Raw genomic sequence first — 56,979 nt, forward strand, 5'->3', positions numbered from 1 at the left:
TGACCCGCCAGCCCGCCAGGGCCCGCGCGGCATGCTTCGGCGTGCCGCGCGCTGGTCACGGGTGGGACCGCAGCGTGAGCCGCACCCAGCTCGGCCGCCCGCAGGCGGGGCAGCGCAGCAGCGACGGGTGCCCTAGCGGCAGCGGGAGATGCACACTCGGCATCAGCACCCACAGCGCCCGCCGCAGGCCGATCGTGCTCGTCCGGCCGCAGCGGGAGCAGGTGACCGCGAGGCTCGTGCCGCGCGGGCCGGGCGGGCGCACCCCGCTGTAAAGGGCCCGCTTGCCGTGCGCGTCCCGGCCGATCGCCGTCGTCGGCCGGCCGGAGGAGCCGGGGCCGCCGACCGGCGCCGGCCCGGACTGCCGGCCACCCGCCGGCTCCGGCCCGGCCAGTCCGGAGGCGCTGCGCAGGCCGCTTTTCGCCGTCCCACGCTGGCGGAGCCGGTCGAAGCCCGCAGACGCGCCCGCGCTCACACCGCCGCGCCCGAGACGGCGGCGTCCGGCCCGACGGCAGCAGAAGCGGCGGGAGCGGCGGGAGGTACCGGCACGCCCGCGATCGCCCGGGCGTGCGTGCGGTACGCCTCCGCTCCCTTGGAACGGCCGGCGGTGGTGAGAATCGACCGCCCCAGGCCCGGCGCCTCGGCGAACCGCACCGACCGCACCACCGGCGGCTCGAGGATCTTCACCTCGTAGCGGGAGGCGACGTCCACGACCACGGCCCGACTGTGCGCCGTGCGCCCGTCGAACAGCGTGGGCAGGACCCCGCGAACCCGCAGCCGCGGGTTCGTCAGCCGCTGAACGTCCGCGACGGTGTCGAGGAGCTGGCCGACCCCGCGGTGCGAGAGCGTCTCGCACTGCATCGGGATGACGACCTCGTCCGCCGCGGTCAGGCCGTTGATGGTCAGCACGCCGAGCGAGGGCGGGCAGTCGACGAGCACGAAGTCGTACCCGGCGGCGATCTCGACGAGGGCCAGCCGCAGCGCGTGCTCGCGCCCGGTGCGCGAGAGCAGGATGGCCTCGCAGCCGGCGAGTTCGATGGTGGCGGGCAGCAGGTCGCTGCCGTCAGGGGTGGACCGGATCACGATGCCCGCGGGCAGCCGTCCGAGCAGCACGTCGTGGACGGACAGCTCGAGGGAGTCCGGGTCGAGCCCGAGGGAGAACGTCAGGCAGGCCTGCGGGTCCAGGTCGACGAGCAGGACGCGGCGGCCGAGCTCGCACAGCGCGGCGCCGAGGCTGGCCACCGAGGTCGTCTTGGCGACGCCACCCTTCTGGTTGGCGACAGCGAGAACCCGGGCCACACCGAGCAGTGTGCCTACTTTGCCCGGCTGATCACAACACCCTGCGTGACCGAGTCGCGCGCCGGCGGTGACCTCCGGGGCGAACCCCCGCAAGCGGGCGGCATTTTCGCCCACCGAAGCCGACATGTCCGCCAGCCGGCGGTGCCCGGGCCGTGTTCTGGGCGTGTCGCGCGGGCAGGGCGTACCCGGGGCGAGGCGGACCCGCGTTGTACCGCGCGCGGCCGCCCGACCAGCCGGACCATGGACCGGATACGCCGGGCACCAGTGCGGCCGCGCCGACCAGAAGGAGTCACCTGAATGCTCGAGGCCGCCGGTTACCTGCTCGTGGCCGTCCTGCTGATCGCCGGTAACGCGCTCTTCGTCGCCGCCGAATTCGCGCTCGTCGCCGTCGAGCCGCACCAGGTCGAGGAGGCGGCGAACACGGGCGACCGCCGCGCCGGAATCGTCCTGCGGGCGGTGCGCTCGCTGTCGTTCCAGCTCTCGGGCGCGCAGCTCGGCATCACGGTGACCTCGCTGGTCGTGGGCTACATCGCCGAGCCCGCCGTCGCCACGCTGCTCGAACCGCTACTGGACGTCGCCCACATCCCTCCGTCGCCGCGCGAGGTCACCGCGATCGTGCTGGGGCTGGTAGTGGCCACCGTGACGCAGATGGTCTTCGGTGAGCTCGTCCCGAAGAACTGGGCGATCTCCGAGCCGGTGCGGGTCGCCCGGGCGGTCGCGCCGGCACAGGTCATGTTCTCGCGGGTGTTCCGGCCGCTGATCACCGTCCTGAACGGTTCGGCGAACGCCCTGCTGCGGGCGATGGGTGTGGAGCCCCAGGACGAGCTGCGCAGCGGCCGGTCGTCGGACGAACTGAGCTCGATCGTGGCGTCCTCGGCCGAGCACGGCACCCTGCCCGTCACCACCGCGGCCCTGCTGAGCAGGTCGCTGCGCTTCGGCGACCGGCGGGCGTCCGACGTGATGACCCCGCGGGTGCGGACGGTCTTCGCCGGGGCGGGCACCTCGCTGGCGGAACTGCTGCGCCTCGCCGAGCACACCGGGCACTCGCGCTTCCCCGTCCTGCGCGAGGACGACGAGATCGGCGAGGACGGGTACGGCGTGGTCGGCGTCGTCCACGTCAAGGACGCGTTCGGAGTCCCGGCGCCGGAGCGGGCGCGGCGGACGGTGCCGGAGATCATGGTCGAGCCGCTGCTGGTGCCCGCGTCGCTGCACTGCGAGGTCCTGCTGCGCCGGCTGCGGCGCGGCGGCCTCCAGCTCGCCGTCGTCATCGACGAGTACGGCGGCACGGACGGCATCGTGACGATGGAGGACCTCGTCGAGGAGCTCGTCGGCGATGTCGACGACGAGCACGACCGCCCGGCACCACCCGACGTGGTGGCCCTCGGCGCCGGCCAGTGGATGTTGTCCGGGCTGCTCCGCCTCGACGAGGTAAGCGAGGCGACCGGAGCCCGCCTGCCCGCCGGCCCCTACGAGACCATCGGCGGGCTCGTCCTGGCCCGCCTCGGCCGGTTGGGAAGGCCGTGTGACGTCGTCCAGGTCGAGGGCCATGAGCTCGTTGTGGCCTCGGTCGACGGCCACCGGATCGACCGGGTGCGCCTCAGCCCCACGGAAGCCACGGACGGGACACCCGCCCGGGCGGACGCACCCGGGCATGCTGGTACGTCCGGGCATGCTGGGACGTCCGAGCACGCGGGCAGGTCCGGGCACGCTGGCACGTCCGAGCGGGCGGGCGACCGATGAACCTGCTGGCTGTTCTCGCCGGCGTGCTGCTGCTCGCCGGGAACGCTTTCTTCGTCGGCGCCGAGTTCGCGCTGATCTCGGCCCGCCGCGACCGGGTCGAGCCGATGGTGGAGGACGGCGACAAGCGGGCGGCGGCCGTCCTGTCGCACATGGAGCACCTCTCCCCCATGCTCGCCGCCACCCAGCTCGGCATCACCGTGTGCTCGCTGGCCCTGGGCGCGGTCGCCGAGCCGGCGGTCGCCCACCTCCTCGAGGCCGGGCTCGAGGCGGCGAACGTCCCCGTCGGCGCCCAGCACGCCATCGCCTTCGTGATCGCGCTGTGCATCGTGGTGTCGCTGCACATGGTGCTGGGCGAGATGGTCCCGAAGAACCTCTCGATCGCCGGCCCGGAGCGCGCGGCGCTCTGGCTGGGCCCGCCGCTGTTCGCGTTCGCCCGGTTCACCCGGCCGTTCATCGCCTTCCTGAACCACTTCGCGAACGCGGTGCTGCGGCTGCTGCGGGTCACCCCGTCGGACGAGCTGGCCTCCGCCTACACCCCGGAGGAACTGGGGGCGCTGATCGGGCAGTCCCGACAGGAGGGCCTGCTGCCCGCCGGTGAGCACGAGCTGCTCACGCACGCGCTCGAACTGTCCGGACGGACCGTCCGCTCAGTGATGATCCCGCTGCCGGAGATCGTCACCGTGCCGTGGACGGTCACCGCCGCCCAGCTGGAGGAGGCCGTGGCCGAAACGGGCTACTCCCGGTTCCCCGTCCGCGCCCCGGGCCAGGACGCCGGTGGCGAGCCAGGCCGTGGCGTGGGGCCCGTGGCGGAGCTGGCCGGCTTCCTGCACGCCAAGGACGTCCTCGGTGTTCCCGAGCAGGAGCGCGACGAGCCGCTGCCGCACCGCCGGCTGCGCCGGATGGCCGAGATCGGGGTCGACCTGCACCTGGACGAGGCGCTCCGCCTCATGCAGCGCACCAACAGCCACCTGGGCCGGGCGGTGGACGCAACCGGCACCACCCTGGGCGTCGTCGCCATGGAGGACGTCGTCGAGGAGTTCGTCGGCGAGGTGGAGGACGCGAGCCATCGCGAGACGGCCGACCCCCGACCATGAACGGCCGGTCCCGCGGGAACACGGAGCGCCGGGGGCGCGGCCGCGCCCCCACGGGACCGAGCGGCGGGACGAGCGGTCAGCCGGCAGCCGGCGCGGCGGTCTGGATGACCTCGAACGACCAGAGCGTGGCGCCGGACGCGGCCGGCCCACCCGGAGCACCGTGCCCACCCGGGGCGCCGTGGCCGGTGGGAGCACCATGGCCGGCGGGAGCGGCACCCGAACCGCCGGGCTGGCCGCCGGGGTGGCCCTGGCCGGACGACGCCTCCACCCCGGCCGCCCGGTGGCCCTCACTGAACGCCATCGAGGACTGCCACTTCTGGAAGTCCTCCTCGCTGCGCCACCGGGTGTAGACGAGGTAGGTGTCGGTTCCCTCGAGCGGGCGCAGGAGCTCGAACCACTCGAACCCGTCCGCCTTCTCGACCATCCCGGCCCGCCCGGCGAACCGCGACTCCAGGGTCTCCCGCATCGCCGGGGGGACCGTGAGGACATTGATCTTCACGACGCTCATGACCGTCACGGTAGTGCGCCGTGCCGCGCCGTGACACGGTCGATCCCCACGTGTGGCGCATGGCCGCGGCCGGGGCCGGGGCCTCGGCACCATCCCCCACCCGGACGGGTACTACAGTCGGCGAGCGTGTCCCGACTTCCCCGGCTGGCTGTGGTCATCGACGCCGGTTCCGGTCCCGGCGCACCGCCCCCCGGTGCCGGCACAGCCGCACTCATCGCCCTGGTGGACGGCGGACTGGACGGCATCGGCGTGATCGCGGGTGACCCGTCCTCCCCGCCGGCCCGGGAGGCCGCCCGCACGCTCGGCGAGTTCGGCATGGCCGACCGCCTCACCATCGTCCCCGGCCCACTGGTGCTACGCACCGGCCCGGACGGCGGTCGCCCGTTCGCACTGGACATTCCCGACCCAGCCGGTGTTGGCCTGGCTGGTGTCGGCCTGGGGCTCGCCCGCCAGGACGCGGTCGTGTTCGTCGGCGCTCCGCCGCCGGCCGTCCCGCCGGCAGGCGATGAAGGCGAGCCGGGCCAGGTGAGCGCCCCGCGGTCCTGGAGTGAGGAGTACTTCTTCGCCGGGGTGTTCCACCAGGAGGTGGAGGGGCTGTACCGGGTCTCGGCCGAATCTGAGCTGGCCGCCGCGCAGGGCCGCTGGATCGGTGAGTACCTGCGCGGGCGCTACCTGCTGCCCTCCCGCCCGGCGATGGTGAGCGCGTCGGGACGGTCCGCCGGCGGACCGCCGGCGGACCACGCCGGACAGTTGCGCCGCCGTCTGTACCTGCGCGCGCTCACCCGGGAGGTGCGCCGGGGACATGCCCGCGCCGCGTCCGCCGGCTACCCGCTGCCGGTGCCAGCCCACCGGGACTAACGCGGACCAGTGCCGCACCTGCGAGGGGTCGGAGTGGCACGGGCTTGATCCGTGTTACGGGTGGGCCGCCCGGGTGCGCTCGAGCAGTCGCAGGCGGTCCGTCGCCGCCCGCAGCGTCTCCAGCCGCTTCGGGAAACCGAACCGGACGATGTGCCGACCGTCGGCCGGATCGGCGTAGAAGGACGATCCCGGGACGGCTGCGACCCCGAGCTCGCTCACCAGCCGCCACGCGAAGGCGACGTCGTCGCCGGCCGGATCCAGGTCGGTGGTGTCGCACATCACGTAGTAGGCGCCGTCCGGTGGACGGAGGGCGAACCCGGTGTTCTCCAGCGCGCCGCACAGGAGGTCACGGCGCACCCGGTACTCCTGCGCGAGCCCGGCGTAGTACTCGGGCGGCAGTCCCATCGCGGCGACGCCGGCGGCCTGCAGCGGCGCGGCGGCGCCGACGGTGAGGAAGTCGTGCACCTTGCGGATCGCCTCGGTGTAGGAAGCGGGGGCGACGGTCCACCCGACCCTCCAGCCGGTGACCGCGTACGTCTTCGACAGCGCGTTCACGGTGACCGTGCGGTCCTCCAGGCCCGGGACGGTCGCCGGCGGGATGTGCCCGCCCGGCCCCAGGTAGTGGATGTGTTCGTAGATCTCGTCGGTGAACACCAGGATGTCGTGCCGCTGGCAGAGCTCCGCGATGAGGGCGAGCTCGTCGGCGCTGAACACCTTGCCGGTCGGGTTGTGCGGGGTGTTGACGACGATCGCGCGGGTCCGGTCCGAGCAGGCCGCGCGCAGCTCCGCCGGGTCGATGGACCAGTCCGGGCCGTGCAGGCGCACCAGGCGGGGGACCGCGCCGGACAGGATCGAGTCGGGGCCGTAGTTCTCGTAGAACGGCTCGAAGAACACGACCTCCTCGCCGGGGTCGACCAGCGCCAGCATCGCGGCGATCATCGCCTCGGTGGAGCCGCAGGTCACGCAGATCTCGGTGTCCGGGTCGACGGTCCAGCCGGGATAGGTGCGGCCGATCTTCGCGGCGATCGCGGCCCGGAAGTCGGCCGCTCCCCAGGTGATCGCGTACTGGTTGACGTCGGCGTCGATGGCCGCCTTCGCGGCTTCCTTCAGCTCGGTCGGGCAGGCGAAGTCCGGGAAGCCCTGCGCCAGGTTCACCGCCCCGTGCCGCAGCGCGAGCCTGGTCATGTCCCGGATCACGGACTCGGTGAAGGTCTGCGCCCTCCCCGAGATCCGCATCGCCGGGCCGGACGCCCCGGCGGTCACGTCCCGCTCGCGGCCCACCCGCGGCGGCTGGTCTGTCGTCTCCTCGGCCACGGACACATGATGGCGCGCGGCCTCAGCGCGCGGCGCCCTCGGCCACGCCGCGCAGCGCTGAGGCCGCGGCCGCCTGCGCCGGCCAGCTGGCCTGGCCGACGGGCGGCGGCACGGACGGCGGCACAAGCGACGTCGCCCCGGTCCCCACCCCCCTGCCCGCCCCCGCGGCGGCCGCGGCCATGGCCGCGGCCGCCGCGGGGAAGAAGGCCGCGCCGAGCGGGAACGCCGGGTCGGACAGGATTGCCGGGTCGAGCGCGATAGCTGTGCCGGGCATGACAGCCGAGCCGAGCGACGCGGCCGGACCGGGCGGGGAACCGTCGGGGCCGGAGTGCGGGCCGGCCCCGGCCGCCCCCGGGCGCGCCGGGTCGGGCGCGGGGGCGCCGGGCGGCGGGCACACGCGGAACTCGGAGTGCCGCCGCCACACGGTGAGTTGACACAGACCCGGCTCCACCGTCCAGGTGCGCCGGTCGAGATGGTCCTCGATGCGGACGGGCAGCCTGGTCACCGGCTCGGCGGCGCGCCAGTGACTCCAGGCGTGCGCGGCCTCCCAGCTCGCGAAGACGCCGACAAACCGGCCGTCGCCGTCGAAGACCTGGAAGCGACTGGCCTCCGCGGCGGTGCCACCGACGCCGGCGTGAGCGCCTCCCGCGGTCCCACCAGCGTGGATCTCCTCCCGGGCAGGGCCGCCGTGGCCGCCCGCGAACGCGGCTCCGGCCGGAGCCGGACCGTTCGGGCTCGCGGCGCGCGAGCTCGGATCACCCACCATCACGATCACCCCGTCCGATGGTTCGCCACCCGCCACGATCATCGGCGAGCCCGACACCCAAAGCAAGATATCGGACACTTAGTGTCAGACAGGGACGCGAGCGCCGCACATGCATTCACGATGATTGTGCATCCATTGTTCCCGCCCTCCGTCCACTTATGCTGAGATCATGACGCTCAGGCTACATTGCCACGCGAAAAGTTATATTTAGCGAACTATTTTAGTGAATACAAGCGCCACGTAGTGGTCCGGCCGCGAAAGCAGGCGTCCTGCCCGCGCGCACGCCGCCGGCCGAACGGTTCGGTGAACAGGCGGCCACAACGCGGACAGTGACCGCGAACGGTAACCGCGCGCGGCGACGACGCGCACCGCACCCACGCAAACAGTGACAGAGAGGCACCATGTCCGAGCACACCAGCGGGGGAAGCCCCACAGTGCGCCGTCGGCGGCTCGGCGCCGAGCTCCGCCGACTTCGGGAACAGGCCGGCCTGTCGGCGGACGACGCCGCGCGCCATCTCGAATGCTCGCCCTCGAAGATCAGCCGGGTCGAGACCGGGCGGACACCCGCTCGCCTTCGCGATGTGCGCGACCTGCTTGACCTGTACAAGCTGCAGGACACGCCCCGGCGGCAGGCGCTGCTCGACCTGGTGCGCCAGTCGAAGGAACAGGGGTGGTGGCAGTCCTTCGGCGACGCGGTGCCGGAGTGGCTGGAGACCCTGATCGGCCTCGAGGGGGACGCGCAGGCCATCCTCACCTACGAGTCGGCACTCGTCCCCGGCCTGCTGCAGACCGAGGAGTACACCCGGGCACTGGCCATGGACTTCGACCGTGACGGCTCGCCGTCCGAGGCCGAGCGGACGGTCGCACTCAAGCGGGAGCGCCAGAAGCGGCTGAGCCAGAGCGGCTGGCCGCAGGTCCGGGTGATCCTCGACGAGGCGGTGCTGCGCCGGCCGGTCGGCGGGCCTGACGTGCTGCGCGGCCAGTTGGAGCACCTGCTGGCCGAGGCGGACCGCGGCCGGGTCACCATCCAGGTGATCCCTTTCGAAGCCGGCGGCTACCAGGCTCAGGGCTTTCCGTTCACCCTCTTCGAGTTCCCGGACGCCCGAGACCAACCCGTGGTCTATCTCGAAGAACTTGCCGGCGCGATGTACTTGGAAAAGGCGCACGAGGTTCAGCGCTATAAGGTCGCCTTCGAGAAACTGCGGGCCTGCGCTCTCGGTCCTGACGAGGCAGGCGCCATGATCATGCGCATAGTCGAGAAGGTGAAACAGGAGTGAAGGCTTACACGGGCGGCATCGCTGCAGGCGACGTCGAGACCCTCCATTGGCGGACCAGCAGCTACAGCCAGCCGCGTGGCAACTGTGTCGAATGGGCGCCCGGAACCGGCTCGGCATACGTACGCGACTCCAAGGACCGCGCCGGCGGAACACTGGAGTTCTCCGAGCAGTCCTGGTCGTCGTTCGTCAGCGCTGTCCGCACCGGAACGCTGAACTGACCGCACGGACATCCCACGGGGTCGCCGCGCGGTGATCCCGGATTCGGCCGGAGGGACCGGCACCAATCTGTCCGGTTGGCGCCGGTCCCTCCTGCTGTTCAAAGGACAGGCCCTGAGTCAGGCAGGCCCTGAGTTCAGACAGGCCCAGTGTCAGGACGTCAGATCGAACTCGCCGTCGGTGAGCCCCGCGGTGAAGGCGCCCCACTCGTCGTCGGTGAACAGCAGGACGGGCCCGACCGGCTGGTCGGAGTCCCGCATGGCCATGCCGCCGGGGATCCTCGCCACCTCCACCCGGTTGGCCTCGCCGCCGTCGGCCTGGGCGGAGCGCCACGAGGCGGTGGCGAGATCGTGCTCGGAGAGGGCTAGTTTGCGCGGCACCATTACGGCTCCCGAACTGGTCAGAGCGGATGGGACGCACGGCCGTCAGGGCAGGCGACAGCCCTGCCCCAGCCGCGCCACCCCCATCGGAAGCTTAGAAGCCACAGCCCCGGGCCAGCACGCAGAGACTACGGCGAGTCACCAAGATTGCAGCAAACTGCCAGCCTCCGGCCTGCCCTACTCGGCCAACGCCGCCCAGGGCTCCCGGTCAGGTGAGACCGCCCGCCCCTGCGGGCAGTGCCGCCGGAAGTCACACCAGGAGCACAGCGGCCCGGGGCTGGGTGGGAAGGCGGTGTCCCCGTCCGCGCCGGCGCGCAGCCGTTCGGTCGCCTCGGCCGCGTCCCGCGCGACGGACTCGGCGCGCCGCACGTGCCGGGCCGTCGACTCCTCGGTGTGCTCGGCGACGGCGACCGTTCCGGTCGGGAGATGGTGCAGCTCGACCCGCCGGCACGGCCGGCGCAGCATCCGCCCCGCGGCCAGGGCGTAGAGGGCCAGGGCCGAGGACCCGCGCGCGTCATCGTCCGTCGGCGCCCGCCGCCCGGTCTTGTAGTCGACCACAACGAGCTCACCGCCGCGCTCGTCCAGGCGGTCGACCCGGCCATGGAAGGCCAGCATGTCTGTCCGGGTGGCTACCTGGCGTTCCACCGCCCGGGGCTCCGCAGCCGGGTCGATACCGGCGGTGTAGGCCTCGACCATCCCCGCGGCCCGCTCCCGCCAGGCCGCGGACTGCGCACCGTCGCGAAAGCCGTCCTCGACCCAGCTGGTGCGCAGCAGCGTCCCGGCCCGTTCGGGGGTGCGCGCCGGCAGGGGGACGTCCCACCAGCGGTGCAGCGCGTTGTGCACGCTGACGCCGACCGAGGTGTGCGCCCACGGCGGCCCCTTCGGCGGCGCCGGCCGGTCAAGGTAGGTCATCCGGTACCGGCGCGGGCAGTCCTCGAAACTCGCCAGACGTGACGGGGTGCAGGAGAACAAGCGGCGGGGCATCTCGGCCAGCTCCATCTGGTCCATTCGGCGATCATCTCACCGCGCCGGCTCACGCCTGGCCTCACATCCGCCCGTTCTGGACTCCGCGGCCCCCGCGGTGGCATGCTCGACACATGGAGTGCGGTGGGCCACACGTGCGCACGGCTCAGCTGGCGAGGGTCGCCCGGCTGGCCGGGGTCGCGCGGCCGTGTCTCGGCCTGGTCGGCCTTCTTCCACCGCGACCCTTTTACGGGGGCCGGGTTCGGTCCCCGCTCGGCCGCTGATCCCACGCGGCTCCGCGCCAGACCACAGCCCGGCAACACCCGGGCCCCTAGTGGCGCGGGCTGCCGGGCCCGACCGAAGGGCCCACCTGTGACGAACGCCGTCGACGCCGCTTCCGGCTCCGCCGCTTCCAGCTCGGCCGCCGCACCCGCCGACGCCCAGGCCGCCATCCCCCAACCCGGCACCGACCCGGCCGCGCCGCTGACGATCGCCTCCATCGACGAGGGACGTCAGCTGATCGACGACATCGACGCCAAGCTGCGGGCGCTCGTGGCGGCCCGCAAGGAGCTGTCCCGGCAGGTCCAGGCGCTGCGCGCCGAGGAGGGCGGGCCGCGCATCCAGCACGGACGGGAGAACGAGATCATCGCCAGCTGGGCGGACGGCCTCGGCCCCCGCGGCGTCGAGATCGCCGTCGCCGTGCTGACCCTCTGCCGCGGCAACCTCCCCTAGCCTCCGGGCGGCGGGTCACCGCCGGGCGGTCGGGCTGGCGGGCTCAAGTGGTTGGCGCCGGCAGGCCCGACCGCTCCGTTCGGCACGGTGCCCAGGTCCTCGCGCCGGCGCCGGCGGTCCCGCCTGTCCCGCCGGCCGCTGTCGGCGCGGGTGCCGTCGAGGTCCGCGAGCAGGATCTTCAGCTCGGCCCGGAGGAAGTCCCGGGTGGCGAGGTCACCGATGGAGATCCGCATCGCGGCCAGCTCGCGGGCCAGGTACTCCGTGTCGTCCTGGATGCGCACCGAGGCCTCCCGGTCCTGCGCGAGGTTCGCGCGGTCCCGGTCGTCCTGCCGGTTCTGCGCCAGCAGGATCAGCGGCGCGGCGTACGCGGCCTGCATCGACAGCGCCAGCGTCAGGAAGATGAACGGGTAGTTGTCGAACCGCAGCGACGGCGGTGCCGCGAAGTTGTAGACCAGCCACAGCACGACCACGATGGTCTGCACGGCGATGAACCGCGCGGTGCCCAGGAACCGCGCGATCCGCTCGGCGGCGCGGCCGAACGCGTCCGGCTCGTAGCTCGGCCGGATGTGCGCCCGGCGCGACGCCCGCGGCTGGTCGAGCCGCTCCCCCCGACGCCGCAGCAGCCCGCTCATGTGGCCGCGGGAGCGGTACCCACCTCACCGCGCCCGCCCGGCTCCGGGTCGCCGGCCGGCGGAGCGCTCATCGCCCCCGGCGGCATCTCCTCCTCGCCGTCCGGGTTGGGCTGGCTCTCCCGCCAGTCGGACGGCAGCAGGTGGTCCAGCACGTCGTCCACGGTCACCACCCCCACCAGCCGTCCCGCGTCGTCGAGGACGGGCGCCGCCACCAGGTTGTACGAGGCCAGGTGGCGCGTCACCTCGGGCAGAGGGGTATCCGGCCGCAGCGGGGTGATGTCGACGTCGATCACCCCGCCGACCAGGGTGCTCGGGGGCTCGCGCAGCAGCCGCTGGAAGTGCGCGAGGCCCAGGTACCGCCCCGTCGGCGTCTCGTAGGGGGGGCGCACGACGTACACCTGGGCGGCCAGCGCCGGCGAGAGCTCCGGCTCGCGGACGCGGGCCAACGCCTCGGCGACGGTCGCGTTCGGGGCGAGCACCACCGGTTCGCTGGTCATCATGCCGCCCGCGGTGTCGTCCGCGTAGACGAGCAGGCGGCGCACGGGTGCCGCCTCCTCGGGTTCCATCAGGCGCAGCAGCCGCTCGGCCTCGTCGGCGGGCAGCTCCCCCAGCAGGTCGGCGGCGTCGTCGGGGCCCATCGCCTCGAGCACGTCCGCGGCGCGCTCGGCGGCGAGGCCACCGAGCAGCTCGACCTGCTCGTCCTCGGGGAGCTCCTCGAGGACGTCCGCGAGCCGCTCGTCGTCGAGCGCGGCGGCGACCTCGGCGCGGCGCTTGCGGGACAGGTCGTGCAGCAGCGAGGCGAGGTCGGCGGGCCGCAGCTTCTCGAACGCGGCGAGCAGGTTCGCCGCGCCCTGGCCCTCCTCCGGCAGCGAGAAGCCGGTCACCTCGTCCCAGCCGACGGTGCGGACCTCGCCACGCCGGCCCCGGCCGACCCGTACCGCCACCTGGTCGAGGACCCAGTCGCCGGTGCGGGTGGGCTCGATCGCCGCGTCGACGACGGTCACCTCACGGCCGGGCGGGCTCGCGGCGCCGGAATCGGCCGGGGCTCCCCCGCCGCCCGCGGCACCCTGGCCGCGGGCGGTCGAGTCGGCGTGGGGCTGCAGGAGCGTGACCCGGCGGTCGAGCAGCTCGGCGAGCACGCGCGTCTCGTTCGGCCGCTGCGCGAAGCGGCGCCAGCTCAGCCGGGCGGACGACAGCACCACCGCCCCGGACTCGACGCCCGTCACCCGGGAGATCGGCACGAAGATCGGCCGGCGCTGCACCTCGACGGCCAGCCCGAGCACGCGCGGCGGCTCGTGCCCCAGGCGCAGCGTGACGATCACATCGTGGACCCGGCCGACCTGGTCGCCGTTCGGGTCGAGCACCAGCAGCCCCGCGAGGCGACGGCAGTACACCCGGGACGGCCCCGGCCGGGCGGTCATCGGGCGGCCTCGGCCGGGACGGCCCGGGTGGTGGTCGGCGGAACCGGGACGGAGGCAGCGCGGAGGGTCAGCGGAGCAGGAAGGGCCGGAGGGGTCACGGGCGGAGGCTACCCGCGCGCCGGCCGGCCGCAACCAGCGAGGACAGTCAGCGGCGCCGCACCGGCATCACACCGTGCCGCTACCGGCCTGGCACCACACCGGCACTTCGCCGGTACTGCTGCCGGGCCCGGCGGCAGTACCGGTTCAGAGGTACTGGCGGGACGGCCCGACCATCGCGCGCACGGTGCGCCCGTCGTGGAACTCGCCGATCGCGGTCATCACCCAGGTTGGCGCCCCCGGCTCCCGCTGGAGACGGCACATCACCAGTCCCGTCGCCGGCTTCGACTCGGACAGGTCGAACCGCACCAGCTCCTGGTTGGTCTGGTCGTCGACGAGCCGGCAGAAGGCATTGCGGATGTCGGTGAAGGACTGCCCCTGGAAGCTGTTCACCGTGAAGATCAGACTGACGACGTTCTGCGGCAGCGCGCCGAGATCGACGAAGATGGTCTCGTCATCGCCCCCGCCCTGGCCGGTGAGGTTGTCCCCCGAGTGGCGGACGGCGCCACGCGCCCCCTTCTTCGACATGAACCAGACCTTGTCGACGTCCTTCCCGCGGTCGTCGAACAGGATGCAGGACGCGTCGAGGTCGATGGAGCGGCCCTGCTGCGCGGGATCCCAGCCGAGACCCATCCGGACCCGGACCAGCGGCGGGGCGCCGGTCTTGACCAGGGACACGCTCTGGCCCTTGCGCAGCGAGACCCGGCCCTTGTCCAGGTTCACCCGGCCGGGCACCGCGCCGGCGGGAGCACCCGGGCCGGGCGGGCCGGCGGGCGGCGGACCCCACTGCTGACCGGGCGGCGGGCCCCACTGCTGCGGGTTCGGCGGCGGCGGAGCCTGCGGCGGCGCGCCAGGCGGCGGACCCCACTGCTGGCCGGGCGGGGGACCCCACTGCTGGCCCGGCGGCGGGCCCCACTGCTGCGGGTTCGGCGGCGGCGGACCCCACTGCTGGCCGGGCGGGGGCGAGACGACCTGCGTCGGGGCGTCGTACTGCGACGGTGGCGGGGCCCCCGTTCCGGCTCCGGGGCCCGCGGACGCCGGTGCCGCCGCGGTGTTCCCGGAGCCCGGGTCGTCGACGGTGATCCCGAAGTCGGTGGCGATCCCGGCCAGGCCGGAGGCGTAGCCCTGGCCGACGGCACGCACCTTCCAGCTCCCGGCACGGCGGTACAGCTCGACCAGCACGAGGGCCGTCTCGCTGCTCATCCCGGCCGGGTCGAACCGGACGACCTCCTGGCCGCGCGCGTCCCGCACGACCACGGCCAGGCCGCGCACGCCGGCGAAGGTCGGCGGGCCGGCGCCGTCCAGGCTGCCCGTGACCACGACCTTGTCGATGTCGGGCGGCACCGCGGTGAGCGTGAACTCCAGCGCCGACGGCGGCGCGAGGCGCACCCCCGGACCGGCCGGCTGGTTGAAGAAGACGAAGTCGGCGTCCCCCCGCACCTTGCCGGACGGGGTGACCAGCAACGCGGCGATGTCGAGCGGGGTGGACGAAGACACCTCGACCCGCACATCCGTCGTCGGAAGCGGGGCGTTCGCGCCCTTGCTTAGCACCTGTGCCATGTGGGCCCTCCCATCCGCCGTCACAACGAACTGCCGCGGCGTGGCGATCCTACGATCGACCGCTATGAGCGCAACCGACGATCCCACCCACGACGACGATCCGGTGCACGACGATCCTGTACATGACAGCCCGGTGGACGTCGGACCCGACGAGGTGCTGCGGCGCGTCGAACACCACCTGACCGGCTGGTTCGGCCCGGACACCGGGCGGGCCGGAGTCACCTTCCTCGGCACCGACCCGATCGAGATCCTCCGCTTCGGCCCCGACCCCGACGGCGTCGTCCGCTATGTGACCCTCGGGATGGCCCGCGAGCCGATGACGCCGCCGGAGGCCACCGTGCGTGACCCGGCCGGCCCGCGGGCCGAGCTCGTCCTCTCGCTGCGCGGGCACCGTGAGGGCACGGCCCGGGTGCTCGCCGTGCTGGCCGCGGTGCCGGTCGTCGAGGGACGTCCGATGATCGCCGGCGCCGGGCTCGATCTCGGCGAACCGCTGTGGGACGGTGCGCGGTTCACCGCCGTCCTGATCGGTGAGCCGGGCGGGCTGGTTCCCGACCTGGAGCTCGCGGCCGGGGACGCCGCCCGAGCGGCGAGCGCGCCGGCGCCCGTCCGCTTCCTGCCGCTGTTCCCGATGACCCCCAACGAGGCCGCCTACAAGCGCGTGCACGGCGCGACGGCGATGCGACAGCGCTGGCTGGACGCCGGCACGGACCTCCGGGACCCCGACCGCGCCGAGGTCGGCCTGGGCTGAGCTCCGCGGCGGCCGGGTACCTCGGCGGCCGGGTGCCTCAGAGCTCGACGCCGGCCAGCACCATCACCCGTTCGACGGTGAGGTCGGCCATCGCCGAGCTGACGCCCTCCCGGCCGAGCCCGGAGCCCTTCACCCCGCCGTAGGGCATCTGGTCGGCGCGGTACGACGGGACGTCCCCGATGATCACGCCGCCGACGGCCAGGGTGCGGTGGGCCCGGAAGGCCGTGGCGAGATCGTGGGTGAACACGCCGGCCTGCAGACCGTAGGAGCTGTCGTTGACGCGGGCGAGGCCGTCGTCGAGGCCGTCGACCGGCTCGAGTACCAGTACGGGGCCGAACACCTCCTCGCATACCACCGCCGCGTCCCGCGGTACCCCGGTGAGCACGGTGGGCGCGAACGCCGTCCCCTGCCGGGTTCCCCCGCACAGCACAGTCGCGCCGCGGGCGACGGCCTCCGCAACCCAGGCCGCGACCCGCTCCGCCGCGGCGGTGTCGATCAGCGGGCCGACGTCGGTGGCGGGGTCGGCCGGATCCCCGCCACGCAGCTCGAGGACGGCCGTCACGATCTCCTTGCGGGCCCGGCCGAACAGCGAGCGGTCGACGAACACCCGCTGCACGGCCACGCAGGACTGGCCCGCCTGATAGTTCGAGAACAGCGCGATCCGGCGGGCGGCATGGCGCAGATCGGCGGGGCTGGAGTAGTCCGCAGCGATCAGTACCGCCGCGTTCCCGCCCAGTTCGAGCACGACGTGCTTGCGCGGGACGGCGTCCCGGATCGCCCAGCCGACCTGGCCCGACCCGGTGAAGGACACCACCGGCAGCCGTGGGTCGGCGACCAGGGCGGGCATCCGGTCGTCCGTGACCGGCAGCACCGACCAGGCGCCCTCGGGCAGATCCGTGTCGGCGAGCAGCTCACCGAGCAGCAACGCGGACAGCGGCGTGCGTGGCGCGGGCTTCACCAGGATCGGCGCGCCCGCAGCGATCGCGGGCGCCACCTTGTGCGCGACCAGGTTGAGCGGAAAGTTGAACGGCGTGATGCCCAGCACCGGTCCGATCGGAAATCGCCTGGTCAACGCGATCCGCCCCTCACCGGTCGGGTCGGTGTCGAGCCGGTCGAGGTCGCCGGCGAAGCGCCTGGCCTCCTCGGCACCCCACCGGAAGGTCGAGGACGCCCGCGCCACCTCGGCCCGCGCCCAGGTGAGCGGCTTGCCGGACTCGCTGGTGATCAGGCTGGCGATCTCGTCCCCGCGCCGGGCGATCGCGCGCGACACGCTGCTGAGCGCACCGGCTCTGACATGGGCGGGAAGCGCGGCGCAGACGGGCGCCGCGCGGACGGCTGCGACCAGCGCGTCCTCGACGTCGACGTCATCCGGCCGGGCGACCGTGCCGACCAGCCGCCCGTCGAACGGGCTGCGGACCTCGAACGCCTCCGCCGCCGAGCGCCGCTGACCCGCCACCCAGAACCGCGTCGCCGACACCCCGTCCCCACCGCCCGAGCCCCCGCCGGAGCCGCCGCCGCCCGGAGCCGGGCCCGAAGCCCTGGCGGCGACCCGGATACCCGTGGCCGGGGCCGGCGGACCGACGATCCGCGGCCCGGTGCCCGTACCGGCGCTGGCACTCGTGCCGCTGGCATCCGTGGCGATGCTGACGCTTGTGGCAGGGCTGACACCGGCACTCGCGCTCGTGCCGGAGCCGGCGCTCGTGCCGGGACCGGCGCTCGTGCCGGGACCGGCGCTCGTGGCGGCGTTGGTCGCCGTTCCCGCGCTGGTGCCGGCGCCCGCGCCGGACCACCCCGGACGGCCGTCGTCGATCACAGGACCACCTTCTCCTCACCGACGGCGGTGGACCTCCCGGGCGTCCTCCCGGCCCGGCGCCCGTCCCGCGTGATCAGCGGAATCATCGTGACCCCTCCCGGCCCTCGCGCGGCCGAACCGGACGCGGACGCGCGGATGCCCCGCCCTGCCCTAACCCACAGAACAACAAGTGTCCACGACGGGAACACCGCCACTCATTCGGGACCTCACCGACGACGCGCCGTAACCCCACGCTGAGACAACCAGGCGTTCCGTATCCGTCCGGTGGCCCCGGCGGCCCGGCGCGAACCGGTCGGACGGGCGTCGCCGGGCGTCGCCGGGCGCGCCGGTTTGCGTCCCGCCAGCGGGGCGTGTGTTGTCGGGGCCAGCGCTCAGGCGAACCGCGGACAGCGACGGATCGGGGCGGGAGAGATCATGAGTGAGACCGGCCAGGCTCAGCTGCCCCCGCGGGGCGGGCCCGGACTGCCGCAGGTCCGCCGGCTGGTCACCGCGATACCCGGGCCGCGCTCGGTGGAGCTGGCGAAACGCCGGTCCCAGGCGGTGGCCCGCGGGGTCGGCGAAACCCTGCCCGTCTACGTCGCGGCGGCCGGCGGTGGCGTGCTGGTGGACGTCGACGGGAACTCGCTGATCGACTTCGGTTCCGGCATCGCGGTGGTGAGCGTCGGCAACGCCGCCGACGCTGTCGTGGAGAACGTGCGCGAGCAGGCCGGGCTCTTCACCCACACCTGTTTCATGGTGACTCCCTACGAGGGCTACGTCACCGTGTGCGAGGAGCTCGCCCGGCTCACCCCGGGCCGGCACGAGAAACGGTCCGCCCTGTTCAACTCGGGCGCCGAGGCGGTCGAGAACGCGGTGAAAATCGCCCGGGCCCACACCGGACGGTCCGCCGTCGTGGCGTTCGCGCACGCCTACCACGGCCGGACGAACCTGACGATGGCACTGACCGCGAAGTCGATGCCCTACAAGCACCACTTCGGGCCGTTCGCCCCGGAGATCTACCGGATGCCGATGGCCTACCCCTACCGCTGGCCGGGCGGCCCCGCCGCATGCGGCGAACAGGCCGCGGCCCAGGTGGTGGAGACGATCGCCACGGAGATCGGCGCGGAGAACGTCGCCGCGCTCGTCATCGAACCGATCCAGGGCGAGGGCGGCTTCATCGTCCCCGGCACCGGCTTCCTGACCCGACTGGCCGAGTTCTGCGCGCAGACCGGGATCGTGTTCGTCGCCGACGAGGTGCAGACGGGCTTCGCCCGCACCGGCGACATGTTCGCCTGCGAGCACGAGGGCATCGTTCCGGATCTGATCGTCACCGCGAAGGGCATCGCCGGCGGCCTGCCGCTCGCCGCGGTCACCGGACGCGCGGGAATCATGGACTCACCCCACGTCGGCGGCCTCGGCGGGACCTACGGCGGCAACCCGGTCGCCTGCGCCGCCGCGCTCGGCGCGATCGCCACCATCGAGCGCGGGGACCTCACCGCCCGCGCCCGCCACATCGAGCGGATCGCGATGCCCCGTCTGCTCGCCCTACGCGACCGCTACCCGTTCATCGGGGACGTCCGCGGCCGCGGCGCCATGCTCGCCCTCGAACTCGTCGCCGACCCGACCGAGGGAACGCCACCCAACCAGCCCGCGCCCGCGCCCGCGCCCGACCGGATGGTGACGGTGGCCGCCGCGGCAGAGGCCCACCGCCGCGGGCTCGTCCTGCTCACCGCGGGCACCTGGGGCAACGTGCTGCGCCTGCTGCCCCCACTCGTGATCCCCGACAACCTCCTCCTCGAGGGCCTGGACATCCTGGACGAGGTCTTCGCCGACATCGCCAGGCACCGCCCCCGACTCCGACTCCGACTCCAGCCCCAGCCCCAGCCCGACAGTCTGCCGCCGACCCACTGACATCCCCCGCAGGTGGCCTGACGGGCGTCGGATGCGGCCGGTCGCCGGGATGCCGGCGGCGACTGCTGTGTCACGGCCTGGCGCGACGTCCCCGCCCATCGCCTGGGCGGGTCGACCGACATCTGCCACCGAGGTGGACAAGTCCCGTGGGCCAAGCATCAGAACAGGGCTGGCTGGGCATCAATCGTCCACCAGCCGCACGTGGAGGCGGAGGATGACTGTGGCTCCCAATGTCGTAGCTCGCACCATCGGTCGCCAGGAGACCGAATCGCCCGGGAAGGGGTCACCCCTGGAAGGGCCCCCCGGGAGATCCCCCAGGAAGATCCCCGGCAACGGATCGCTCAGGAACAGGTCCCCCAGGAACGAGTCAGTCGGGAACAGGTCGCTCAGGGAGAGGTCCTCCGGGGACGGGCCGCCCGGGGACGGGGGGTCGCCCGGCCCCACGTCGCCCGGCGGCGGGCGGTGACCACCCCGCCGGTGTGCCCGGCCTGCCTCGGCGGCCTGGCGCCGCCGGACCTGTGGAGTGACAGGTGGCGGTGTGAGTCGCACGGCGATGTCGAACCGTTCCACGAGGCACGGTCCTCGCGGGAGCAGGTGCTGCGGAACCTGGGGCGGACCAGCCAGGTGCCGGTCTGGCTGCCGTCCCCGATGCCGGTCCACTGGTTTGTGAGCGGCGTGGGCTGGGCGGGTGACGAGCGGACCGGCCCGCACGCGACCGCGTTCGCCGCGAGCGGGCCGTCGCCGGTTGGCGGGCCGGCCGAGATGGTGCTGGTGGCCGAGACACCGCGGGTGGGCCTGGGCAGCCGGCTGGCCGGGCTGGTGGTGCCGGACCCGGAGCGCCTCGACGAGGTGCCCGAGGCCAAGATCGAGGCGGCGGGGCACCCGACGGCGCTCTGGCCCATTGCCGCACCACCCGATCGGGCGGCGTTCGTCGGGGAGGCGCTGGGCGTCTGGCTGTGGTGCGTGCTGTGGCCGGCGGACGCGGCGCTGCTGCTGCTCGAGCACCTCGTCATGGAGGACCTGCGGGACGATCCGCGGCTGGTCGACCAGTTGCTGTTCGGCGCGGCGGGCTCGCACCTGTCGATCCGCTGACCTCGCGCCGACGCCCCGGCAGGCCGTTGCCCGTGACGTGCCGGGGCGCCGGGCAGCAGGGCGTCTGGAATCCGGGTCCGACGCCGGCGAGTCGGGGAGTCGGAGCGCGGAAGCGACATCGGCCGGTGCTGGCCTCGAAATCGAGCATGCGGCGCCTTTCATCGCGCTACGATTCTGGCTCCCGCCCGTTCGACAGGTCAGAACCGGGAGCCGGAGTGACTATTCTGCGCGAGCCGTCCGGCCACGCCGTCGAACACGCGGAAGCCGGACACTCCCGGCCACGCACGAACATGCTGGGATATCTTCGCACCACCTCGCACAAGGATATCGCCGTCCTGTACACGGTGACGTCGTTCGGGTTCTTCGTCCTCGCCGGGATCCTGGCCATGATGATGCGTGCCGAGCTGGCACGGCCGGGTCTGCAGTACTTCTCGAACGAGCAGTACAACCAGCTTTTCACCCTGCACGGCACGCTCATGCTGCTGATGTTCGCGACGCCGCTGGCGTTCGCCTTCGCGAACTTCCTCGTACCGTTGCAGATCGGGTCGCCGGACGTCGCTTTCCCCCGGCTCAACGCCCTTTCGTACTGGTTCTTCCTGTTCGGCGGGCTGATGGTCGTCGCCGGCTTCCTCACCCCGGACGGCGCCGCGGACTTCGGCTGGTTCGCCTACGCCCCACTGAACAACAAGACGTTCAGCCCGTCGGTCGGGGCGGACATGTGGATCCTGGGCCTCGTCGTCTCCGGGCTCGGGACGATCCTCGGCGCGGTCAACATGATCACCACGATACTCACCCTGCGCGGCCCCGGTATGACGATGTTCCGCCTGCCGATCTTCTGCTGGACGTTCCTCGTGACGTCCGTGCTGGTGATCGTCGCGTTCCCGGTGCTGGCTGGGGCCCTGCTGTCGCTGGAGGCCGACCGGCGCTTCGGCGCCCACGTGTTCGACTCGGAGAACGGCGGCGCCATCCTCTGGCAGCACCTGTTCTGGTTCTTCGGGCATCCCGAGGTCTACATCATCGCCCTGCCGTTCTTCGGCATCATCAGCGAAATCATCCCGGTCTTCTCCCGGAAGCCGGTCTTCGGCTACAAGGGCCTGGTGTTCGCCACCATCGCCATCGGCGCCCTGTCGATCGTGGTCTGGGCACACCACATGTTCGTCACCGGCGCGGTACTGCTGCCCTTCTTCGCCGTGATGTCGTTCCTGATCGCCGTCCCGACCGGTATCAAGTTCTTCAACTGGATCGGGACGATGTGGCGGGGAAATCTGAGCTTCGAGACCCCGATGATGTTCTGCCTCGGGTTCCTCGTGACGTTCCTCCTCGGTGGGCTGACCGGGGTGATGCTCGCGAGCCCGCCGATCGACTTCCACGTCAGCGACAGCTACTTCGTGGTCGCCCACTTCCACTACGTGGTGTTCGGGACGGTCGTCTTCGCGGCGTTCGCCGGCACGTACTTCTGGTTCCCCAAGCTGACCGGCCGGATGATGGACGACCGGCTCGGAAAGATCCACTTCTGGACCGTCTTCCTGGGCTTCCACCTGACGTTCCTGGTGCAGCACTACCTGGGCATGCAGGGAATGCCCAGGCGGTACGCCGACTACGGGCCGGGCGACGGATTCACCACGTTGAACACGATATCGACCGCCGGCAGCTTCCTGCTCGGGGTCTCGACACTGCCGTTCATGTACAACGTGTGGAATTCCTACCGCCGCGGCCGGCTCGCCGTCGTCGACGACCCGTGGGGGTACGGGAACTCCCTCGAGTGGGCGACGTCCTCCCCGCCGCCCCGGCACAACTTCCACCAGCTGCCGCGCATCCGCTCCGAGCGCCCCGCCTTCGACCTGCACTACCCGGAGGTCGCCGGCGTCACCGACTACCACGCCACCCCCGAACTGCGCTAGCCCTCGCCCGCCGGCCGCCCGCGGGCACGGTCAGGGCAGGTCAGGCCTGGGGCGGCGTGAGCAGGCGCAGGGCCCCGGGCCGGACGACGATCTCGGCCGGGAGGTCGGCGATCGGGTCGCCGTCCGCGTAGACCTGGAACGGGCGGTCCGCGTCCACGACGAGCCGCTCGCCCCGCCGCACCTGGACGTAGGGGACCTCGACGTGCCGGCCGGAGAAGATACGCGGGAACAACCGAAGGAAGGTGAACCGCCCGGTGCGCGCGACCAGGACGATCTCCAACCGGCCGTCGGCGATGTCGGCGTCCGGGGCGAACTTCATCCCGCCGCCGTAGTACGGACCGTTCGCCGCGCCGACCGTCCACCCGACGTGCTCCAGTGGCGGCTCGCCGTCGATGGTCACGGTGAACCGGGCCGGCTTCCAGGCCGCCACCCCGCGCAACGCCGCGTAGGTGTAGACGCTCTGGCCGGACAGCCAGGTCGTCCGGTTCGCGATCACCTGGACGTCGGAGTCGAACCCGAGGCTGGCGATCCCGACGAACGGCACCCCGTTCGCCTCCGGCAGGTCCACCCTGCGCTCCACGGCCGCGACGAGCGCGGTCGCGGCGAGTGCCGGATCGCGCGGGATGCCCAGTCCTCGCGCGAAGTCGTTGCCCCGGCCGCCGGGCAGCACCGCGAGCACGCCGCCCGACCGGGCGACGGCGCCCGCCACCCTGCCGACCAGGCCGTCACCACCCAGCGCGACGGTCACCCGTCCCGCCGCGACGGCCGAGCGGGCTAGTTCCTCGGCGTGCTCGAGGCTTTTCGTCGTCTCGACGGAGACGTCCTCGGCCCAGCGGGCGAGCGCCGCGCGGACGCCGTCGAGGACCTTCGCCGCCCGGCCGCCGCCAGCCTTCGGGTTGACCACGACGGTGAGCCTCGAACGGTCCACCGCCGCGTCGGGCACCTCGGCCCGCGCTGCGGTGCTGCTGCTGGCCGTGCCCGGCTCGGTCATCCGTCGTTCCCTCCCCGCCGACGCCCTGCCGGCCGCGGCAAAGCCTACGGCCACCAGCCGTCCGCGACCCCACCGCCGGCCCCGGCTGATCCGTGGCGGCCAGCTGGCGCCGCCCCGGCGCCAGGTCCGGTACCGGACCCCGGTGCCGGACCTGGCGCCTGACCTTCAAAAGCCGCTGTTCGTCGCCGGTGCAGGCTCAGGCCTCCTGCGCGCCGGGCCTCCCGGCCTCGACGACCCAGGTCGCGTCGGTCGACGCGGGGGCGTCCCGCTTCGCGATCGTCTCGACGACCCGCATGTCGGCGCGCCACTCGTCGGGTGTCACGGTGACGCGGGTGTAGCCCCGGAGGTCACCGCGGAAATAGCGCACGTGCGGGTTGAGCCGCGCGTTGTTCTCCCGGACGAAATCCTCGCTGACGAGGAAGAAGCCCGAGCTGATGGACGTACAGACGAACTCGGTCGCGATCACCGGGGTCTCCGGGCGGTCGAAGTCGACCCGCAGGTCGTTCACCCAGGCGCAGTGGATGTCCCCGGCGAGCAGCACCGGGTTGGCGACCCGGGTGTCGCGCACGGCCGAGAGCAGGCGCGTCCGGTAGGGCACGTAACCGTCGTTCTGGTCGAGGTTGGTGAGCACCTCGGAACCGGGCAGCTGGCCGTGCAGCTGGGCGGCCATCGTCTGCTGGGCGATGACGTTCCAGCGCGACCGGGAGGTGCGCAGGCCGTCGACGAGCCAGGCCTCCTGGGCGGTGCCGGACATGGTCCCGGCGGTGTTGTCGTCGCCCAGCCGGACGGCGCCGATCCCGTCCGGCGGTGACCCGGGCTGCGGGGTCCGGTACTGGCGGGTGTCCATCACGTTGAGCGTCAGCAGGTCGCCGAAGGTGAGACGACGGTAGATCCGCAGGTCCGGCGAGCCCGGGTCGAGCTCGGCGCGGATCGGCATGTGCTCGTAGTACGCCTGGTAGGCCGCGGCCCGCTGCCGGGCGAAGACCTGCGGGTCCTGGTGCCGGGGGCCGGTGTCGCCGCTCTCGTCGACCAGGCCGGCGTAGTTGTTCTCGGCCTCGTGGTCGTCCCACGCGACGACCCAGGGGGCCACGTGGTGAGCGGCCTGCAGCGCGGGGTCGGACTTGTACTGCCCGTAGCGGTTGCGGTAGTCGGCGAGGGTCTGGAGCTGGTCGAGCCCCGGCTTCTCGGGGGTGGTGTGCCGGCGGTCGGGGTACCTGCTGTCGGGGTCGTACTCGTAGATGTAGTCCCCGACGTGCAGGACGAGGTCCGGGCGGTCGCCGGCGATCGCGTCGAAGGCGGGCCAGTAGCCGTTCTGGAAGTCCTGGCAGCTCGCGAGCGCGAAGGACAGCTCACCGCCGGGCGAACCCGGCGCGGCCGCGGTACGGGTCCGCCCGACCGGGCTGAGGACGTCGCCCGCCCGGAACCGGTAGTAGTAGTCCCGCCCGGGCTCCAGGCCGCGGACGTCCACATGGACCGAATGGGCGAAGGACGTCGTGGCGAGCTGGGTGCCGGCACGGACGACGTCCGCGAACTTCTCGTCCCGGGCGACCTGCCAGTCGACCTCGACGTCGCGCCTGGGCATGCCCCCACCGGCCATCGGTTCCGGCGCCAGCCGCGTCCAGAGGATCACCCCGTCGGGCAGCGGGTCGCCGCTGGCCACGCCGAGTGAGAAGACCCCGTCGCGGATCCCCGGGATGGGGGTCGGCGCGCGCAGGGTCGGCGCGGGGGACGGCGCCGGCCCGGAACCACCGCCGCAGCCGCCGACGACCGCCGCGGCCAGGCCGCCGATCCCGCCGAGGAGCACCGCCCGCCGGCCCGGCCGCATGGGCGCGGGCACGGGTGAGTATTCGTCCCGCGTCACGGCCCTGATCACACCACAGTGGGGTGAACGGGGGGCGACGATCGGCAGACCATTCCGGTCGATCTGGCAGATAAACGCTTACAGCCAGTTTCGCGAAGATTGATCTACTGTGCGGTGTGTCATGTCCGGTTCGGGTGTTCCGCGGAGCCTCGCGGTCGGCTGTGGTTTGTGGTGACCACGGCCCGCGGGGGCTCGGGTGTTCCGCGGGACACCGCGATCAACTGTGATTCGTGGTGGCCTCCCCCTCGGGCAGGCGGTCCGCGCGGAGCCCCGCCCCCGCCCCCAGCGCCAGCGCCGGAGGCGGGGCCGGAGGGGCCGGAGGGGCCGGAGGGGCCGGAAGCGATAAGTATTCGCGCCAGCCCGGCCGCTATGCACGGCAGCCGAGGAACCGCGGCGGTTGAGTGACAGCCAGGACTCACTCACCCGCCACACATCGCCCGACGGCGGGAGCCAGCGCGCATAACAGCTTGTGTCGCGTTGCACAGAAGGGTATGAATTGGGCATTTCGGGTGGCCCATGGGGGGCATGGGGGGTCAGGAGGTGGTCGGCGGCGAGGGCGGAAACTCGGATGATCCTTCCGAAGCGATCTGTTGAGACGACCGGCCCGATCGGTCCAGTCACACAGGGTCTAACATTTCGCCCCGCCCGTTCCCGACCGGAAGAACAGGATGGCCCCCGACTCGGTACTCGACCTGCTCGCCGTGCAGATGGCACAGGACATCCTGTCGGCGCGGGTCCGTGACCTGCTCCTGGCCGCCCTGGACGGCGACGTCCCGCTCTCCGCGGAGTTGGCCCGGCGACGCGGAACCGCCGGTCCCGGCGAGCCGCCCACCACGAACGAGGCACGCACCACCGGCGGGCCCAGCACGACCGGCAGGCCCAGCACCGCCGGCGGGCCGGCCGTCCACCTGGAGTCGATCGGCGTACATGGGTTCCGTGGGATCGGGCCACTCGCGGTGCTCCCCCTCCGGCCCGGGCCGGGTCTGACTCTCGTCACGGGACGTAACGGCTCGGGCAAGTCCAGCTTCGCGGAGGCCGCCGAGATCGCGCTGACAGGCGACACCCGCCGCTGGTCACGGCGGGCGGCCGTCTGGCGCGGCGGCTGGCGCAATCTGCACAGCACCGGGCCCGCGCGGGTCGAGATCACCTGCACGGTGGAGGGTCGACCCGGGCCGGTCACCGTCACCCGGACCTGGCCGGAGGGCGCCGGTCTGGACGAGGGCGCCGGCGAGATCCGCGCCTCGGACGGCGGGGCGTGGTCACCGTCCGGGTGGGACTGGGCTCTGTCCACCTACCGGCCGTTCCTGTCCTACGCCGAACTGGGCGATCTCCTCGGCGGACGTCCCAGCGCGATGTTCGATGCGCTGCACGCGATCCTCGGGCTGGACGAGATGGTCGACACGGCGCGGCGCCTGAGCTCGGCGCGCAGCCTGTTCACCGAGGCCGCGCGCCGCTCGCGGGAGGAGCACACCGCCCTGCTCGCGGCGCTGCGGCGCAGCACGGACCCGCGGGCAGTCGAGGCCGCCGACGCGTTGCGGGACGCCGCACGTCCCGATCTCGACCGAGCCTGGGCCGTCGCGGCGGGCCTGCCGGCGCCGAGCACCGCGCCACCCGCGAAGCCGGCGGCACCGCGGGAGCCGACGGCACCGCGGGAGCCGACGGCACCGCGGGAGCCGACGGCACCGCGGGAGCCGACGTTGCTGCGGGAGCCGACGTTGCTGCGGGAACTGCTGGGGCTGCGGGTGCCGGCGGAGTCCGACGTCCGGGAGCTCGCCGTGCGGCTGCGCGCGCTCGCGACCGAGGAGACGAGGCTGGCGGCGACGGCGGCCGGCGACGCGGCCCGCCTCACCGACCTGCTGGCCGCCGCACTCGACCACCACGAGCACCAGAACGCCGTCCACGCGGGTGGTCCGTCATCTGAGGGTCCCGAGGACGGCGATCGGGGCCGGGGTGGGAGCGGGAGCCGGCCGTGCCCGGTCTGCGGGGTCGGGCGGCTCGACGAGCGGTGGTGGCACGCGACACGGGCGGAGGTCACCCGCCAGCGGGAGCGGGCCGCGGCCGTGCTGGTCGTGCGCGCCGGCCTCGCCGCCGCGCTGGCCGACGTCGCGCTGCTGCTCGCACCCGCCCCCGAGCCGCTGACCACCCCTGAGCCGCTGGCTCCCTCCGTGCCCCTGGCCCCCTCCGGGCCGCTGACCGCCCCCGGGCCCTTGGCTCCCTCCGGGCCGCCGACCGCCGATGGGAGCACGGACGTGCTGGCCGCGCTGGCCGCGGCCGCGGGCATGGCCTGGCGCCGGTGGGCACGGCTGCGCGACGACTCCGACCCGCTGGCCGTCGCGGACGGGCTGGAGTCCGCCTACCCTCCGCTGCTGCGGGCGGCCGAGGCCCTGCGGGCGGCCGCCCGCGACGAGCTCGACCGCGCCGACGCCGACTGGCGTCCGCTCGCTGCCCGGGTCACCGCCTGGGTCGGGGCGGCGCGGGCGGTCGATGCCGACGCCGGCGCGCTGGCCGACGTCCGACAGGCTCTTGACTGGCTGCGGGAGGCGACCCAGCGGCTGCGGGACGAGCGGATGCGGCCCTTCGCGCAGCGGTCGGCCCAGATCTGGTCGATGCTGCGCCAGGAGAGCAACGTCGACCTGGGCCCGGTGCGCCTCACCGGCAGTGCCAACCAGCGGCGTGTCGACCTCGACGTCACCGTCGACGGAGTGGACGGCGCCGCGCTCGGCGTGATGAGCCAGGGCGAGCTGCACGCGCTGGGGCTGGCGCTGTTCCTGCCCCGCGCGACCAGCGACGCGAGCCCGTTCCGTTTCCTCGTCATCGACGACCCGGTGCAGTCGATGGACCCGGCGAAGGTCGACGGGCTGGCCCGCGTACTCGCCCAGGTTGCCGAGACTCGGCAGGTCGTCGTCCTCACCCATGATGATCGGCTGGCCGACGCGGTGCGCCGGCTGCGGCTGCCGGCGACGGTGCTCGACGTGGTCCGTCGCGAGGGGTCGCTGGTGCGGCTGCGCGGGAACCTCGATCCGGTCGGGCGCCATCTCGCGGACGCGCGGGCGCTTGCCCGGACCGGTGACCTGCCCCGCGACCTGGCGATGATGCTCGTCCCGGCGATGTGCCGCTCGGCGGTGGAGACGGCGTGCAACGAGGTGGTCCGGCGGCGCCGGCTCGGTGCGGGGGCGCGCCACGCCGAGGTCGAGGCGGCGCTCGCGGCGGCGCACTCGGTGAGCGAGAAGGCCGCCCTGGCCCTGTTCGACGACGCGCGCCGGGCCCGCGGCGTCCTGCGCCGCCTCGACGGCCACGCGCCGTGGGCCGCCGACACGTTCCGGGCCGTCCGGGACGGCGTGCACGTCGGGTACGACGGCAACCTGCTGAGCCTGGTCCGCGACACCGGCCGGCTCACGGACCACATCCGGACCCTGGATTGACCCGCGGCCGGCGGCCGGCGTCGCCGCGGTCGCCTTCGCCTTCGCCGTCGCCGTCGCCGTCGCCGGACCTGCGGCTGGACCCCGCGGTGGCGCTCGCCGAGGCCGACCGCCTACTACGGCGGGAGACCCCGGCGGCGGACGGGTCGTGGCCGCGGCTGTGCGCCTGGCTGCTGCGGCTCGCCGTGGAGCAGGCCGTCGACGAGGTGTGGCGGGCGCACGGCCGGCCGGAGCTCGTCCGGCTCTCGATGCGGGCCCAGCTGCTGGTGCTGCCGAGTTTCACCGATCCGGGTGCCGCGGACGAGGCCGGCGCCGCCTGGTACGCGCTGTCCCGGGCCGGCCATCAGCATGCCTACGAGCTGGCTCCCACCGCCGCCGAGCTGCGCCGCTGGCACCAGGACCTCTGCTCGCTCCTGCCCAGGCTGATGGCGGGGCGCGCACAGGCCGTCACGCCGGCGGAGGGTGGCCGGACGGGCGGATAGTGTGGGTCGGATCGGCTCAAGGAGGTCGCGCTGCCCACAACTCCCGCCCCGGCCTCTGGTCCCGCCCCGGCCTCTGGTCCCGCCCCGACCGCCGGTCCCGGCCCGACGTCCGGCCTGGTCCCCGGCCCGTCCTCCGGAATCGACCTGCACACCCATTCGACCGCGTCGGACGGGTCGGTCAGCCCGGCGGAGCTCGTCCGGCTCGCCGCCGCGACGGGCCTCGAGGTGCTCGCGCTGACCGACCACGACACCACCGGCGGGATCGACCGGGCCGCGGCGGCGCTACCTGCCGGTATGACGCTGGTGCCCGGTGCGGAGATCTCCTGCCGGGTCGCGGTGAACGGGCACCAGATCTCGATGCACGTCCTGGCCTACCTGTTCGACCGGGCCGAGCCCCGGTTCGCCGCCGTCCGGGCCCGGCTGCGGGAGGAGCGGGCCACGCACGCCCGCCGGATGGTGGAGCGGCTCGCCGCGGCCGGTCACCCGGTGCGCTGGGAGCGGGTCCAGGAGCTGGCCCGGGGCACCGTCGGACGTCCACACGTGGCGGCCGCGCTGGTGGAGGCGGGACTGGTACCCGACGTGAACAGCGCGTTCAGCCGCGAGTGGATCGGCGCGGGTGGGCGCTTCTGGGTCGAGAAGGTCCAGCCGGACGTCCACGAGACGCTGCGGCTGATCCGGGACGCCGGGGGTGTGAGTGTGTTCGCGCACCCGTTCGCCACCTCCCGCGGCGAGACCGTCGGGCCCGACATCATCGCCGCCATGGCCCGGGACGGGCTGACCGGCGTCGAGGTGGACCACCCGGATCACACACCGTGGGCCCGGGCCCGGCTGCGGGAGATCGCCGCCGATCTCGGTCTGGTGACCACCGGCTCGAGCGACTTCCACGGCGACCGCGATCGGCGGGACCTCGGGTCGGAGACGACATCCAGGGACAGCTACGAGGCGCTGGTCGCGAAGGCCAGCGGGTCCAGCCCGATCCGGGCTTAGCGAACCCGGCGACGGGGCCGGCGGCCGTCCACCGCGGGGCGGCGGGCGGTCAGACGCCGGAGCCGCAGCCGGTGCCGGGCGCGGGCGTGGGTTCGGGACCGCCGAGCCGGCTCAGCAGATCCCCGAGGAGATCCTGCTCCTGCGGGGTGAAATGGTCGAGAACGTGCCGCGCCACACCTCGGAGGTGGGTTCCCGAGGCGTCCCTCAGCCGCTTCAGCCCCGCGTCGGTGAGCGTCGCCAGCGTGCCGCGGGCGTCCGACGGGCAGGAGCGGCGTTCCACCAGGCCCTCTCGCTCCAGGCGGTCGACCAGCCGGGTCAGCCCACTGCGGGACAGCAGCACCTTCTGCGCCAGCTCGCTCATCCGGAGCTGGTACCCAGGTGCCTCGGCAAGCTGCACGAGGACGTCGTAGGAGGCGAGCGGGAGCTGGTGCGCGGCCTCGAGCTCGGCTTCCAGGAGCCGCGTGGCGTGCGCGTGCGCCCGCAGGAGCTGCCGCCAGGCTCGCATGCCGCGGGCGTCCACCATCCATCTCGGCTCGGCCAGCCCGGATCCAGCCGGCCCAGACCCAGCCGGCCCAGACCCAGCCGGCTCGGACTGGGCCCGCCCGGGCTCGGATCTCCCGGACTCGGATCTCCCGGGTTCGGCCACCTTCTGCTCGGCCACGGTCGAATTCTCCCGCCCCACGTGGATCAGAGTACGACGAGTCGGTACGGTCCCGCCCGGATCTCAGGCGCCGTCAAGGGCCGACCGCACCACTGTGCCCGGCTGTACCCATGCGCCCGGCCGAACGTGCCACCCGGGTCCCCGCATTCCCGCACGCCGGGCACCGCCTGCCCCACCGTGTTCCGCCCCCCACTGCCGGGCCGGCCCAGCCGCCCATGCGCGGGCTATCGTGGAACGAGGTCGCACCCGGTACACGACCTACACGCGATCTGCGCAACGTGACCCGTCCACTCGCCCGTCCCGGCGGCACACACCCCGGCGGGCCGATCCCGAACACGACTGCGCCGGACCCGTCGAGCACGGTCCGGCACCCCGAGCCCCCGCAATGTCACAGCCCCCCCGCTATGCCACATCCGAGGTCGGCCACGACCGAGGATGTCGACCCGCGACCGAGGTTTCCCTTGCCACCAGCCCTGCCTTCGTCCGACGCCATCCAGTCCGCCCTCGCGACCGTGCTGGACCCGGAGATCGGACGGCCGATCACCGAACTGGACATGGTGGATTCGGTCCACGTTCGTGACGACGGATCTGTCGATGTGGTCGTCCTGTTGACCGTCTCCGGCTGCCCGATGCGGGATGAGATCACATCCCGGGTCACCCGCGCCGTCAGTGGTGTGGACGGCGCCCGGGACGTACGGGTGACCCTCGAGGTGATGACCGCCGAGCAGCGGACGGCCCTGCACGAGAAGCTGCGGGGCGGCACCCCGCAGCGGGTCATCCCCTTCGCGCAGCCCGGGTCGATGACCAGGGTCTACGGGGTGGCCAGCGGCAAGGGCGGCGTCGGCAAGTCGTCGGTCACCGTCAACCTGGCGGCCGCGATGGCCCGGTCGGGGCTCGCCGTCGGCGTCCTCGACGCGGACATCTACGGCCACTCCGTCCCCCGGATGCTGGGCATCGACCGCGCACCCACGCAGGTCGAAAAAATGATCATGCCACCGCAGGCCCACGGCGTGAAGGTCATCTCGACCGGCATGTTCACCCGCGGCAACCAGCCCGTCACCTGGCGCGGCCCGATGCTGCACCGAGCCCTCGAGCAGTTCCTCTCGGACGTCTTCTGGGGCGACCTCGACGTCCTGCTCCTCGACCTGCCGCCCGGCACCGGGGACATCGCGATCTCCCTGGCCCAGCTGGTTCCCTCGTCCGAGCTGCTACTGGTGACCACACCCCAGCTCGCCGCGACCGAGGTCGCCGAGCGCGCCGGGACGATCGCCGTCCAGACCCACCAGAACGTCGTCGGCGTGGTCGAGAACATGGCCTACATGCCGTGCCCGCACTGCGGCGAGCGCGTCGACGTGTTCGGCGAGGGCGGCGGCGCGGCCGTCGCCGAGCGGCTGACCAGAGTGCTCGGCCACGAGGTGCCGCTGCTCGCCCAGGTCCCGGTGGACGTCCGCCTCCGGCAGGGCGGCGACTCCGGCAAGCCGCTGGTCCTCTCCGACCCCGACTCCGAGGCCGGGAAGGCGCTGCGCGCCGTCGCCGAGCGGCTGACCTTCCGCTCCCGCGGCCTGTCCGGCCGCTCGCTGGACATCAGCCCCGCCCGCCGCTAGACGCTCTGCGGCGGGCGGGAGCATGCCGGCCGGCTGAACCAACGCTGGCTCGGCTGAAGCAAAGCCGACCCGACCGGACCGAGACGTTCCCCGCGCGGTGGAGGCCCGCCGCGCGGGGAACGCGACCGGGGACCGGATACGAGAAAGCCGCCGGGCAGGGGCTCGGCGGCTTTCTCGACAAAACGGATACCCAGGTCATCCCGACCCCGTCAGGACGGCCTTCGCGGCGACACGAACTGGGCGGACGCGCAAGGCCCCGCCGGTTACCAACGGGGTCCTGCGGAGACTGGCGCATCCGGCGCCTGGCGACTGGCGCCCGGGATGTCAGGTCGTGTCGGGGTCGAACGGGGGCGGGGTCGACGTCGACTCGGCCCGCTCCACACGCGCGGGCGCGGGCGGCGGCGAGCTGGCCGCGACAGCCGTGCCGCCAGCCGGGCTCGGCTTGGTCAGCGACGGCCGGTTCGCCGGCTTCGCGCCCGCCTTGGCCGCCGTGCTGCTCTCGGTGCCGGCCGGCAGGTGGGCCTTGGTCAGCGCGGGCGTGGCCGGCGGCTCGTCCTCACCCAGCAGCGAGTCGAACGAGGTGCGCTTGCCCGGGTAGGCCGGGAACAGCGAGTCGTCGTCGCCCTCGAAGAGGTGCTTACGGACGAAGGTCTTGGGATGCAGGTCCCGCAGGTCGAGGTCGGCCAGCTCGGGGCCCAGCTCGGACCGCAGGTCGTTGCGCATGCCGTTCGCCATCTGGCGGAACTGGCGCAGCATCCGGCCCGCGTCGCGGGCGGCCCTGGGCAGCCGATCGGGCCCGAAGACGAACAGCCCGATCAGGAGCAGTACGACTACCTCGCCCCACCCGACGCCGTTGAACACAACGGTCAGAGTACCCCGCCTGCCACCGCCGGCGAAGGGCTCGAACATGACGAACAGGTGTCCTGAGCGCCACTGCGACCTGGGCCGCCGGCCGCGTCGTCCGGGCGCGCGCACCCGACCAGGCGGTTCCGCCCCGGGACAGGCCTGCGTCCAGGCGCCTGGCCACCCCACCGATGTGCCACCGCGTGCCCCGCCGCGCAGGCACGGGGCCGGGGCAGGCACGGCCGGAGCGGTATCAGCCGGGCGACTGTTCCTGGAGGACCACCCGCGCCGTGCTCTCCACTCCGTTGCGCTGGAAGGTCACGGTCACCGTGTCGCCGACGTGGTGCAGCCGGGTGGCCGCGGTGAGATCGTTCGTGCTGGTGACGACCGTGTCGTCGACCCGGGTGATGATGTCGCCCGGCAGCAGCCCGGCCGCGGCCGCGGGGCCCGCCGGCTCGACGTCACGGATGATCGCGCCCGGGGTGGTGCCGCGCGCCCGGGCCTCGACGGCGGTGACCGTGGCGGCCGACACTCCGGTGTAGGGGTGGGTCGCCCGCCCGGTGCGGATGATCTCGTCCGCCACCGACGCGGCGTAGTCGATGGGGATCGCGAACCCGACGCCGACGCTGCCCGACGGCGCCTGCCCGCCCGGCGCCGTCGCGATCGCCGTGTTCAGGCCGACGACCTGGCCACGGGCGTCGAGCAGCGGGCCACCGGAGTTCCCGGGATTGATCGCCGCGTCGATCTGGATCGCTCCGATGATCACGGATGCCCCGCCGCCCTCGGCGGGCACGGTCGGGTTCCGGTCGAGCGCGCTGACGATCCCCGTGGTGACCGTCCCCGAGAGTCCGAAGGGCGCACCGATCGCGATCACCGGAGCGCCGGCGACCAGCGACCCGGACCGTCCCAGCGTCGCCGCCGGCAGGCCGGAGGCCCCGGGGATGCGCAGCACCGCAAGATCCGAAGAGGCGTCCCGTCCGACGATCTCGGCGAGCACGGGCTCGGCGCCATCACTCATAGTGATCATTACCTGGCCACCCGCGTTCGCCGCCGGCGCGATGACATGGTTGTTGGTGAGTACGTAGCCCTCAGACCGAATGATCACCCCGGAGCCGTTCCCGCCCTCGGCCCCCGCCGTCACGTCGATGGTCACAACGGACGGCAGCACTCGCGCGACAACCCCGGCCACCGAGTCGGGGTCGATGACCGTCGGCGCGGCCTCGGCGGACGCCGTCGGCGACGACGTCCCCTCGGAGTCACCCAGCATCAGGCTCGTCACCCACCCACCGGTCGCTCCCCCCAGCAGTCCGGCGATCACAGCAGTGATCACGAGCGCCCGCCGGCCGTGGCGGATCTTCGGAGCGGCCGCGCGGTGGTGCGTCGCCGCGCTCGCGGCTCTCGCCGCGTCGGCCGTTGCTCTGGCCGCATCGGTCGTGGACGCACCAGACGTCGACCCCCCTGTTGCGGAGACGGGTGCCGATTTCCCGGCGCCCGACGTCCCAGCCGCCGAGGTCGCTGGTACGGATGGGGCGGATGGGGCGGGCGTGACCGAGGAGGGCGCAGACCTACCGGATGGCGCAAGCTCCGAGGGCGGCGGCGTGGGCGGGCGCGGGGCGCGCCGCGGCCCCACCAGATCCACCAGCGGGTCGGCCAACGGCCGGCCGGCAACGCGCTGGTCGGCGTCCCGCGAGGTCGTCTCACGGCTGCCCTCCCGCGCGACGCTCCCCCGGGCACCGTCCCTGGAGACGGCCTCACGACTGGTCTCCCGCGAGACCGGTGCCCGACCCGTCTCCCGCGAGACCGCCTCCCGGCTGCCCTCCCGCGCGACGCTCCCTCGGGTGCCCTCCCGCGAGACGGCCTCACGGCTGCTCTCCCGTGGGACGGCCTCCCTCGAAGCCGACGGCAGCGGGCCCTGCGGTGGCGGAACCGAAGGCCGCGAGCTCTCCCGCGCAACCGCTGGCCGCGGCTGCGCCGTCACACGCGCCTTCGCGGCGGTGCCCGGATCGGAGCCTCCCCGGGCAGCCGGCGCGCCAGGGGCCGATCCCGCTCCTGGCGCGGGCCCCGTGCCGGAAGCGGCGCCCGTGCCCTGAACGCCACGCCCACCACCGTCACGCTCCGGCGCGCCCGCGCGGGACGCGGTGTCACGCCGACCCGGCTCCCCGGTAGGCGACGCGATCGGCGTGCGGGCCACGCTTTCGGGGCCCACGGAGCCAGTCCGCGCGGCGGCGTCCCGGCTGGCGGCGCCGTTCTGAGAGGACGAGCCATTCCGCCCGGCAGCATCCCGGGTAGCGGAACCGTTCCGAGAAGACGAGCCGTTCTGGGCGGCACGGCCTTCCCGGACGAGCGGAGTCTTCGCGGCAGCGGCACCATCCGACGCCCCCGGGGGGACGGCGCCCTGCCGGCCCGCCGGCCCCTTCGGCGCGGCGGCTGCCTCCCGTGCGGCCGTAGCCCGACTGGGCGCCTCTCGACTGGGCGCCTCCCGATCGGCTGGTTCCCGGCCGGATGTCGCGCGAGCGGCCGGGCCCCGTGGGCCGGCACCGTCCCGTTCCCCGCCGACGCGCCTGGTCGTCTCGTCGCGTGTGCCGCCGGTGGCCCCGGCGTTACCCGTCGTGGACGAGCTCCCCGTGCTGGACGAGCTCCCCGTGCTGGACGGGCGGCCTGTGGTCGGCGCGCTCCCGCGTGTGGTGGCCCGGACCGGCTCGACGAAGGGTGGCCGTTCCGCCGCCGACGCGGGGCGGCGCGGCGCGTCCGCCCGGGCTTCGGGGCCGGGACGACGCTCCGTCGCAGGGCGACGCTCCGTCGCAGGGCGACGTTCCGGCCCGTGCAGCGGCAGGGACGCCGGGACCGGTCGGCTCACGCCTCCCGACGACGGGACGGTGCCCTCCGCCGCCCGCGAGCGGGGTGCGGGCACGGGCACTGACGGGGCTTTTGCCTTGTCCGTGCCAGGACGGGCATCGGTGGTCTGGTCGTCGCCGGTGGTGTCCACATGCCCTCCCCGATGTGCTCGGCTCGCGGCGCTGCGGACCGTCGGCGGCTCATGCACCACCGCGGCCCGCGAGACCGAGCGGACAACACGGTAGAGGTTCACGGAGCGGCACAGCAGGGCCACCAGACACCAAATCCGCCGGCACAGGCCGCCGAGACCACTCATCGTGAGGGAGTCGGCGCGTTCACGCACTCTGCGGTTACCCACCTGCCCTTTTCGGCAGTGAAAAAGCCCGGTGGACGACCTTCGCGTTAGCCCGATCGGGCCATCAAATGATCACTCATGGCGCCGCGGAGGAACGATCGCGGCGCCACGGAGGGCTCGAGGAGGGCCCGTCGAGAGCTGTCGGGAGCTAGGGACGCCGCGGGAAGGACACCGAGGCGATCATCTGGACCGAGCGGGGAACACCGGCCGCCGGTGCCTTCGCCGGGATCACGGTCGCGACCGTGGGGACCGAGCCCTGGTCGGGCCGCCGGGGCGCCGCGCGCCCGTCCGCGAGCGCCGCGCCGCTGACCGCGAGGAGCATGAACGCGGCCGACCCGACGAGCGTCCGCCGCATCCGGCCGTGCCGGCGCGGCCGGGGGGTTGTGATCGCCGGGCGGCCGTGCCCGGCGGCGCGCACGGCGACCTCGGCACCGGCCAGAGCCGCGCCGGGCGCACCGCACCCCTGTGAGCTGGAAGCGAGGCGAGCGGTCCCGGCCGGGGCCCGGGACGACGCGGCCCCCGGTGGACGTTTGACCAGCAAGGCTGATCGGCCCGCGGAGGCTCCTGGCCGGGACGGCGACCCGCCCGGTCGAGCGGGGCGACCGGTGCGGACCAGGCCCGCCTGGCGCGCCGGCGAGACGGCCGGACGGACCGACCTGCGCGGAGCGGATCCCTCGGCGACGAAACCGCTGGCCATCGCGGGCATCCTGCGCGGGGCGGGCGGCGCGGGCCGCGCGACCTGGTACTCGCGAGCACCGAGGCTGAGCAGGGTCGAGGTCAACGTGCTGGGGAGGGTGGGAGTCGCCAGGGCGGAGAGCCGGGCCTTGAGCCTGCGCTGCTCGGCTACCTCCGCCTGACAGTCGGAGCAGCACGCAAGGTGTGCCAGCGCGCGATCCCTCTCGTCGTGGCTGAGCTGCCCGTCGACCAGGGGGGTGAGGCGCTCACCGAGATGGCTGCTCACGCCCGCCGCTCCCGAGGAGCACCGCCCTCGGCTCCGACGGCACTGCTCACCGGACCTCGGCGGCGGTCGGTCCGGCGACCACGGCGCCCCGACCTGTCCGGTTCGGCCGCGGCGGCGTCGACCGCGAGCTGGCTCTCACCCGGACTCGTGGCGCCCACCGGCGGCCGTTCCCAGGAACCGCTGGTCTCCGCCTGGGCCGGGGACGGCCCCGTGGCCGGGCCCACCGCGGCGTTCGAGACTCCGTCGTCGCCCGCCATCGCCATCCCGCGCGGGGCGCGGTCGGCGAGCGCGGCGCGCAGCATCGCCCGCCCCCGGGAGATCCGGCTGCGGACGGTGCCGAGCTTGACCCCGAGCGTCTGTGCGATCTCCTCGTAGGAGAGCTGCTCGATGTCGCACAGCACGACCGCGGCACGGAAGTCCGGCGGCAGCGCGGCGAGAGCGGCCTCGACGTCGGCGTCCAGATGGCTCTCGGCGTAGACGGCCTCCGGGCTCGCCTCACGGCCGGCCAGGCGCTCGGTGTCCTCCGGCAGGGCGTCAAACCTGATCTTCTGCTGGCGGCGCATCCGGTCCAGGAACAGGTTGGTCGTGATGCGGTGCAGCCACCCCTCGAAGGTGCCGGGGGTGTAGTCGGCCAGCGAGCGGAACACCCGGACGAAGACGTCCTGGGTGAGGTCCTCGGCGTCGTGCGCGTTGCCCGTCAGGCGATAGGCAAGGCGGTACACCCGGTTGCCGTGCTCCCTGACCACGTCCTCCCAGGACGGAGGCACCCAACCAGCTACTTCTGGGGTGGCGGCCGCGTCGGGGACGGCCGAACCAGCCCCGAGCTCCTGCGCCGCCACAGCCGCCTCTCGGTCGGTTCGCGACGAACGTACCCGACGCGCCGGCCAGGGAGCGGCGAATCCCGCTGCGGACACCGATGTTTCTCCCCTCGACCCAGTCGACACGGGCGCACTGACAAGACGAACGTTCCTGTCTTGTCTCCCGTTCCCGTAGGCTGCGGATGTCATGCCGGACATCGACATCGCCGCACGGGAATCTGCCGTCGCCTACGCCGAGGGCTTCCTCGTGGAAGACCCCGTTCTTCGTGCTGCCCGCGCCCGCGCCGAGGAGGTCGGGATCGCCCCGGTCAGCCCCGGCGCCGGGGCGGTGCTCCGCTTCCTCGCCGCATCCGTCGGCGCCCGCGCAGTCGTCGAGATCGGCACGGGTACCGGTGTGTCCGGAACGTGGCTCCTCCGCGGGATGCGTCCTGACGGAACCCTGACCACGATCGACGTCGAGGCCGAGCACCTGCGGCTCGCCCGCCGCATCTACGCCGACGCCGGGATGGCCCCCGGCCGCTCCCGGCTGATCACCGGGCGGGCCCTCGAGGTGCTTCCCCGGCTCACCGACGGCGCCTACGACCTGGTGTTCTGCGACGCCGACCGGCGGGAGAGCACCGAGTACCTGACCCAGGCGCTCCGCCTGCTCCGTCCCGGCGGGATCGTGGCGTTCACCGGAATCCTCGCGGGCGGGCAGACCGGCGACCCGGCCACCCGCGTCCAGGATTCCGTGGCCGTCCGGGAGCTGGCGACCGCCGTCCGGGACGACGTTCGCCTCACCCAGATGCTGCTCACGACCGGGGACGGTCTGCTGGTGGCGGTCGTGGCGAAGTCCTCCCCCGTCGGCTGATCGCCCCGCCGACGGCACCGGGATCGGTGCATTAGACCGGTATTACCGATTAGTCTCTGTGGGCCGGGCGCTACGCCCGTGCCGTCGGCAGCGCGTCCCAGTCCCTGCCCACACGGATCCTGCCCAACCGGACGACCCGCGTGCCGACGAGCACTGGCCGAGCGATGGCCGCCAGGCCGCTCCGGGCGTCCAAGGGGGACGTCCGAAGTAGACCTGCGCGGCCCAGAACACCCGGCGGTACGGCATCCCGACGCGACGAGCGCGGGGTGCCGCCACGCCGACCGGCGCGAGCCGTTCGGTGACGGTCGAGGCCGGGAGTGGACGTCGTGCGGAGTGACGTGGCGCGGAGTGAGGTGGATCGTCGTCGTTTCGACGACGACTTCGGCTACCGCGGCTCCGCGTACCACGATGCCGACTACGACGGTGCCGGGTACGACGATCCCGAGTTCCGCGGCCCCGGGTATCCGAGCCCTGAGCACCGCGACTCCGGCCGCCACGACCCCGGCCGCCACGACCCCGGCCATCACGACCCCGGCCATCACGACCCTGGCCATCACGACGCGGGCTACGACGACCGCGACTATCGCGACCCCGGGTACCCCGGCTCCGGCTCCGGCCCGCGCCGTCCCGCCTCTCGCCCCGACGACACCGGGCACCGGCCCGGCAGCTCGTACCGGGACGACGCCGGACACCGGGATGACACCGGGGGCCGGGCCGACAGCGGGTACAGGGGCGATTCCGGTCCCGACGGGCCCGGGCTGCGGGACGACGGCACCCGGCAGCGCGGCCAGTCCGGTCGGGCTGATCGGGCCGGTCGGGCCGGTCGCACCGACCCGACCGGCCGAAGCGGCTACCCCGACCGATCCGGCGGACCCGCCCGCCCCGGCTACCCCGACCGATCCGATGATGCCCTGCGTGCCACCCATCCGGGCCGCGACCGACACCCCGGCGGCCACGGCGCGCGGCCGGGGTTTCCGGCCGCGGGCGGCTTCGCGCAGCGGCCGCCCGCACCGCCGCAGCCACCACCGCCGCCGCGCCGGGAGAACTGGCTCGGCTGGGTGGCGTTCCTGCTCGGAATCGCGGTGCTCTCCGGCGCGGCCGGCTACACGCTGAACCGGGTGACCAGCGGGTCGGGTACCCCCACCGCGGGCCCGACCACCGGCGAGCAGCCCGCGAGCACGACCGACCCTGCGGCCGGCGGCTCGGGGCAGGGCACGGGGCCGACAGCCGAGCAGGTCGCGATCCTGCTCGCCAACCAGGGCCTGCCGCTACGGACGACGGTCGTCTACACGGCGCAGAACGACCCCGGCCGCCTCCTGGGACGTCCCGGCGGGTACTCCAGCCGGCTCGCCTTCACCGACGAACGCATCAGCGCCAGCGAGATCGCGGGCGCGCCGGCGGACGCCATCGAGCGCGGCGGTGCCATCGAGGTCTTCGTCGATCCCGCCTCCGCCGCGGGCCGCGGCGCCGCCCTGCGCGCACCCGCCGGTGGTGACCTCTCCAAGGAGTACACCTACGTGCGCGGGACGATCGTGCTGCGGCTCTCGCTGATCCTTCCGGAGGAGATGGCTGCCGGGTACGAGACCGCCCTCGCCGCGGTTGCCGGGCAGCCGTCGCAGCCCGGGCAGCCGTCCTAGTGCGTCCTGGCGTCGCGGTGTCCGGCGCGTGGCCGGCGACGGCTCGGTCGACGTTTGCGTGGGTGCACTGGAGGGGGAGGCGTACGGCATGAACATCCGCGAGTTCTACGACGCCGATCCCCGCCGCCGGGCGTCCGAGGAGATCACATTCGGGGACGGCTGGACCACGGCGGACGACGAACACTCGACCTACCGGCTGAACTGGGTGGTCGACACCGGTGAGATCTACTCGGTGCGCGAGCCGCACCCCGGCGGCATCCTGGCCCGCTACCTCGATCAGTTCCGCGTGGACCAGGCCGACGTGGACGAGCTTCTCGTGGACGTCCTCGCCGACACCGACCGGTACGCCGTCGAGGCCGCGCTCGCCGGCTGGCCCGCGGTCATGCCGGAGAAGGACAGCCTGAGCTGGGCCCGGCGCCAGCTCGCGGCACTGGGCTCCGCCAGCCCCTCCGAACGCTGACGGCCCGCTCCCCCGCCGGGCCCGCCCGCTGGCCGGCGGAACCGCGGACACCATGCGGCGTCCGCGGTTCCGCCGAACCGCGGACGCGCTCCGTCAGGTGGGCTGTTCGCCTGCCGGGGCTCCGGCGAGGTAGGCGATCAGGGTGCGCACTCCCCACCCGGTACCGCCGCGGCTGATCTCGCCGTCGTCGGAGTCCGCGCGGGCCGTGCCGGCGATGTCGAAGTGCGCCCAGGGCAGACCCGCGGTGAACTCCCTGAGGAACAGCGCGGCGGTGATCGACCCGCCGTTGACGTCCAGCGCACGGCCGATGTTCGCCAGGTCGGCGACCGGCGAGTCGATGGCCGGCCGGTACTCCTCGGTCAGCGGCAGCCGCCAGACCCGCTCCCCCGCGCGGCCGGCCGCGTCGGCGAGCTCGCCGGCCAGCGTGTCGTCGGAGGAGAACAGGCCAGCGGTGCGCCGACCGAGCGCGACGGTGATCGCGCCGGTGAGCGTGGCCAGGTCGACGATCTGGTCGGGGGCGAGGGTGGCGGCGGCGTAGGCCAGGCCGTCGGCGAGCACCAACCGGCCCTCGGCGTCGGTGTTGAGTACCTCGACCGTCGTTCCGCCCCAGCAGGTGATCACGTCTCCGGGCCGGACGGCGGACGCGCCGATCATGTTCTCGGCGAGGCAGAGCAGCGCGGTGACCTTGCCGGGAACTTCCAGCTCGGCCAGCGTGACCATGGCGCCGAGCACGGCAGCCGCGCCGGACATGTCGGTCTTCATGCTGGCCATGGAGACCGACGGCTTGAGCGACAGCCCGCCGGAGTCGAAGGTGATCCCCTTGCCGACCAGCACCCGGTGGCCGGGAGTCCTCCCGCCGGGCGCGGACAGGCCGTCGTAGGTCAACGTCACCAGACAGGGCGGGCGCGGGGAGCCCCCGCCCACCGCGACCAGCCCACCGAAGCCCTGGCTGACCAGGTCGGAGTGGTCGAGCACGGTGACGCCCAGGCCGGCCTGGGACGCGGCTCGCACCGCCTGGTCCGCCAGCCAGCGTGGCGTCTTCACGAGGCTCGGCATGTTGATCAGATCACGGGCGAGGCACACGCCATCCGCCACGGCGCGCGCCCGGCGCACCGCCTCGATCAGCGCCGGGTTCTCGGCGCGCTCCGTGCGCAGGACGAGGATCCGCTCGGCTCGCGGACCGGCCGGCGGCTCGTCGGGAGCTGACTCGGCGGACTCCGCGGACTCGGGAGCCGGCTCGGTGCCCGCCTCGTGGGTCGTACCGGTGACGGCGTCCTCCGGGGTGGCACCGGTGACGGCGTCTGCCGGGCGGTAGGAGCCCAGCACGAAGCCCTCGACGAACGCGTAGATCTGCTCGGCGTCGGGTTCGGCGACGACGAAGGGCCGCCCCCGCGTTCCCCCGCGCCGCGCGAGAGCCGCGCCGGCCGAACGCCAGTCGGCGGTCCCACCGGCGCCCACGCCGAGCAGGAACAACCGCCACGGCCGCTCGGAGCGCGACAGCGGCACGACGAGGACACCGCCCGCGTCGCCCCGGAAGGCCTCGTTCTCGATCAGGCGGTCCGGGTCCGCGCCGACGCGCGCGCAGGCGCTCCGGCCCTGCTCGCCGACGACCGCGGCACCGTCCACACTGGTGACCACGACGGCGAGCACGGAACAGTCCCAGCCGACCGCGGCGCCGGCCGTACCCTCGGCAGCACCACCAGCGCCGGCAGTACCGACCGCTCCGGCACTACCGGGCGAGCCGGCAACACCGGGCGCGCCAACGGAGCCGGCCGGCGGCGCCGGTTCGCCCGGCGCCCCGCCGGTATCGTCCCGGACCGGCGGCTCGCCCGGCTCGGGCCCACCAACTGACGGCGGGTGCTCGGTGGATGTGAGGATGACGAGGGGGGCGCGGTACCTCGAGTCGATGAGGTCGGCGTCCTGGGTGGGAGCGGCGGTCGTCACGCGGACGCCTCCGCCCCGCGGACCCGTCCGCCGGGCCGGGGGTAGGTGACCACCGAGCCTAACCGACCGCGATCTTGAGAGCGTCTCCCAGCGCGCTCGCCTCGTCGGCTGTGAGTTCGACGACGAGTCGGCCGCCCCCTTCGAGCGGGACGCGCATGACAATGCCGCGCCCCTCCTTGGTGACCTCGAGCGGACCGTCACCCGTCCGCGGCTTCATGGCCGCCATCGGTGCACCTCTTCCTGCCGTCGGACCTGCGTCTGACGACGATTATCCCGGAGACCGACCCGCAAACCGAAACACGTCCCTGCGGGGAATCACAACGGTCACGGAGAGGTAGTGGTTTCGGTGGCCCGAGAGGGCCTCTGGCGGCTCCGAACGAGGGACTCTGGTGTGATTCACTACGGTTACCCACGGCCATTTTCCCCGGACGGCGAGGCCTCGGGGCCGTGAGTGTCCCCTCGTGTGGCATCCGCCCGCTCCGGGGCAGGCCGTTCCGGATCAAGCTTTTCCAGATCATGCCGGGTCGAATCATGCTGTGCGGCAGGATCCCGCACCGCCTCGGTCCCGACTGGCTCCGTCTGGACGTCGCCGGGCCGGGCCATGTCGGCGTCGGCGTCGGCGTCGGCGTCGAGGTCGAGGTCGAGGTCGGCGTCGAGGTCGGCGGCTGGGCCGGGGTGCGCGTCGTCGTCACCGCCGACGCCGAGATGCGCGAACTCCGCGAGCCGGACCAGCTCGTCGTCCCGGCGGGCGAGCTCCTCGTCACGCCAGGCGATCTCGTAGGCGAGGCGGGCCAGGACGGCGTCGACCTCGGCCATCCGGTAGCCGCGGGCCGCCATGCCGAACCGGACGTCCGCCACGTCGTCGGCCGCCACGGAACGCGCGCCGAGGCCGGTGTGCGGTCCGTCGGGCACGGCCGGCGCCATCCGGTCGAACCGGCCGACGGCCAGCGCGGCGACGGCGAAGACGACCACCGCGACAAGCACGATCTCCACTGCGAGCACCACGCCGTCGATCGTGCCATGCCCGGGTGGGCCGAGCGGATCCACCCGCCGCCCCCGGGGCGATCCCGCCGGCCCGCGGTCTCTGGCAGGGTTGCGGGGTGCCCGCCGACGCCTTCCCGACCAGCGAGCCCCGCCCGACCGACGCACCCCGCCCGACCGACGCACCCGGCCCGGCGGCTGGGCCGGTGCCGGCGCGGCCGTTGCGCCTGGGGTCGCGGGTGTTCGCGCCGTCCGAGCTGGTCGTGATGGCGATCGTCAACCGCACGCCGGACTCCTTCTTCGACCGCGGGGCCACCTACGGCGAGGCCGAGGCGCTCGCCGCCGTCGACGCGGCGGTGGACGCCGGAGCCGGGATCATCGACATCGGCGGGGTCAAGGCGGCCCCGGGCGAAGAGGTCGACGCAGCCGAGGAGCTGCGCCGCGTCGGCGGGTTCGTCTCGGCGGTGCGGGCCCGCCACCCGGAGGTCGTGATCAGCGTCGACACCTGGCGCGCCGCGGTCGGACGGATCGTCGCCGGCGAGGGCGCCGATCTGCTCAACGACGCCTGGGGCGGGGTCGACCCGGAGCTGGCCGAGGTCGCCGCCGAGTTCGGCACCGGGCTGGTCTGCACCCACGCCGGCCACCTGCCGCCGCGGACCCGTCCGCACCGGATCGCCTACGACGACGTGGTCGCCGACATCGCCGCCACGACGACAGCGCTGGCCGAACGGGCGGTGTCGCTGGGCGCCCGGCCGGACGGGGTGCTCATCGACCCAGGGCACGACTTCGGCAAGAACAGCCGACACTCGCTGGAGTCGACCCGCCGCCTGCCGGAACTGGTCGCGACCGGGTGGCCGGTACTGGTCGCGATGTCCAACAAGGACTTCGTCGGTGAGGTCCTCGACGCGCCCGTGGACGAGCGGCTGGAGGGCACGCTCGCGGCGACCTCCGTGGCGGCCTGGCTGGGAGCCCGGGTCTTCCGCGCGCACCAGGTCGCCGCCACCTGGCGCACGCTGCGCATGGTCTCCGCGCTGCGCGGGGACGTCGACCTGCGGATCGCCCGCCGCGGCGTGGTCTGAGCCGGGCCGGACCAGCACCGCCAGGCGCGCCGGCCTGGGCCGGCGGTGCGCTACTCGCCTTCGGCGACCTCGCCCTGTGTGGGCACCCGGGCGGCGCCGCGGCCCGCGCCGGCGCCCGCCTCGAGGATGTCGAAGGCCTCGGGCACGCTGGTCGCCCAGATCAGGATGTCGCGGGCCGGCGGGCGGACGAAGCCGCGGCCGACCAGGTCCTCGACGAGCATGCGCAGGTGCGCGTACACGCCGTCGTGATCCAGGATGACGACCGGTTTGGCGTGCAGGCCGAGCACCGCGGCCACCCAGATCTCGAGCAGTTCCTCGAGGGTGCCGAGCCCGCCCGGCAGGGTCAGGAACCCGTCGGCGCGGTCGTCCATGACGGCCTTGCGCTCGCGCATCGTGGCGGTGACGATCAGCTCGTCGGAGTCGGTGTCCCCGACCTCCATCGCCAGCAGCGTCTCGGGGATCACGCCGACCGTGTGCGCGCCGCCGGCCCGCGCGGCCCGGGCGAGGGCGCCCATGCACGACACCGAGCCGCCGCCCGAGACCAGCACGTGCCCGCGCCGGGCGAGCTCCGTGCCGACCTCGGCGGCGAGCAGCACGAACGCGGGATCGATGTGGTCCGAGGACGCGCAGTACACACAGACGTTCACGAGGGCGCCCCACCGGCCGCGGCGGCCCCGCCGACCTCGCTGGCGGTCTCGTCGCCGGAGGTGGCCGCGGCGGGCGGGCCGGCACGGCCGGTCCCCTCGAGGATCAGGCGCACGGCCTCGTCGACGTCGTCGGTCATGGTCACCAGGTCGAGGTCGCCCGGCTTGATCCGGGCGGAGCCGAGGACGGTCGAGCGCAGCCACTCCAGCAGGCCCGACCAGTAGGCCGTGCCCATGAGCACCACCGGGAACCGGGTCACCTTGCCCGTCTGCAGCAGGGTGAGGGCCTCGAAGAGCTCGTCGAGGGTGCCGAACCCGCCCGGCATGATGACGAAGGCCTCGGCGTACTTCACGAACATCGTCTTGCGGACGAAGAAGTACCGGAAGCTGACGCCCAGATCGACCCAGTCGTTGAGATCCTGCTCGAAGGGCAGCTCGATGCCGAGGCCGACCGAGAGCCCGCCGGCCTCCTGCGCCCCCCGGTTGACCGCCTCCATCGTGCCCGGCCCGCCGCCGGTGATCACCGCGTAGCCGGCGTCGGCCAGCGCGGCACCGAGCCGGCGTCCCAGCTCGTACTCGGGTTCGTCCCGGCCGACCCGGGCCGACCCGAAGACCGTGACGGCCGGGGGCAGATCCGCCAGCAGCCCGAAGCCCTCGACGAACTCGCTCTGAATGCGCAGGACGCGCCACGGGTCACTGTGGACGAACGAGGCCGGGCTGCGGGTGTCGAGCAGGCGTTGGTCGGTGGTGGAGTGCTCCACCTGCCCGCGCCGCGCCGTGACCGGGCCGCGGCGCTGCTCGGGCGGCGGCCCGCCACCCCGCCGGGTACGCCTGGACACCGCGGCCGCGGGAGCAACCGCGGGCCCGGGCTCGACGGCGGGAACGGGCGGGGGGACGTCCGCCGGACCATCACCGGCTGGGCGCGCGGCCGCTGTCGGAACGATCGGCTGGGACGTCGATCCGCCGCCCGGCGGATCAGGGTGGGCGGGCCGAGTCACGTCCGCACCATACGCAGATCCGCCCGGACGCCCGAAGCTCAGGGCGTGCCGCGGCCGACCAGGTAGGAGCCGAGCACGCGCTCCGTCTCCTCGATCACCGCCACCTCGACGTACTCGTCGCGGGTGTGCGCCAGGTTCGGGTCTCCGGGACCGTAGTTGAGCGCCGGTATGCCCAGCTCGGCGAACCGCGCCACGTCGGTCCACCCGTACTTGGCCACCGGGGCCCGCCCGGTGGCCGCCACGAAGGCCGCCGCGGCCGGGGCGGACAGCCCGGGCGGGGCCCCGCCGGCGCTGTCGTCGAGCACCAGGTCGTAGCCGTCCAGCACCTCGGCCACGTGGGCCAGCGCGGCCTTCGGGTCCCGGTCGGGGGCGAAGCGGAAGTTCACCGTGACCCGGCAGCTGTCCGGGATCACGTTGCCGGCCACGCCGCCGTCGATCCGGACCGCCGAGAGGCCCTCCCGGTAGGTGCAGCCGTCCAGCGTGACGGACCGCGGCCGGTACCGCGCCAGCCGGGTCAGCAGCTCCCCGGCCTGGTGGATGGCGTTCTCCCCGAGCCAGGAGCGGGCCGAGTGCGCGCGGCGGCCCGGCACCGTGGCCACGACCCGCAGCGTGCCCTGGCAGCCCGCCTCGATCTCGCCGGAGGTGGGCTCCATGAGGATCGCCAGATCCGCCTGGAGCCAGTCGCGGTGCCGCTCGGCGAGCCGGCGCAGCCCGTTACGGGCGGCCGCGACCTCCTCGTTGTCGTAGAAGACCCAGGTGACGTCGTGCCGCGCCCCCGCCCCCGAGACCGGCCCCGGCCTCGACTCGGGCGCCGGCGCCGACCCCGACGCCGGGGTGCCGAGGAGCGCAGCCAGGCGGAGCATCACGGCCACCCCGGCCTTCATGTCGGACGTCCCGCAGCCGTACAGGCGGGAGCCGTCGAGGCGGGCCGGGAGGTTGTCGGCGACGGGCACCGTGTCGAGGTGACCGGCCAGCAGCACCCGCGCGGGCAGGCCGTGGCCGGTCCGCGCGAGCACCGCGTCGCCGTCCCGCAGGATCTCCAGGCCGCCGAGGGAGCGCAGCGCCTCCTCGACGGCCGTCGCGAGCGTGCCCTCGTCGCCGCTGACCGACGGCACGTCCACGAGGACACGCGTCAGCTCACCGACGGGCAGCGCCAGATCGAGGCCCATGACGGTCAGGAGGCCACGCCGTGTTCACGCAGGATGTCGTTCAGCGCGAGCTTGTCGTGGATCTCGCCTTCGTCCAGAGTGCGCAGGACGAGGATGCAGGGCATGGCGAACTCGCCGGCCGGGAAGGAGCGGACCCGGCTGGAGCCGACGGCCACCGCGCGCTCCGGGATCTCCCCGCGCGGGTGCTCCTCCCCCGTCACAGCGTCGAAGACGTGGGTGGACGCCGTCAGGATCGCCCCGGCGCCGAGCTTCGCGCCGCGCCGGACCCGGGCGCCCTCGACCACCATGCAGCGGCTGCCGACGAACGCGTCGTCCTCGACGACCACCGGCACCGCGCTCGGCGGCTCGAGCACGCCGCCCAGGCCGACCCCGCCGGAGAGGTGGACATTGCGCCCGACCTGGGCGCACGAGCCGACCGTCGCCCAGGTGTCGACGAGGGTCCCGGCACCGACGTAGCCGCCGATGTTGGTGTAGCTGGGCATGAGCACGGCACCGGGCTCGACGTGGGCGCCCCAGCGGACGATCGCGCCCGGCACCACCCGCACGCCGTCGAACCGGGTCTTGAGCGGGACGCGGTCGTGGAAGTGGAAGTCCCCGGCGGCCGACTCGACCATCGGCAGGACCTTGAACGACAGCAGGATCGCCCGCTTGGCCCGCTCGTCGACGACGACGCTGCCGTCCGCGGCGACCTGGGCGACCCGGGCCTCACCGGCGTCGATCGCGTCGACCGCGCCCACGATGACCTTGCGGGCCTGGGTGTCCTCCGGCGTCAGCTCGCCGCGACGCTCCCACAGGTCGTCGATGGCCCGGTCCAGGGGAGACACGACTTCGCCGGACGTGACACCCGCGTCCGATGGGCTGGGGTTTGCTCCGCTCACGCTGCTCACGGATAAGACCCTACGGGTCTCGGGGTGAGCGGCGCTCGCGACCGCGGCGGTCAGCGGACGTCGGGCTCCGAGCCCCAGCCCGGCGTGTTCCGGTCTCCCTGCTCGCCACCACCGGGCCGCGGGACGGCCATCTGCCCGGTCTCGTACGGCGGCACCGGCACCGGCATCTGCCCGGTCTCGTACGGCGGCACCGGCACCGGCATCTGCCCGGTCTCATATGGCGGGACCGGCATCTGCCCCGTCTGGTACGGCGGCACCGGCATCTGCCCCGTCTGGTACGGCGGCACGGCCATCTGCCCGGTCTGGTAAGGCAGCGGCGGTTGCTGCTGCGGCGCGCTGCCGCCGCCGTTCTCATACGAGGGGACGGGCAGCTGACCCGTCTGGTACGGCGGTGGCGTGCCCTGCCCGGCGGCACCCTCACCGGCACCGGAGTACGACCCCGACCGACGGTGGGCGCCCTGGGGGTCCCGGTAGGGATCTCCGGGCTGCCCCGAGCGAACGTCCCGGCCTCCCCGGAAGTCCTGGGGCTGCCGGTATTCCTCAGGCTGCCAGTACTCCTCGGGCTGGCGGTACTCCTGGGCCGAGCCGAAGTCCTGGGTGGGGCGGTAGTCCTGGGACGGCCGGGCGCCCGGATCGGGCTGACTCGACCGGTACCGGTCGAACGAACCGACGGAGCTCTGGTCGGCCCGCGCCGGCTCACCCGCTCCGTACCCGGACGGACGGCCGGAGGACCAGCCCTGGTCACCGCCGCGGCCCGCACCCACCGGATGCGGCCCCGAAGCCGCGGGGCCGGGCGGCCCGGCGGGCGGGTAGCCGCCCGGCTGCTGGCCCCAGCCCGGCGCGGCCTGCGCGCCGCTCGGGGCGCCTGCCGCGGGGAGCATGGTCATGCGCTCCGGAACGGTGGCGATCTGGGCGTCCGGGGCGGTCAGCGCGACCCGCACGTGCCGCCGGCCGGACTCACCGTAGAAGCTCCCCGGCGCGACCAGGACACCCACGCTGGACAGCGCGTCCACCGTGGCCCAGCAGTCCTCGCCGCGGGTGGCCCACAAATAGAGACCGGCCTCGCTGTGGTCGATCGTGAAGCCCGCGACGGCGAGCGCCGCGGCGAGCACCGCCCGCCGGTTGGCGTAGCGGGCGCGTTGGTCGGCGACGTGCATGTCGTCCGCGAGCGCGGCCGTCGCCGCCGCCTGCACCGGCGACGGCATCATCAGCCCCGCGTGCTTGCGGAGCTGGAGCAGCCCGTCGACGAGCTCGGGGTCACCGGTGACGAACCCGGCCCGGTACCCGGCCAGGTTCGAGCGCTTGGACAACGAGTGGACGGCGAGCAGGCCCTCGTGGGAGCCGCCGCAGACATCCGGGTGGAGCACCGAGACCGCGCGGGCCTCCCAGCCCAGCTCGATGTAGCACTCGTCGCTGGCGACGATCACGCCGCGCTCACGCGCCCAGGTGACCACCGCGCGCATCTCGTCCACCGACAGGACACGCCCCGTCGGGTTGCCGGGCGAGTTCAGCCAGACGAGGGCGACACCCTCGGCGGGGCCGACGACCGGCTCGCAGTGCGCGAGCAGGGCGCCGACCTCGTAGGTCGGGTAGGCCGGGGTGGGCACCCAGACGCGGTCCCCGGGCTCCAGGCCGAGCTGCGAGGGAAGCTGGGCGACCAGCTCCTTCGTGCCCAGCACCGGCAGCACGGCGGACGGCTCCACCAGCACTCCGAGCCGGCGGGCCAGCCAGCCGGCGGCCGCCTCGCGAAGATCAGGTGTACCTGCGGTGAGCGGGTACCCCGGAGAGTCCGCGGCACCGGCGAGGGCATGGCGCACCACCGCCGGCGTCGCGTCGACCGGGGTACCCACCGACAGGTCCACCAGCCCGTACGGATGCGACCGCGCCTTCTCCTTGTACGAGACCAGGTGGTCCCACGGGAAGTCGGGCAGCCGCACCCGCGACCGTCCCGGCGATCTGATCGTCCGGGACGGTCTCGCCGACTCCCCTGAACCGGTCAGGACTCGCCCTGGGGAGCCAGCGCGGAGATGGTGGGCGGGTCGAAGTCGAGGGCGCCGACCTTGGAGGCGCCGCCGGGCGAGCCGAGCTCCTCGAAGAACGACGCGTTCGTGTCGGTGAAGGTCTTCCACTGGTCGGGGACGTCGTCCTCGTAGTAGATCGCCTCAACCGGACAGACGGGCTCACAGGCACCACAGTCGACGCACTCGTCAGGCTGGATGTAGAGCATCCGTCCGCCTTCGTAGATGCAGTCGACCGGGCACTCCTCGATGCAAGCCCTGTCCTTCACATCAACACAGGGCTCCGCGATGACGTAGGTCACCGGACGTTCCTCCTCGAGCTCACGGGCGACTGATTCCTTAGTATCGACCTGGACCGTTCGGTGTCGACAACAAGGGCGTGCACTAGTGGTGTATGTCGTCCACATCACTCCGGCCGACATCGGCTCCCGGGTCGTGATCCGGCGCCGTATCTCTGGTCCGCTCCCCCTGAGCGATGTTCTGGGCACGCTTGAGTCCTGGTCGGAAGGCGAACTCCGCCTCCGCCGCACCGACGGTACGACAGTGAGTGTGCCCGAGGAATCCCTCGTAGCGGCGCGTGTCGTGCCCTTGACACCCCGGCGGGCCAATCCTCGGCCCCCCGGTCGGGCGACACCATTGGACCAGCCCGGAACGCCCCCTCGCCACGACATTGCGGAACGCAACGATCAGATCACGGAATCAGATCGCCCCGCCGCTCTCCGCACGGACGGCCAGGTCGGCGCCGACGCGGATGGAGAGTACCCGGACGCCGGTGACGACGATACCGGGGACAATGGCGGCGACCGGGACGCGAGTGGCGCCGACCCGGGCGGCGCCGGCCCGAGTGTGGAGGTCCAGCGGTGAGCGCCCACAGCAGGCGGATGTTCGCCACCGTCGTCCGCCGCGAACCCGTCGACCTGGCACTCGCGTGTCATCTGATCGCCGCCGAGGCCGGCCCGGAGACGAACCCGGCCGAGACGACCCGTGCCCTCGACGCCCTGGCCGCCGACACCGCCGCCCTCCTCGCGGCCCGCCGGGCCGCTCCGCGGGGCCGTGGCGCGGCTGGTGCCGGTACCGACACCGGTGCCGCTTCCGGGGCCGGGGCCGCCACTGAGGCCGCTTCCGGGGCCGGGGCCACCTCCGGGGCCGCCTCCGGGGCGCCGGCGGAGCGGGGCACCGCGGCCGACGCGGGCACCGACGCCGGCGGGGGCACGCTGACCGGGCTCGACCTGCGCGCCGCCGCCGAGGCGCTGCGGGAGTCCCTCGGCGAGCGGGCCGGGTTCGCCGGGCACGAGTCCGACTACGACGACGTTCGGGCCTCGTTGCTGCCCGACGTCATCAGCCGGCGCCGCGGCCTGCCGATCCTGCTGTCCATCGTGTGGATCGAGGTCGCGCGCAGAATCGGCGTCCCCGCCTACGCCGTCGGGCTGCCCGGCCACGTGATCGTCGCGGTGGGCGCGCCCCATGAGAACGTCCTCGTCGACCCGTACGCCGGGGGGGAGATCATGACGGTGCACGACGCGGCGGCACGAGTGCGCGCGGCCGGCGCGGCGTTCACCCGGGCCCAGCTCGCCCCGATGACCCCGGAGGACCTGCTCACCAGGGTCCTGAGTAACATCCGGGTGCTCGCGGCACGCACCGACGTCCCACGCACCAGGCTGTGGGCGGTGGAGCTCTCGCTCCTGCTGCCCCGCCACCCCGCCGTGCTGCGGCGCGAGCGGGGCGAGCTGCGCGTCCGGCTGGGCGACTTCCTCGGCGGCGCGACGGACCTGACCAACTTCGCCGACGCGGTCACCACCGTGGAACCCGCCGCCGCCGCGGCCGCCCGGCACGCCGCCGCGGCCGCCCGCGCCCGCCTGAACTGAAGGCTTACGAGGACGAGCCGGCCCGGCGCGAGCGAGCCGGCTGGTCGGCCGAGAGGTACGAGCCCTCGTAGAAGATCAGCGGAGCGGCATCCGGCCGCTGCGCCGCCAGCGCGACCACCTCTCCGATCACCAGCGTGTGGTCACCGCCCGGATGCGTCGCGACGGTCCTGCACTCCAGGACGGCGAGCGCGCCCTCCAGCAGGGCGACCCCGGTCCGCGCGCCGAGCGAGTACCGCCAGCCCAGGAGCTGCCCCCCGCCACCGCCGGACCGCCCGTCGCCCCCGTACCCGTCGTCGGTGGGCCGGTCGGCGCCGCGGCGGGCGAAGTCGCGGGACGCCTGATCCATGTCGGCGGCGAGGATCGAGACCCCCCACACCCCGGCGTCGAGGAGCGGGGCGTGGAACCGGGCGTCCTGACGCACGCTGACGAGGACGAGCAGCGGGTCGAGGGAGACCGAGACGAAGGAGTTGGCCGTCATCGCGAGCTGGTGCCCGTCCACAACCGTGGTCAGGACGGTCACACCGGTCGCGAACCGGCCGACCACCCGGCGGAACGCCGCCGCGTCGGGCACGGCCAATCCGTCCGGAGCCGTCGGGCCGTCCAGGGAGCCGGCGGCGGGGAGGTCGGGCCCGGGCTGGAGCTCGGCCGGGCACGGCTGCGCGCGGGCCGTCTCCGCCGGAGCGGGTTCGGGCAGGGGCTGGCGCGCGGGGCTGGCCACGGCGGCAACGCTACAGCGGCGGAAGTGGCCCCACCGCCCTGTCGGGACACCTCGGTGACCATCGGCACAACCCCGGCAGGGCCCACGGCCCCACCGTCACCCGGCCGACCGCGCGGACGCTCCTCCCGGCCGCCCTCAGCGGGGGGGCACCGTCGGGGGACGCGGCGGCAGCGCCGTCAGGCCGCGCCGCGCCTGCCCGAACACGGCCACGACCACCGGCGCGAACACGCCTATCCCCAGGAAGAGGTAGCCCGTAGCGGTCGCCTTCAGCAGCAGGTCGCCCTCGGTACGCGACGCGGCGAGAAGCAGGACGACGGGGATCCAGCCGACAAGCGGGATCATCGCCCCGAGCCGGGTACCGGTCAGCCAGCGGACCAGAAACGGCACCCCGGTGTTACCGAAAAGCGCCAGCAGCAGGCCGATGGAGATCAGCGTCCCGCCCGGCCGCGGGCCGGAGGGCACCAGAACGACGCCGTACACCCCGAGCACGAGCCCGGCCACGATGCCGAACGCGTACGAGACACCGAGGAAGGCACGATGGGGCTCCTCGGGCGGCCCCGGCACCGCGGCGGCCGGGACGGCCCGGCCGGCAGCGGCGCCCGGGGTGGCCGGGGCGCCCGGGGTGGCCGGGGTGGCCCTCCCCTGCCGGCGCGCGGACGGCTTGGAACGCTCCTTCGAAGGCGTCAAGGCCGTCGACGGAGCCGGATCACCGCTCGCGTCGTGACCGTGGCCAAGCGTCGGACGGGGCATTCCCCGACAGTAGGCCATGGACCGCCCGATCACGCGCCGAGGCCGAACCGTCGATCTCGCACCGCCCGCCAGCCGGCCGCCCCGGCGCCAGGCCCCGTTCCGCTGCCGGCTTCTCCGGGTCGGTGCCCTACGGGGTTACGAGTTCCCGGGGCACGGCTATGACGTCCACGAGGGCGCCGCGACGCCAGACTGTCATTTCGACGGGTTGTCCGATGGTGTCCTCGGTCAGCAGTCGCTGGAGATCGCCCGGGCCGGCGACGGGCGTCCCGGCGATCGACAGGACGAGATCGTCGGTGAACAGTCCGGCCTGCCCGGCTGGGCTACCCTGTACCACCTCCGCGAGGCGCACGCCGTGGCGTTGCCCCGTCCGCTCGGCCAGGGCCGGCGGGAGCGGCACCCGGGCACCGGCCACACCGAGGTAGGCGCGGCGGACTCGGCCATCCCGGATCAGTGCCGCGAGGATGCGCCTGGTGGTGGCGTTCACGGGGACGGCCAGGCCGAGCCCGACGCCGGCGACGGCGGTGTTCACCCCGACCACGCGGCCGTCGGCGGTGACCAGTGCCCCGCCGGAGTTTCCCGGGTTCAGCGCGGCGTCCGTCTGGATGACCTCGTCCACGACGCGCACGGCCGAACCGGAGCGGGTCGGCAGCGAGCGGTTCAGGGCGCTGACCACGCCGGCGGTGACGCTCCCGGTCAGCCCCAGCGGATTGCCGACGGCGACGACGAGTTGGCCGACCCGCAGCGTCGCCGCGTCGCCGAGCTCGGCCGGGCGCGGTGTGGAGCCGCGGGCCCGCAGCACGGCGAGGTCGGAGAGCGGGTCGGCTCCCACCAGGTCCACGGCACGCTCGGTCCCGTCGACGAACTCCACCGTGCCGACCGGCTCGCCGGCCCGGCCGGTGCCTGGACGTCCCTCGACGACATGCGCGGAGGTGAGCAGGAACCCGTCCTCGGTGAACAGCACCGCGGAACCGGCTCCGGCGCCACGCGAGGTGCGCACCCGCAGGCTTCCCACGCTCGGCCCGACCCGCTCGGCCACCCGGGTCACCACACGGGAGTAGGCGTCCAGCGCCGCCTCACCACGATCACCGGACGGCGCGGTCTCGTCGGGGAGTGCGATCTGGTCCTCGGGGCCCGGGTTGGCGGTGGCGCCTGCGTCCATCCGATCCTCCTCGCGATTACAGTGTTGCACTGCAATCAACGCAAGCGAGGAGCGGATCCTGCCGCCGAGGCGTCCGCCGTCGGCATAACCACCCCACCCCACCCCGCCCGCCGGCGCCGGCGCCGCCCGGCGATGTGGCGGCCGGGTGAGTCCTGGATGTCGCCGAGCCGCCCCGGTCGACCCGAGCGGCGCGCCGGAGCCGCCCTGGCCCGAAGCGCCAGGGCGGCCAGAGCTAGAGGGGGAGGCCGGCGAAGAGGTCGGTTTCGCGGGCGCCGGGTTCCGTTCCCGGGCCGCGCTCACCCCGGGTCAGCACGAAGTGCTCGGCGGCCCAGGCCCGCTTGCCGATGCCGTCGGCGAGCGCGAAGAAGAAGCCGTCCACCGCCATCTGGGTGCGGTGTGCCCGCATCGCCGCCACCTTCGCGGGCAGGTACTCGTCGGTCTGGATCTCGGTGGTGATCATCTCGTCGGGAACCGCCAGCGGAATGTCGTCCGCGGACTCGGCGGAGCCGAACGGGCTCTCGCCCCCGGACTCCCGGAAATACTCGATACCAGCCTGGACGAACGACTTGGGCGTGGCCGTCTCGTAGAACTTGGAGATCTGCCACGGCGGGCCGGCTTCCGGCGCGAAGTCGGGGTTCGCGGCATCGGCGAAGGCCCGGACGGACACGTCATGTGCCCGAATGTGATCCGGGTGGCCGTAGGCGCCGTTCTCGTCGTAGGTGACGAGAACCTGTGGACGGACCTCCCGCACCACCTGAACCAGGGCCGCCGACGCCTCGTCGAGGTCCGCGCGCCACAGGCAGCGCGGGTCGTCGTTGGCCGGAGTGTCGATCATGCCGCTGTCCCGCCACCGGCCGGCGCCGCCGAGGAAACGGTGGTCGGTGACGCCGAGCTCGGCGCAGGACCGGTCGAGCTCACCGATCCGGTACCCGCCGAGCTGGTCACCGAGATCCGACCTGAGGTTGATCAGCTCGGGAACCAGAACCTCACCGACCTCACCGAGCGTGCAGGTGACGAGAGTCACGTGCGTGTCGGGCCGAGCCGCGTAGGAGGCCATGGTCACGCCGGTCGAGATGACCTCGTCATCCGGGTGGGCATGCACGAAAAGCACGCGGCGCGGCGGCAGCACCGTTTCGGCGGATTGCGTCACCCCGCGACCCTATGCGGCCCCGGACCAGCGCCTCCGGCCCCCGCGCACCGAGCCCACCGCGGAAAGCGGGCCCACCACGGAAAGCGGGCCGACTCCCTGAGAGCAGGCCCGCTTCCCGGACTTCCTGAACTTCCCGGGCTTCCCGGGCGGGTCGGTGTCAGCCGGTGCGGCGACGCGAGCGCAGCTTCTCCCGCTCCGACGCGGCGAGCGCCACCTTGCGCAGGCGCACCGTCGCCGGGGTCACCTCGACGCACTCGTCTTCGCGGCAGAACTCCAGCGCCTGCTCCAGCGAGAGCTGACGGTGCGGGGTGAGCCGCACCAGCTCGTCGCCGGTCGAGGACCGCATGTTGGTGAGCTTCTTCTCCTTGGTCGGGTTGACGTCCATGTCGTCCGCCCGGGAGTTCTCACCGACGATCATTCCCTCGTAGAGCTCGGTCGTCGGCGCGACGAACATCGTCCCGCGGTCCTGCAGGTTGAACAGGGCGTAGGCGGTCGCGACGCCCGACCGGTCCGCGACCATCGAGCCGGTCGCACGGGTGCGCAGCTCACCGAACCA

At 73.9% G+C, this 56,979-nt stretch carries 54 protein-coding genes (2 of these 54 running past the window's edge); 22 read left to right on the forward strand and 32 right to left on the reverse strand.

Annotated elements, in window-relative coordinates; translation table 11 throughout:
* Positions 1-3: the final stretch of a DEAD/DEAH box helicase gene (locus AC559T_RS01095; RefSeq protein ID WP_498867425.1), read on the forward strand. Its footprint begins 1,668 nt before the window's first position; only the last 3 of its 1,671 coding nucleotides appear in the window; its start codon lies off the left edge, out of view; the stop codon is at positions 1-3.
* A gap of 52 nt (positions 4-55) precedes the next feature.
* Here AC559T_RS01095 and AC559T_RS01100 read toward each other — a convergent pair whose 3' ends face one another.
* Complete coding sequence (locus tag AC559T_RS01100) at positions 56-472, reverse strand: hypothetical protein (RefSeq protein WP_498867426.1); 417 nt, start codon at positions 470-472, stop codon at positions 56-58.
* On the reverse strand, positions 469-1,296 hold the full coding sequence (locus AC559T_RS01105) for a ParA family protein (RefSeq protein WP_498867427.1): 828 nt from the start codon (positions 1,294-1,296) through the stop codon (positions 469-471). The genes AC559T_RS01100 and AC559T_RS01105 overlap by 4 nt, the downstream gene beginning before the upstream one ends.
* Positions 1,297-1,593: 297 nt before the next feature.
* Here AC559T_RS01105 and AC559T_RS01110 point away from each other — a divergent pair, with 297 nt between their 5' ends.
* Together AC559T_RS01110 and AC559T_RS01115 are read left to right on the forward strand one after the other, a co-directional pair.
* Positions 1,594-3,036, forward strand: a complete 1,443-nt coding sequence (locus tag AC559T_RS01110) for a hemolysin family protein (RefSeq protein ID WP_498867428.1) — start codon at positions 1,594-1,596, stop codon at positions 3,034-3,036.
* Positions 3,033-4,130 carry a hemolysin family protein gene (locus AC559T_RS01115; protein WP_112108610.1) on the forward strand — a complete coding sequence of 366 codons (1,098 nt, stop codon included), beginning with the start codon at positions 3,033-3,035 and terminating at the stop codon, positions 4,128-4,130. Before AC559T_RS01110 ends, AC559T_RS01115 begins: the two co-directional genes overlap by 4 nt.
* A gap of 76 nt (positions 4,131-4,206) precedes the next feature.
* Here AC559T_RS01115 and AC559T_RS01120 read toward each other — a convergent pair whose 3' ends face one another.
* Positions 4,207-4,638: an antibiotic biosynthesis monooxygenase family protein gene (locus AC559T_RS01120; RefSeq protein WP_498867429.1), complete on the reverse strand. Its 432-nt coding sequence runs from the start codon at positions 4,636-4,638 to the stop codon at positions 4,207-4,209.
* 126 nt (positions 4,639-4,764) lie between these two features.
* On the opposite strand from AC559T_RS01120, the gene AC559T_RS01125 reads away from it, so the two are divergent.
* On the forward strand, positions 4,765-5,496 hold the full coding sequence (locus AC559T_RS01125) for a hypothetical protein (protein WP_498867430.1): 732 nt from the start codon (positions 4,765-4,767) through the stop codon (positions 5,494-5,496).
* A 54-nt stretch (positions 5,497-5,550) separates the two neighbouring features.
* Here the strand turns inward: AC559T_RS01125 and AC559T_RS01130 are convergent, their stop codons facing one another.
* Positions 5,551-6,816, reverse strand: a complete 1,266-nt coding sequence (locus tag AC559T_RS01130; RefSeq protein WP_498867431.1) for a pyridoxal phosphate-dependent aminotransferase — start codon at positions 6,814-6,816, stop codon at positions 5,551-5,553.
* 16 nt (positions 6,817-6,832) lie between these two features.
* Complete coding sequence (locus AC559T_RS01135; RefSeq protein ID WP_498867432.1) at positions 6,833-7,633, reverse strand: hypothetical protein; 801 nt, start codon at positions 7,631-7,633, stop codon at positions 6,833-6,835.
* Positions 7,634-7,977: 344 nt separating this feature from the next.
* Here AC559T_RS01135 and AC559T_RS01140 point away from each other — a divergent pair, with 344 nt between their 5' ends.
* Positions 7,978-8,853, forward strand: coding sequence for a helix-turn-helix domain-containing protein (locus AC559T_RS01140; protein ID WP_071059338.1), 876 nt, complete (start codon positions 7,978-7,980; stop codon positions 8,851-8,853).
* Complete coding sequence (locus AC559T_RS01145; protein WP_020458551.1) at positions 8,850-9,071, forward strand: DUF397 domain-containing protein; 222 nt, start codon at positions 8,850-8,852, stop codon at positions 9,069-9,071. Before AC559T_RS01140 ends, AC559T_RS01145 begins: the two co-directional genes overlap by 4 nt.
* Before the next feature lie 150 nt (positions 9,072-9,221).
* Here the strand turns inward: AC559T_RS01145 and AC559T_RS01150 are convergent, their stop codons facing one another.
* Both AC559T_RS01150 and AC559T_RS01155 read right to left on the reverse strand, forming a co-directional pair.
* Positions 9,222-9,452: a DUF397 domain-containing protein gene (locus AC559T_RS01150; protein WP_071059337.1), complete on the reverse strand. Its 231-nt coding sequence runs from the start codon at positions 9,450-9,452 to the stop codon at positions 9,222-9,224.
* Between the two features lie 174 nt (positions 9,453-9,626).
* Positions 9,627-10,457 carry a RecB family exonuclease gene (locus AC559T_RS01155; protein ID WP_020458549.1) on the reverse strand — a complete coding sequence of 277 codons (831 nt, stop codon included), beginning with the start codon at positions 10,455-10,457 and terminating at the stop codon, positions 9,627-9,629.
* Positions 10,458-10,784: 327 nt separating this feature from the next.
* Between AC559T_RS01155 and AC559T_RS01160 the strand changes: the two genes are divergently transcribed.
* A complete protein-coding gene (locus AC559T_RS01160) occupies positions 10,785-11,144 on the forward strand; it encodes a chorismate mutase (RefSeq protein ID WP_498867433.1) in 360 nt (119 codons plus the stop codon).
* Here the strand turns inward: AC559T_RS01160 and AC559T_RS01165 are convergent.
* The 3 genes from AC559T_RS01165 to AC559T_RS01175 form a co-directional block, all read right to left on the reverse strand.
* The gene (locus AC559T_RS01165) at positions 11,141-11,776 is read right to left on the reverse strand and encodes a DUF1003 domain-containing protein (RefSeq protein WP_498867434.1); all 636 of its coding nucleotides are present in this window, start codon (positions 11,774-11,776) and stop codon (positions 11,141-11,143) included. The genes AC559T_RS01160 and AC559T_RS01165 overlap by 4 nt on opposite strands.
* Positions 11,773-13,197, reverse strand: coding sequence for a magnesium transporter MgtE N-terminal domain-containing protein (locus AC559T_RS01170; RefSeq protein ID WP_498867435.1), 1,425 nt, complete (start codon positions 13,195-13,197; stop codon positions 11,773-11,775). The genes AC559T_RS01165 and AC559T_RS01170 overlap by 4 nt, the downstream gene beginning before the upstream one ends.
* A 243-nt stretch (positions 13,198-13,440) precedes the next feature.
* Complete coding sequence (locus AC559T_RS01175; RefSeq protein ID WP_368956379.1) at positions 13,441-14,853, reverse strand: TerD family protein; 1,413 nt, start codon at positions 14,851-14,853, stop codon at positions 13,441-13,443.
* Positions 14,854-14,917: 64 nt separating this feature from the next.
* Between AC559T_RS01175 and AC559T_RS01180 the strand changes: the two genes are divergently transcribed.
* The gene (locus AC559T_RS01180) at positions 14,918-15,601 is read left to right on the forward strand and encodes a suppressor of fused domain protein (protein WP_112108117.1); all 684 of its coding nucleotides are present in this window, start codon (positions 14,918-14,920) and stop codon (positions 15,599-15,601) included.
* 37 nt (positions 15,602-15,638) lie between these two features.
* On the opposite strand, the gene AC559T_RS01185 is transcribed toward AC559T_RS01180, so the two are convergent.
* Positions 15,639-17,414, reverse strand: coding sequence for an aldehyde dehydrogenase family protein (locus AC559T_RS01185; protein WP_498867436.1), 1,776 nt, complete (start codon positions 17,412-17,414; stop codon positions 15,639-15,641).
* A gap of 414 nt (positions 17,415-17,828) precedes the next feature.
* Here AC559T_RS01185 and gabT point away from each other — a divergent pair, with 414 nt between their 5' ends.
* From gabT to ctaD, 3 genes are all read left to right on the forward strand, one after another.
* Positions 17,829-19,304, forward strand: a complete 1,476-nt coding sequence (gabT, locus tag AC559T_RS01190; protein ID WP_498867437.1) for a 4-aminobutyrate--2-oxoglutarate transaminase — start codon at positions 17,829-17,831, stop codon at positions 19,302-19,304.
* 462 nt (positions 19,305-19,766) lie between these two features.
* Complete coding sequence (locus tag AC559T_RS01195; RefSeq protein ID WP_071059329.1) at positions 19,767-20,396, forward strand: DUF6758 family protein; 630 nt, start codon at positions 19,767-19,769, stop codon at positions 20,394-20,396.
* A gap of 215 nt (positions 20,397-20,611) precedes the next feature.
* Positions 20,612-22,297: an aa3-type cytochrome oxidase subunit I gene (gene ctaD, locus AC559T_RS01200; protein ID WP_071059328.1), complete on the forward strand. Its 1,686-nt coding sequence runs from the start codon at positions 20,612-20,614 to the stop codon at positions 22,295-22,297.
* 40 nt (positions 22,298-22,337) lie between these two features.
* On the opposite strand, the gene AC559T_RS01205 is transcribed toward ctaD, so the two are convergent.
* Positions 22,338-23,288, reverse strand: a complete 951-nt coding sequence (locus AC559T_RS01205; protein WP_020458539.1) for a diacylglycerol/lipid kinase family protein — start codon at positions 23,286-23,288, stop codon at positions 22,338-22,340.
* Between the two features lie 196 nt (positions 23,289-23,484).
* Entirely contained in the window at positions 23,485-25,113 is a 1,629-nt protein-coding gene (locus AC559T_RS01210) for an alkaline phosphatase D family protein (protein WP_498867460.1), read from the reverse strand.
* Between the two features lie 704 nt (positions 25,114-25,817).
* Here AC559T_RS01210 and AC559T_RS01215 point away from each other — a divergent pair.
* The 3 genes from AC559T_RS01215 (at position 25,818) to AC559T_RS01225 (ending at position 30,037) form a co-directional block, all read left to right on the forward strand.
* On the forward strand, positions 25,818-28,571 hold the full coding sequence (locus AC559T_RS01215) for an AAA family ATPase (RefSeq protein WP_498867438.1): 2,754 nt from the start codon (positions 25,818-25,820) through the stop codon (positions 28,569-28,571).
* Between the two features lie 86 nt (positions 28,572-28,657).
* The gene (locus AC559T_RS01220) at positions 28,658-29,050 is read left to right on the forward strand and encodes a hypothetical protein (RefSeq protein ID WP_235013910.1); all 393 of its coding nucleotides are present in this window, start codon (positions 28,658-28,660) and stop codon (positions 29,048-29,050) included.
* Positions 29,051-29,188: 138 nt separating this feature from the next.
* On the forward strand, positions 29,189-30,037 hold the full coding sequence (locus tag AC559T_RS01225; RefSeq protein WP_498867461.1) for a PHP domain-containing protein: 849 nt from the start codon (positions 29,189-29,191) through the stop codon (positions 30,035-30,037).
* 49 nt (positions 30,038-30,086) lie between these two features.
* On the opposite strand, the gene AC559T_RS01230 is transcribed toward AC559T_RS01225, so the two are convergent.
* Entirely contained in the window at positions 30,087-30,542 is a 456-nt protein-coding gene (locus tag AC559T_RS01230) for a MarR family winged helix-turn-helix transcriptional regulator (protein WP_498867439.1), read from the reverse strand.
* 617 nt (positions 30,543-31,159) lie between these two features.
* On the opposite strand from AC559T_RS01230, the gene AC559T_RS01235 reads away from it, so the two are divergent.
* Positions 31,160-32,302, forward strand: coding sequence for an Mrp/NBP35 family ATP-binding protein (locus tag AC559T_RS01235; RefSeq protein ID WP_071059322.1), 1,143 nt, complete (start codon positions 31,160-31,162; stop codon positions 32,300-32,302).
* Positions 32,303-32,626: 324 nt separating this feature from the next.
* Here AC559T_RS01235 and tatB read toward each other — a convergent pair whose 3' ends face one another.
* Both tatB and AC559T_RS01245 read right to left on the reverse strand, forming a co-directional pair.
* Complete coding sequence (tatB, locus tag AC559T_RS01240; RefSeq protein WP_041255473.1) at positions 32,627-33,163, reverse strand: Sec-independent protein translocase protein TatB; 537 nt, start codon at positions 33,161-33,163, stop codon at positions 32,627-32,629.
* A gap of 235 nt (positions 33,164-33,398) precedes the next feature.
* A complete protein-coding gene (locus AC559T_RS01245; protein ID WP_498867440.1) occupies positions 33,399-34,463 on the reverse strand; it encodes a S1C family serine protease in 1,065 nt (354 codons plus the stop codon).
* Positions 34,464-34,467: 4 nt separating this feature from the next.
* Between AC559T_RS01245 and AC559T_RS01250 the strand changes: the two genes are divergently transcribed.
* Positions 34,468-35,235, forward strand: a complete 768-nt coding sequence (locus tag AC559T_RS01250) for a hypothetical protein (RefSeq protein ID WP_498867441.1) — start codon at positions 34,468-34,470, stop codon at positions 35,233-35,235.
* 1,248 nt (positions 35,236-36,483) lie between these two features.
* Here AC559T_RS01250 and AC559T_RS01255 read toward each other — a convergent pair.
* Positions 36,484-37,296, reverse strand: coding sequence for an anti-sigma factor family protein (locus AC559T_RS01255; protein WP_498867442.1), 813 nt, complete (start codon positions 37,294-37,296; stop codon positions 36,484-36,486).
* Entirely contained in the window at positions 37,293-38,135 is an 843-nt protein-coding gene (gene sigE, locus AC559T_RS01260; protein ID WP_235013907.1) for an RNA polymerase sigma factor SigE, read from the reverse strand. Before sigE ends, AC559T_RS01255 begins: the two co-directional genes overlap by 4 nt.
* A gap of 166 nt (positions 38,136-38,301) precedes the next feature.
* On the opposite strand from sigE, the gene AC559T_RS01265 reads away from it, so the two are divergent.
* From AC559T_RS01265 to AC559T_RS01275, 3 genes are all read left to right on the forward strand, one after another.
* The gene (locus AC559T_RS01265; RefSeq protein WP_020458528.1) at positions 38,302-38,964 is read left to right on the forward strand and encodes an O-methyltransferase; all 663 of its coding nucleotides are present in this window, start codon (positions 38,302-38,304) and stop codon (positions 38,962-38,964) included.
* 353 nt (positions 38,965-39,317) lie between these two features.
* The gene (locus tag AC559T_RS01270) at positions 39,318-40,601 is read left to right on the forward strand and encodes a hypothetical protein (RefSeq protein ID WP_498867443.1); all 1,284 of its coding nucleotides are present in this window, start codon (positions 39,318-39,320) and stop codon (positions 40,599-40,601) included.
* Positions 40,602-40,659: 58 nt separating this feature from the next.
* A complete protein-coding gene (locus AC559T_RS01275; RefSeq protein ID WP_420849108.1) occupies positions 40,660-41,061 on the forward strand; it encodes a hypothetical protein in 402 nt (133 codons plus the stop codon).
* A 93-nt stretch (positions 41,062-41,154) separates the two neighbouring features.
* Here the strand turns inward: AC559T_RS01275 and AC559T_RS01280 are convergent, their stop codons facing one another.
* From AC559T_RS01280 to AC559T_RS01290, 3 genes are all read right to left on the reverse strand, one after another.
* A complete protein-coding gene (locus AC559T_RS01280) occupies positions 41,155-43,005 on the reverse strand; it encodes a leucyl aminopeptidase family protein (RefSeq protein ID WP_498867444.1) in 1,851 nt (616 codons plus the stop codon).
* 58 nt (positions 43,006-43,063) lie between these two features.
* A complete protein-coding gene (locus tag AC559T_RS01285) occupies positions 43,064-43,231 on the reverse strand; it encodes a DUF3117 domain-containing protein (RefSeq protein WP_006544345.1) in 168 nt (55 codons plus the stop codon).
* 179 nt (positions 43,232-43,410) lie between these two features.
* Positions 43,411-44,010 (reverse strand): DivIVA domain-containing protein, encoded by a 600-nt coding sequence (locus tag AC559T_RS01290; protein WP_498867445.1) that lies wholly within the window; start codon positions 44,008-44,010, stop codon positions 43,411-43,413.
* Positions 44,011-44,105: 95 nt separating this feature from the next.
* On the opposite strand from AC559T_RS01290, the gene folP reads away from it, so the two are divergent.
* The gene (gene folP / locus AC559T_RS01295; RefSeq protein ID WP_498867446.1) at positions 44,106-45,065 is read left to right on the forward strand and encodes a dihydropteroate synthase; all 960 of its coding nucleotides are present in this window, start codon (positions 44,106-44,108) and stop codon (positions 45,063-45,065) included.
* A 50-nt stretch (positions 45,066-45,115) separates the two neighbouring features.
* Here folP and AC559T_RS01300 read toward each other — a convergent pair whose 3' ends face one another.
* Genes AC559T_RS01300 through fdxA form a run of 6 tightly spaced genes read right to left on the reverse strand, consistent with a single transcriptional unit; the run spans position 45,116 to position 51,083 of the window.
* On the reverse strand, positions 45,116-45,712 hold the full coding sequence (locus AC559T_RS01300) for an LOG family protein (RefSeq protein ID WP_020458522.1): 597 nt from the start codon (positions 45,710-45,712) through the stop codon (positions 45,116-45,118).
* On the reverse strand, positions 45,709-46,707 hold the full coding sequence (locus AC559T_RS01305) for an LOG family protein (protein ID WP_112104642.1): 999 nt from the start codon (positions 46,705-46,707) through the stop codon (positions 45,709-45,711). The genes AC559T_RS01300 and AC559T_RS01305 overlap by 4 nt, the downstream gene beginning before the upstream one ends.
* Positions 46,708-46,745: 38 nt before the next feature.
* Complete coding sequence (gene dapE, locus AC559T_RS01310) at positions 46,746-47,876, reverse strand: succinyl-diaminopimelate desuccinylase (protein ID WP_112104643.1); 1,131 nt, start codon at positions 47,874-47,876, stop codon at positions 46,746-46,748.
* Between the two features lie 5 nt (positions 47,877-47,881).
* Complete coding sequence (locus AC559T_RS01315) at positions 47,882-48,754, reverse strand: 2,3,4,5-tetrahydropyridine-2,6-dicarboxylate N-succinyltransferase (RefSeq protein ID WP_498867462.1); 873 nt, start codon at positions 48,752-48,754, stop codon at positions 47,882-47,884.
* Between the two features lie 59 nt (positions 48,755-48,813).
* The gene (dapC, locus tag AC559T_RS01320) at positions 48,814-50,700 is read right to left on the reverse strand and encodes a succinyldiaminopimelate transaminase (RefSeq protein WP_498867447.1); all 1,887 of its coding nucleotides are present in this window, start codon (positions 50,698-50,700) and stop codon (positions 48,814-48,816) included.
* A 59-nt stretch (positions 50,701-50,759) separates the two neighbouring features.
* The gene (gene fdxA, locus AC559T_RS01325; RefSeq protein WP_018502185.1) at positions 50,760-51,083 is read right to left on the reverse strand and encodes a ferredoxin; all 324 of its coding nucleotides are present in this window, start codon (positions 51,081-51,083) and stop codon (positions 50,760-50,762) included.
* Between the two features lie 88 nt (positions 51,084-51,171).
* Between fdxA and AC559T_RS01330 the strand changes: the two genes are divergently transcribed.
* Both AC559T_RS01330 and AC559T_RS01335 read left to right on the forward strand, forming a co-directional pair.
* Positions 51,172-51,645 carry a putative acetyltransferase gene (locus AC559T_RS01330; protein ID WP_498867463.1) on the forward strand — a complete coding sequence of 158 codons (474 nt, stop codon included), beginning with the start codon at positions 51,172-51,174 and terminating at the stop codon, positions 51,643-51,645.
* Entirely contained in the window at positions 51,642-52,646 is a 1,005-nt protein-coding gene (locus tag AC559T_RS01335; protein WP_498867448.1) for a transglutaminase family protein, read from the forward strand. The genes AC559T_RS01330 and AC559T_RS01335 overlap by 4 nt, the downstream gene beginning before the upstream one ends.
* Positions 52,647-52,650: 4 nt before the next feature.
* Here AC559T_RS01335 and AC559T_RS01340 read toward each other — a convergent pair whose 3' ends face one another.
* The 5 genes from AC559T_RS01340 to typA form a co-directional block, all read right to left on the reverse strand.
* Positions 52,651-53,364 (reverse strand): flavin reductase family protein, encoded by a 714-nt coding sequence (locus AC559T_RS01340; RefSeq protein ID WP_112104646.1) that lies wholly within the window; start codon positions 53,362-53,364, stop codon positions 52,651-52,653.
* Positions 53,365-53,499: 135 nt separating this feature from the next.
* Positions 53,500-54,051, reverse strand: coding sequence for a DUF6113 family protein (locus AC559T_RS01345; RefSeq protein ID WP_498867449.1), 552 nt, complete (start codon positions 54,049-54,051; stop codon positions 53,500-53,502).
* Between the two features lie 190 nt (positions 54,052-54,241).
* On the reverse strand, positions 54,242-55,273 hold the full coding sequence (locus AC559T_RS01350; RefSeq protein ID WP_200835123.1) for a S1C family serine protease: 1,032 nt from the start codon (positions 55,271-55,273) through the stop codon (positions 54,242-54,244).
* A 232-nt stretch (positions 55,274-55,505) separates the two neighbouring features.
* Positions 55,506-56,423, reverse strand: a complete 918-nt coding sequence (gene mshB / locus AC559T_RS01355; protein WP_112105113.1) for an N-acetyl-1-D-myo-inositol-2-amino-2-deoxy-alpha-D-glucopyranoside deacetylase — start codon at positions 56,421-56,423, stop codon at positions 55,506-55,508.
* A gap of 157 nt (positions 56,424-56,580) precedes the next feature.
* A protein-coding gene (gene typA / locus AC559T_RS01360) for a translational GTPase TypA (RefSeq protein WP_112105112.1) crosses the window boundary here: on the reverse strand, positions 56,581-56,979 show its 3' portion. It continues 1,443 nt past the right edge of the window; 399 of the gene's 1,842 nt are visible here — the last part of the coding sequence; its start codon lies off the right edge, out of view — the gene reads right to left on this strand; its stop codon occupies positions 56,581-56,583.

Origin of the sequence: Frankia sp. Hr75.2 (assembly GCF_949319125.1) — a bacterium.
GTDB lineage: Bacteria > Actinomycetota > Actinomycetes > Frankiales > Frankiaceae > Parafrankia > Parafrankia soli.

Excerpts from the sequence above, each read along its gene's own strand:
- AC559T_RS01110 (WP_498867428.1), top strand. The coding sequence starts at position 1,594 with ATGCTCGAGGCCGCCGGTTACCTGCTCGTGGCCGTCCTGCTGATCGCC.
- AC559T_RS01115 (WP_112108610.1), top strand. The coding sequence starts at position 3,033 with ATGAACCTGCTGGCTGTTCTCGCCGGCGTGCTGCTGCTCGCCGGGAAC.
- AC559T_RS01120 (WP_498867429.1), bottom strand. The coding sequence starts at position 4,638 with ATGAGCGTCGTGAAGATCAATGTCCTCACGGTCCCCCCGGCGATGCGG.
- AC559T_RS01140 (WP_071059338.1), top strand. The coding sequence starts at position 7,978 with ATGTCCGAGCACACCAGCGGGGGAAGCCCCACAGTGCGCCGTCGGCGG.
- AC559T_RS01150 (WP_071059337.1), bottom strand. The coding sequence starts at position 9,452 with ATGGTGCCGCGCAAACTAGCCCTCTCCGAGCACGATCTCGCCACCGCC.
- AC559T_RS01155 (WP_020458549.1), bottom strand. The coding sequence starts at position 10,457 with ATGGACCAGATGGAGCTGGCCGAGATGCCCCGCCGCTTGTTCTCCTGC.
- AC559T_RS01165 (WP_498867434.1), bottom strand. The coding sequence starts at position 11,776 with ATGAGCGGGCTGCTGCGGCGTCGGGGGGAGCGGCTCGACCAGCCGCGG.
- AC559T_RS01170 (WP_498867435.1), bottom strand. The coding sequence starts at position 13,197 with ATGACCGCCCGGCCGGGGCCGTCCCGGGTGTACTGCCGTCGCCTCGCG.
- AC559T_RS01175 (WP_368956379.1), bottom strand. The coding sequence starts at position 14,853 with ATGGCACAGGTGCTAAGCAAGGGCGCGAACGCCCCGCTTCCGACGACG.
- AC559T_RS01180 (WP_112108117.1), top strand. The coding sequence starts at position 14,918 with ATGAGCGCAACCGACGATCCCACCCACGACGACGATCCGGTGCACGAC.
- gabT (WP_498867437.1), top strand. The coding sequence starts at position 17,829 with ATGAGTGAGACCGGCCAGGCTCAGCTGCCCCCGCGGGGCGGGCCCGGA.
- AC559T_RS01205 (WP_020458539.1), bottom strand. The coding sequence starts at position 23,288 with ATGACCGAGCCGGGCACGGCCAGCAGCAGCACCGCAGCGCGGGCCGAG.
- AC559T_RS01210 (WP_498867460.1), bottom strand. The coding sequence starts at position 25,113 with ATGCGGCCGGGCCGGCGGGCGGTGCTCCTCGGCGGGATCGGCGGCCTG.
- AC559T_RS01215 (WP_498867438.1), top strand. The coding sequence starts at position 25,818 with ATGGCCCCCGACTCGGTACTCGACCTGCTCGCCGTGCAGATGGCACAG.
- AC559T_RS01230 (WP_498867439.1), bottom strand. The coding sequence starts at position 30,542 with ATGCGAGCCTGGCGGCAGCTCCTGCGGGCGCACGCGCACGCCACGCGG.
- AC559T_RS01265 (WP_020458528.1), top strand. The coding sequence starts at position 38,302 with ATGCCGGACATCGACATCGCCGCACGGGAATCTGCCGTCGCCTACGCC.
- AC559T_RS01285 (WP_006544345.1), bottom strand. The coding sequence starts at position 43,231 with ATGGCGGCCATGAAGCCGCGGACGGGTGACGGTCCGCTCGAGGTCACC.
- dapE (WP_112104643.1), bottom strand. The coding sequence starts at position 47,876 with ATGGGCCTCGATCTGGCGCTGCCCGTCGGTGAGCTGACGCGTGTCCTC.
- AC559T_RS01350 (WP_200835123.1), bottom strand. The coding sequence starts at position 55,273 with ATGGACGCAGGCGCCACCGCCAACCCGGGCCCCGAGGACCAGATCGCA.